The organism is Streptomyces sp. NPDC060035 (assembly GCF_042736635.1).
In the GTDB taxonomy this organism is placed as follows: domain Bacteria; phylum Actinomycetota; class Actinomycetes; order Streptomycetales; family Streptomycetaceae; genus Streptomyces.
This window is the reverse complement of record NZ_JBHWVO010000005.1, coordinates 334,341-390,725: the sequence shown is the minus strand read 5'-3', so window position 1 is coordinate 390,725 and position 56,385 is coordinate 334,341. Positions and strand designations below refer to the sequence as shown.

48 protein-coding genes, 1 tRNA gene and 4 pseudogenes (2 of these 53 running past the window's edge) are annotated in these 56,385 nt (G+C 70.2%); 17 read left to right on the top strand and 36 right to left on the bottom strand.

The window, feature by feature from the left end:
• Positions 1 to 572 carry the 3' portion of a 2-amino-4-hydroxy-6-hydroxymethyldihydropteridine diphosphokinase gene (gene folK, locus ACFWBQ_RS10990; RefSeq protein WP_385486414.1) on the top strand. It extends 40 nt beyond the left edge of the window, so only the last 572 of its 612 coding nucleotides appear in the window; its start codon lies off the left edge, out of view; it ends in the stop codon at positions 570 to 572.
• Between the two features lie 77 nt (positions 573 to 649).
• Complete coding sequence (locus ACFWBQ_RS10985; RefSeq protein ID WP_385486412.1) at positions 650 to 1,132, top strand: DUF3180 domain-containing protein; 483 nt, start codon at positions 650 to 652, stop codon at positions 1,130 to 1,132.
• Between the two features lie 75 nt (positions 1,133 to 1,207).
• Here the strand turns inward: ACFWBQ_RS10985 and folE are convergent, their stop codons facing one another.
• From folE to dacB, 6 genes are all read right to left on the bottom strand, one after another.
• Positions 1,208 to 1,813: a GTP cyclohydrolase I FolE gene (folE, locus tag ACFWBQ_RS10980; RefSeq protein WP_385486410.1), complete on the bottom strand. Its 606-nt coding sequence runs from the start codon at positions 1,811 to 1,813 to the stop codon at positions 1,208 to 1,210.
• A 183-nt stretch (positions 1,814 to 1,996) separates the two neighbouring features.
• A complete protein-coding gene (ftsH, locus tag ACFWBQ_RS10975) occupies positions 1,997 to 4,057 on the bottom strand; it encodes an ATP-dependent zinc metalloprotease FtsH (RefSeq protein ID WP_385486408.1) in 2,061 nt (686 codons plus the stop codon).
• Between the two features lie 235 nt (positions 4,058 to 4,292).
• Positions 4,293 to 4,832 carry a hypoxanthine phosphoribosyltransferase gene (gene hpt, locus ACFWBQ_RS10970; RefSeq protein ID WP_385486498.1) on the bottom strand — a complete coding sequence of 180 codons (540 nt, stop codon included), beginning with the start codon at positions 4,830 to 4,832 and terminating at the stop codon, positions 4,293 to 4,295.
• Positions 4,833 to 4,931: 99 nt separating this feature from the next.
• Positions 4,932 to 6,005: a tRNA lysidine(34) synthetase TilS gene (gene tilS / locus ACFWBQ_RS10965; protein WP_385486406.1), complete on the bottom strand. Its 1,074-nt coding sequence runs from the start codon at positions 6,003 to 6,005 to the stop codon at positions 4,932 to 4,934.
• 190 nt (positions 6,006 to 6,195) lie between these two features.
• Positions 6,196 to 7,341, bottom strand: coding sequence for a zinc-dependent metalloprotease (locus ACFWBQ_RS10960; protein WP_385486404.1), 1,146 nt, complete (start codon positions 7,339 to 7,341; stop codon positions 6,196 to 6,198).
• Positions 7,342 to 7,389: 48 nt separating this feature from the next.
• Positions 7,390 to 8,874 (bottom strand): D-alanyl-D-alanine carboxypeptidase/D-alanyl-D-alanine-endopeptidase, encoded by a 1,485-nt coding sequence (dacB, locus tag ACFWBQ_RS10955; protein WP_385486402.1) that lies wholly within the window; start codon positions 8,872 to 8,874, stop codon positions 7,390 to 7,392.
• Between the two features lie 86 nt (positions 8,875 to 8,960).
• On the opposite strand from dacB, the gene ACFWBQ_RS10950 reads away from it, so the two are divergent.
• Positions 8,961 to 9,455, top strand: a complete 495-nt coding sequence (locus tag ACFWBQ_RS10950) for an inorganic diphosphatase (protein WP_018959738.1) — start codon at positions 8,961 to 8,963, stop codon at positions 9,453 to 9,455.
• Positions 9,456 to 9,653: 198 nt separating this feature from the next.
• Positions 9,654 to 11,369 carry a threonine/serine exporter ThrE family protein gene (locus tag ACFWBQ_RS10945; protein ID WP_385486399.1) on the top strand — a complete coding sequence of 572 codons (1,716 nt, stop codon included), beginning with the start codon at positions 9,654 to 9,656 and terminating at the stop codon, positions 11,367 to 11,369.
• 232 nt (positions 11,370 to 11,601) lie between these two features.
• Here ACFWBQ_RS10945 and ACFWBQ_RS10940 read toward each other — a convergent pair.
• A pseudogene (locus ACFWBQ_RS10940) lies at positions 11,602 to 12,306 on the bottom strand (DedA family protein); the annotation flags it as partial.
• A gap of 146 nt (positions 12,307 to 12,452) precedes the next feature.
• On the opposite strand from ACFWBQ_RS10940, the gene ACFWBQ_RS10935 reads away from it, so the two are divergent.
• From ACFWBQ_RS10935 to ACFWBQ_RS10925, 3 genes are all read left to right on the top strand, one after another.
• Positions 12,453 to 12,818 (top strand): YbjQ family protein, encoded by a 366-nt coding sequence (locus ACFWBQ_RS10935; RefSeq protein ID WP_385486397.1) that lies wholly within the window; start codon positions 12,453 to 12,455, stop codon positions 12,816 to 12,818.
• Between the two features lie 84 nt (positions 12,819 to 12,902).
• Entirely contained in the window at positions 12,903 to 13,526 is a 624-nt protein-coding gene (gene wrbA, locus ACFWBQ_RS10930) for an NAD(P)H:quinone oxidoreductase (RefSeq protein WP_385486395.1), read from the top strand.
• Between the two features lie 14 nt (positions 13,527 to 13,540).
• Entirely contained in the window at positions 13,541 to 14,962 is a 1,422-nt protein-coding gene (locus ACFWBQ_RS10925; protein ID WP_385486393.1) for a glutamate decarboxylase, read from the top strand.
• A gap of 13 nt (positions 14,963 to 14,975) precedes the next feature.
• Here ACFWBQ_RS10925 and ACFWBQ_RS10920 read toward each other — a convergent pair whose 3' ends face one another.
• The 6 genes from ACFWBQ_RS10920 to ACFWBQ_RS10895 all read right to left on the bottom strand — a co-directional run bounded on the left by ACFWBQ_RS10920 (position 14,976) and on the right by ACFWBQ_RS10895 (position 20,522).
• Positions 14,976 to 15,782 carry an ABC transporter permease gene (locus ACFWBQ_RS10920; protein ID WP_385486391.1) on the bottom strand — a complete coding sequence of 269 codons (807 nt, stop codon included), beginning with the start codon at positions 15,780 to 15,782 and terminating at the stop codon, positions 14,976 to 14,978.
• Positions 15,779 to 16,741, bottom strand: a complete 963-nt coding sequence (locus ACFWBQ_RS10915; RefSeq protein WP_385486388.1) for an ATP-binding cassette domain-containing protein — start codon at positions 16,739 to 16,741, stop codon at positions 15,779 to 15,781. The genes ACFWBQ_RS10920 and ACFWBQ_RS10915 overlap by 4 nt, the downstream gene beginning before the upstream one ends.
• A gap of 85 nt (positions 16,742 to 16,826) precedes the next feature.
• Positions 16,827 to 17,468 (bottom strand): PadR family transcriptional regulator, encoded by a 642-nt coding sequence (locus tag ACFWBQ_RS10910; RefSeq protein ID WP_385486386.1) that lies wholly within the window; start codon positions 17,466 to 17,468, stop codon positions 16,827 to 16,829.
• 18 nt (positions 17,469 to 17,486) lie between these two features.
• Positions 17,487 to 18,038 carry a DinB family protein gene (locus tag ACFWBQ_RS10905; protein WP_385486384.1) on the bottom strand — a complete coding sequence of 184 codons (552 nt, stop codon included), beginning with the start codon at positions 18,036 to 18,038 and terminating at the stop codon, positions 17,487 to 17,489.
• 90 nt (positions 18,039 to 18,128) lie between these two features.
• Positions 18,129 to 19,586 carry an aldehyde dehydrogenase family protein gene (locus ACFWBQ_RS10900; protein WP_385486382.1) on the bottom strand — a complete coding sequence of 486 codons (1,458 nt, stop codon included), beginning with the start codon at positions 19,584 to 19,586 and terminating at the stop codon, positions 18,129 to 18,131.
• A gap of 54 nt (positions 19,587 to 19,640) precedes the next feature.
• Entirely contained in the window at positions 19,641 to 20,522 is an 882-nt protein-coding gene (locus ACFWBQ_RS10895) for a helix-turn-helix domain-containing protein (protein ID WP_385486380.1), read from the bottom strand.
• A 342-nt stretch (positions 20,523 to 20,864) separates the two neighbouring features.
• Between ACFWBQ_RS10895 and ACFWBQ_RS10890 the strand changes: the two genes are divergently transcribed.
• Entirely contained in the window at positions 20,865 to 21,437 is a 573-nt protein-coding gene (locus tag ACFWBQ_RS10890) for an ATP-binding protein (RefSeq protein WP_385486378.1), read from the top strand.
• 23 nt (positions 21,438 to 21,460) lie between these two features.
• On the opposite strand, the gene ACFWBQ_RS10885 is transcribed toward ACFWBQ_RS10890, so the two are convergent.
• Complete coding sequence (locus ACFWBQ_RS10885) at positions 21,461 to 21,703, bottom strand: DUF397 domain-containing protein (RefSeq protein ID WP_099173559.1); 243 nt, start codon at positions 21,701 to 21,703, stop codon at positions 21,461 to 21,463.
• 255 nt (positions 21,704 to 21,958) lie between these two features.
• Between ACFWBQ_RS10885 and ACFWBQ_RS10880 the strand changes: the two genes are divergently transcribed.
• On the top strand, positions 21,959 to 22,435 hold the full coding sequence (locus tag ACFWBQ_RS10880) for a hypothetical protein (RefSeq protein WP_385486376.1): 477 nt from the start codon (positions 21,959 to 21,961) through the stop codon (positions 22,433 to 22,435).
• Between the two features lie 68 nt (positions 22,436 to 22,503).
• On the opposite strand, the gene ACFWBQ_RS10875 is transcribed toward ACFWBQ_RS10880, so the two are convergent.
• The 3 genes from ACFWBQ_RS10875 to ACFWBQ_RS10865 all read right to left on the bottom strand — a co-directional run bounded on the left by ACFWBQ_RS10875 (position 22,504) and on the right by ACFWBQ_RS10865 (position 26,829).
• Positions 22,504 to 24,600, bottom strand: coding sequence for an FUSC family protein (locus ACFWBQ_RS10875; RefSeq protein WP_385486374.1), 2,097 nt, complete (start codon positions 24,598 to 24,600; stop codon positions 22,504 to 22,506).
• 55 nt (positions 24,601 to 24,655) lie between these two features.
• Complete coding sequence (locus ACFWBQ_RS10870; RefSeq protein WP_385486372.1) at positions 24,656 to 25,831, bottom strand: DUF2786 domain-containing protein; 1,176 nt, start codon at positions 25,829 to 25,831, stop codon at positions 24,656 to 24,658.
• A 68-nt stretch (positions 25,832 to 25,899) separates the two neighbouring features.
• Complete coding sequence (locus tag ACFWBQ_RS10865; protein ID WP_385486370.1) at positions 25,900 to 26,829, bottom strand: NADP-dependent oxidoreductase; 930 nt, start codon at positions 26,827 to 26,829, stop codon at positions 25,900 to 25,902.
• Between the two features lie 143 nt (positions 26,830 to 26,972).
• Between ACFWBQ_RS10865 and ACFWBQ_RS10860 the strand changes: the two genes are divergently transcribed.
• The 3 genes from ACFWBQ_RS10860 to ACFWBQ_RS10850 all read left to right on the top strand — a co-directional run bounded on the left by ACFWBQ_RS10860 (position 26,973) and on the right by ACFWBQ_RS10850 (position 30,760).
• Positions 26,973 to 28,679 (top strand): bifunctional 3'-5' exonuclease/DNA polymerase, encoded by a 1,707-nt coding sequence (locus ACFWBQ_RS10860; protein WP_385486368.1) that lies wholly within the window; start codon positions 26,973 to 26,975, stop codon positions 28,677 to 28,679.
• A gap of 290 nt (positions 28,680 to 28,969) precedes the next feature.
• Positions 28,970 to 30,043, top strand: coding sequence for a DUF2804 domain-containing protein (locus tag ACFWBQ_RS10855; RefSeq protein ID WP_385486366.1), 1,074 nt, complete (start codon positions 28,970 to 28,972; stop codon positions 30,041 to 30,043).
• Positions 30,044 to 30,079: 36 nt separating this feature from the next.
• Complete coding sequence (locus tag ACFWBQ_RS10850) at positions 30,080 to 30,760, top strand: phosphotransferase (RefSeq protein WP_385486364.1); 681 nt, start codon at positions 30,080 to 30,082, stop codon at positions 30,758 to 30,760.
• Between the two features lie 135 nt (positions 30,761 to 30,895).
• On the opposite strand, the pseudogene ACFWBQ_RS10845 reads toward ACFWBQ_RS10850, so the two are convergent.
• Positions 30,896 to 31,279: pseudogene (locus ACFWBQ_RS10845) on the bottom strand (LuxR C-terminal-related transcriptional regulator); the annotation flags it as partial.
• A gap of 5 nt (positions 31,280 to 31,284) precedes the next feature.
• Between ACFWBQ_RS10845 and ACFWBQ_RS10840 the strand changes: the two are divergent.
• A complete protein-coding gene (locus tag ACFWBQ_RS10840) occupies positions 31,285 to 31,593 on the top strand; it encodes an FtsX-like permease family protein (RefSeq protein WP_385486362.1) in 309 nt (102 codons plus the stop codon).
• Positions 31,594 to 31,605: 12 nt separating this feature from the next.
• Here the strand turns inward: ACFWBQ_RS10840 and ACFWBQ_RS10835 are convergent, their stop codons facing one another.
• The 3 genes from ACFWBQ_RS10835 to ACFWBQ_RS10825 form a co-directional block, all read right to left on the bottom strand.
• Complete coding sequence (locus ACFWBQ_RS10835; RefSeq protein WP_385486360.1) at positions 31,606 to 31,959, bottom strand: hypothetical protein; 354 nt, start codon at positions 31,957 to 31,959, stop codon at positions 31,606 to 31,608.
• A gap of 126 nt (positions 31,960 to 32,085) precedes the next feature.
• On the bottom strand, positions 32,086 to 32,973 hold the full coding sequence (locus tag ACFWBQ_RS10830; RefSeq protein ID WP_385486358.1) for a sulfurtransferase: 888 nt from the start codon (positions 32,971 to 32,973) through the stop codon (positions 32,086 to 32,088).
• Positions 32,974 to 33,000: 27 nt separating this feature from the next.
• Positions 33,001 to 33,609 carry a hypothetical protein gene (locus ACFWBQ_RS10825; protein ID WP_385486356.1) on the bottom strand — a complete coding sequence of 203 codons (609 nt, stop codon included), beginning with the start codon at positions 33,607 to 33,609 and terminating at the stop codon, positions 33,001 to 33,003.
• A 273-nt stretch (positions 33,610 to 33,882) separates the two neighbouring features.
• On the opposite strand from ACFWBQ_RS10825, the gene ACFWBQ_RS10820 reads away from it, so the two are divergent.
• Both ACFWBQ_RS10820 and ACFWBQ_RS10815 read left to right on the top strand, forming a co-directional pair.
• On the top strand, positions 33,883 to 35,157 hold the full coding sequence (locus ACFWBQ_RS10820; protein WP_385486354.1) for a family 16 glycosylhydrolase: 1,275 nt from the start codon (positions 33,883 to 33,885) through the stop codon (positions 35,155 to 35,157).
• A gap of 131 nt (positions 35,158 to 35,288) precedes the next feature.
• Complete coding sequence (locus tag ACFWBQ_RS10815; RefSeq protein ID WP_385486352.1) at positions 35,289 to 36,494, top strand: beta-1,3-glucanase family protein; 1,206 nt, start codon at positions 35,289 to 35,291, stop codon at positions 36,492 to 36,494.
• Between the two features lie 32 nt (positions 36,495 to 36,526).
• Here the strand turns inward: ACFWBQ_RS10815 and ACFWBQ_RS10810 are convergent, their stop codons facing one another.
• A complete protein-coding gene (locus ACFWBQ_RS10810) occupies positions 36,527 to 37,351 on the bottom strand; it encodes an MBL fold metallo-hydrolase (protein ID WP_385486350.1) in 825 nt (274 codons plus the stop codon).
• Positions 37,352 to 37,398: 47 nt separating this feature from the next.
• Between ACFWBQ_RS10810 and ACFWBQ_RS10805 the strand changes: the two genes are divergently transcribed.
• Positions 37,399 to 37,824, top strand: a complete 426-nt coding sequence (locus ACFWBQ_RS10805; RefSeq protein ID WP_385486348.1) for a MerR family transcriptional regulator — start codon at positions 37,399 to 37,401, stop codon at positions 37,822 to 37,824.
• Positions 37,825 to 38,180: 356 nt separating this feature from the next.
• On the opposite strand, the gene ACFWBQ_RS10800 is transcribed toward ACFWBQ_RS10805, so the two are convergent.
• The 3 genes and pseudogenes from ACFWBQ_RS10800 to ACFWBQ_RS10790 form a co-directional block, all read right to left on the bottom strand.
• Complete coding sequence (locus tag ACFWBQ_RS10800) at positions 38,181 to 38,840, bottom strand: class F sortase (RefSeq protein WP_385486346.1); 660 nt, start codon at positions 38,838 to 38,840, stop codon at positions 38,181 to 38,183.
• 108 nt (positions 38,841 to 38,948) lie between these two features.
• Entirely contained in the window at positions 38,949 to 40,070 is a 1,122-nt protein-coding gene (locus tag ACFWBQ_RS10795) for a hypothetical protein (protein ID WP_385486344.1), read from the bottom strand.
• Between the two features lie 223 nt (positions 40,071 to 40,293).
• Positions 40,294 to 40,456 (bottom strand): annotated as a pseudogene (locus ACFWBQ_RS10790) (methylmalonyl-CoA mutase); the annotation flags it as partial.
• 404 nt (positions 40,457 to 40,860) lie between these two features.
• Here ACFWBQ_RS10790 and ACFWBQ_RS10785 point away from each other — a divergent pair.
• Positions 40,861 to 41,136 (top strand): annotated as a pseudogene (locus ACFWBQ_RS10785) (integrase); the annotation flags it as partial.
• A 55-nt stretch (positions 41,137 to 41,191) separates the two neighbouring features.
• Here the strand turns inward: ACFWBQ_RS10785 and ACFWBQ_RS10780 are convergent.
• The 11 genes from ACFWBQ_RS10780 to ACFWBQ_RS10730 form a co-directional block, all read right to left on the bottom strand.
• Positions 41,192 to 41,265: transfer RNA gene (locus ACFWBQ_RS10780), tRNA-Thr, on the bottom strand.
• 99 nt (positions 41,266 to 41,364) lie between these two features.
• The gene (locus tag ACFWBQ_RS10775; RefSeq protein ID WP_385486342.1) at positions 41,365 to 42,894 is read right to left on the bottom strand and encodes an alpha/beta hydrolase; all 1,530 of its coding nucleotides are present in this window, start codon (positions 42,892 to 42,894) and stop codon (positions 41,365 to 41,367) included.
• Positions 42,895 to 42,980: 86 nt separating this feature from the next.
• Positions 42,981 to 44,186, bottom strand: coding sequence for a DNA polymerase III subunit delta' (locus tag ACFWBQ_RS10770; RefSeq protein ID WP_385486340.1), 1,206 nt, complete (start codon positions 44,184 to 44,186; stop codon positions 42,981 to 42,983).
• A 164-nt stretch (positions 44,187 to 44,350) separates the two neighbouring features.
• Complete coding sequence (tmk, locus tag ACFWBQ_RS10765; protein WP_385486338.1) at positions 44,351 to 47,422, bottom strand: dTMP kinase; 3,072 nt, start codon at positions 47,420 to 47,422, stop codon at positions 44,351 to 44,353.
• A 242-nt stretch (positions 47,423 to 47,664) separates the two neighbouring features.
• Positions 47,665 to 50,511, bottom strand: a complete 2,847-nt coding sequence (gene topA / locus ACFWBQ_RS10760) for a type I DNA topoisomerase (protein WP_385486336.1) — start codon at positions 50,509 to 50,511, stop codon at positions 47,665 to 47,667.
• A 282-nt stretch (positions 50,512 to 50,793) separates the two neighbouring features.
• On the bottom strand, positions 50,794 to 50,991 hold the full coding sequence (locus ACFWBQ_RS10755; RefSeq protein ID WP_385486334.1) for a hypothetical protein: 198 nt from the start codon (positions 50,989 to 50,991) through the stop codon (positions 50,794 to 50,796).
• 152 nt (positions 50,992 to 51,143) lie between these two features.
• Complete coding sequence (locus tag ACFWBQ_RS10750; protein WP_385486332.1) at positions 51,144 to 51,731, bottom strand: ABC transporter permease; 588 nt, start codon at positions 51,729 to 51,731, stop codon at positions 51,144 to 51,146.
• A 601-nt stretch (positions 51,732 to 52,332) separates the two neighbouring features.
• Positions 52,333 to 52,485: a hypothetical protein gene (locus tag ACFWBQ_RS10745; protein ID WP_385486330.1), complete on the bottom strand. Its 153-nt coding sequence runs from the start codon at positions 52,483 to 52,485 to the stop codon at positions 52,333 to 52,335.
• Positions 52,486 to 52,503: 18 nt separating this feature from the next.
• On the bottom strand, positions 52,504 to 54,018 hold the full coding sequence (locus ACFWBQ_RS10740) for a methyltransferase (protein ID WP_385486328.1): 1,515 nt from the start codon (positions 54,016 to 54,018) through the stop codon (positions 52,504 to 52,506).
• Between the two features lie 118 nt (positions 54,019 to 54,136).
• The gene (locus ACFWBQ_RS10735) at positions 54,137 to 54,763 is read right to left on the bottom strand and encodes a small secreted protein (RefSeq protein WP_385486326.1); all 627 of its coding nucleotides are present in this window, start codon (positions 54,761 to 54,763) and stop codon (positions 54,137 to 54,139) included.
• Positions 54,764 to 55,043: 280 nt separating this feature from the next.
• Positions 55,044 to 56,385, bottom strand: partial view of a sodium-translocating pyrophosphatase gene (locus ACFWBQ_RS10730; RefSeq protein ID WP_385486324.1) — the 3' portion only. 1,100 nt of this gene lie beyond the right edge of the window; the window shows 1,342 of its 2,442 coding nt (coding positions 1,101–2,442); its start codon lies beyond the right edge, outside the window; it ends in the stop codon at positions 55,044 to 55,046.

Below are 56,385 nucleotides of genomic sequence, written 5' to 3'. Positions count from 1 at the left end.
TCCAGCCGGTTCCCGCCGCCGTGGTCGAGCAGGTCGACGCAGCGGACATCACCCTCTCCAATCCCAAACGGGCCGTGATCTCCCTGGGCTCCAACCTCGGCAACCGGCTGGAGACCCTCCAGGGCGCCATCGACGCCCTGGAGGACACCCCCGGCCTGCGGGTCAAGGCGGTCTCCCCGGTGTACGAGACGGAGCCCTGGGGCGTGGACCCCGGCTCCCAGCCGTCGTACTTCAACGCGGTGATCGTCGTGAAGACCACCCTGCCCCCGTCCTCCCTGCTGGAGCGCGGCCAGGCCATCGAGGAGGCCTTCGACCGGGTCCGGGAGGAGCGCTGGGGGCCGCGCACCATCGACGTCGACATCGTGGCGTACGCCGATGTGGTCTCCGACGACCCTCTGCTCACCCTCCCCCACCCCCGCGCCCACGAGCGGGCGTTCGTCCTCGCTCCCTGGCACGACGTGGATCCCGAGGCCCAACTGCCCGGCTCCGGCCCGGTCGCCGATCTGCTGGCCGGCGTCGGACGCGACAGTGTGCTTCCCCGGCCCGACCTGGAACTCCGTCTGCCCGAGTAGTCGTTAGGCTCATTGCACACGGACATCCGGCACGGGCGTCCGACAAGGGGCAACGGCGGCGAAGGGCGGCACTCTCGGTGAAGCAACTACGGCTCGGTCTGCTGGCCGGACTCTTCGCCGGAGCCGGCGTGCTGTCCTGGGGTGCAGCCCGCCTCTGGGACGCCCTGGGGACCTTGCCGAGCGTGCCCCTCGCCGCACCCATCGTGCTCGCGGTGATCGCTGTCGTCCTGCTCGCCACGGCCCTGTCGATCCGTGCGCGCCTGCGCGCCCAGCGGGAGCGCCGCCCCGGCGCGAAGGGTGTCGAGCCTCTGATGGCGGCACGCGCTGTCGTCTTCGGTCAGGCGAGCGCGCTCGTGGCGGCCCTGGTCTGTGGGATGTACGGCGGCACGGGTGTCTTCCTGCTCGGATCCCTCGACGTCCCGCCCCGCCGCGACCAGGCCATCTACGCGGGCTTCGCGGTCCTGGCAGGCGTGGCTGTCGTCGCTGCCGCCTTCTTCCTGGAGCGCGTCTGCAAGCTCCCGGAGGACGGGGACAACAACAAGAAGACCGCGGCTGCCTGACGGGCACCCCTCAGGCCCGGGCCCCGACCACCGGGCGCTCGCCTTCCACCGCGACGCCCGGGCCGACGACGGCGCTCAGCGCGCCATGATGAGGCTCATCGCCTCCGCACGCGTCGCGGGATCCCGCAGCTGGCCGCGGACCGCCGAAGTGATCGTCTTGGCGCCGGGCTTGCGGATGCCCCGCATCGACATGCACATGTGCTCGCAATTGACGACCACGATGACCCCACGCGGCTCCAGGATCGCCATCAGGGAATCGGCGATCTGCGTGGTGAGCCGCTCCTGGACCTGGGGGCGCCGGGCATAGACATCGACCAGCCGGGCCAGCTTGGACAGCCCCGTGATCTTGCCGCTGGTCGCCGGGATGTACCCGACGTGGGCAACGCCGCGGAAGGGCACCAGGTGGTGCTCACAGGTGCTGAACACCTCGATGTCCTTGACCAGGACCATCTCGTCGTGACCGAGGTCGAACGTCGTCGTCAGCACGTCCTCGGGCTCCTGGTACAGGCCCGCGAATATCTCCTTGTACGCACGCGCCACCCGCCCCGGTGTCTCGCGCAGCCCTTCGCGGTCAGGGTCCTCCCCGACCGCGATGAGGAGCTCACGTACGGCGGACTCGGCCCGCTTCTCGTCGAATACGCCGATCGAGCCCTGCCCGTCCAACGTCACCGGGTCGGTCATCTGTGCCTCGTTCCTCTGTGCTTCACATGCGCGTGGTCGCCGGACATCGCAGGCGTGGTCCAGTCATGTCGCAGGCATACGGAAAAGCCGCGCCCCCACAGGCTAGAACCTGGGGGACGCGGCTTCCATTCCGGGCCTGGTGGAGCGCCCGTGACAGGGGCCACACCGGGTCGGACAGGGGTACTAGCTCTCGGGACGCTCCTCCGGAACAGCCTCCGTGGACGTGCCGAGGTTCTTCGACGTGATGTCCTTCGGGGCGATCTCCGCCGGGGTGGCCGAACCATTGGCAGTGCTCGTGCCGTTGGTCAGTGCCAGCTCCTTGGGGGAGAGGACCGGCGGACGCGTCGACGGGGTGCGCAGGGCGGAACCGGTCCATGCCGGGCGGGCCGGACGCTTCACGATCGGGGCGAAGATCTCGGCGATCTGGTCCTTGCCGAGCGTCTCCTTCTCGAGAAGCTCAAGAACCAGTGCGTCGAGGATGTCGCGATTCTCTACGAGGATCTCCCACGCGTCGTTGTGCGCGGTCTCGATGAGCTTCTTGACCTCTTCGTCGACGAGCGCCGCGACCTCTTCCGAGTAGTCGCGCTGGTGGCCCATCTCCCGGCCCACGAAGGGCTCGGTGTTGTCGCCGCCGAACTTGATCGCGCCGAGACGCTCCGTCATGCCGTACTGCGTGACCATCGCGCGGGCCGTGGCAGTGGCCTTCTCGATGTCGTTCGCAGCGCCGGTGGTCGGGTCGTGGAAGACCAGCTCCTCGGCCGCGCGCCCGCCCAGCATGTATGCCAGCTGGTCGAGCATCTCGTTGCGCGTCGTGGAGTACCTGTCCTCTTCCGGGAGCACCATCGTGTAACCGAGGGCGCGGCCGCGGGAGAGAATCGTGATCTTGTGGACCGGGTCCGACTGGGGTGAAGCCGCCGCGACCAGGGCGTGTCCGCCCTCGTGGTACGCGGTGATCTTCTTTTCCTTCTCGGACATGATCCGGGTCCGCTTCTGCGGGCCCGCCACGACTCGGTCGATGGCCTCGTCGAGCATCTCGTTGTCGATCAGCTTCCTGTTGCTGCGCGCCGTGAGGAGCGCCGCTTCGTTCAGCACGTTCGCCAGGTCGGCACCGGTGAAACCGGGCGTACGACGGGCGACCGCGTTGAGATCGACGTCGGGGGCTACCGGCTTGCCCTTCTGGTGCACCTTGAGGATCTCGAGGCGCCCCTGCATGTCCGGCCGGTCGACGGCGATCTGCCGGTCGAACCGTCCGGGACGCAGCAGCGCCGGGTCCAGGATGTCCGGCCGGTTGGTGGCGGCGATCAGGATGACGCCGCCCTTCACGTCGAAGCCGTCCATCTCGACGAGCAGCTGGTTGAGCGTCTGCTCGCGCTCGTCGTGCCCGCCGCCCATACCGGCACCGCGGTGCCGGCCGACAGCGTCGATCTCGTCGACGAAGACGATCGCCGGAGCGTTCGCCTTGGCCTGCTCGAAGAGGTCACGTACCCGGGAGGCACCGACACCGACGAACATCTCGACGAAGTCGGAACCCGAGATCGAGTAGAACGGCACACCCGCCTCGCCCGCGACTGCGCGAGCGAGCAGCGTCTTGCCCGTACCGGGCGGCCCGTACAGCAGGACGCCCTTGGGGATCTTGGCGCCGACGGCCTGGAACTTCGCCGGCTCCTGGAGGAATTCCTTGATCTCGTACAGTTCCTCGACGGCCTCGTCCGACCCAGCCACATCGGCGAAGGTCGTCTTCGGCGTGTCCTTGGTGATGAGCTTGGCCTTGGACTTGCCGAACTGCATGACCTTGGAACCGCCGCCCTGCATCTGGTTCATCAGAAACAGGAAGACGACGACGATCAGGACGAAGGGCAACAGCGAGAGAAGGATCGAGACGAACGGGGACTGCTTCGACGGCGAGACGGTGTAACCCTTCTCGATGTCACCGCTCTCGAACTTCTGCTGCAGCGTGTTGGCCAGCTCGACGCCCTGGTTGCCGATATAGCTCGCCTGGAACTTGCTGCCGGACTCACCCTTGAGCTTCTGGCCGTCCTTCAGCTCGATCTTGAGAATCTGTTCGTCACCGGTGGTCAGCTTGGCCTGCTCCACCTGGTCCTTGCTGATCGCCTGGATCACCTTGCCGGTGTCCACCGTCTTGTAGCCGCCGGACGAGCCGACGACCTGCATCAACACGACCACGGCGAGGACGGCCAGCACGATCCACATGACCGGCCCACGGAAGTATCGCTTCACGTCCATCCATACGGAGCGAAGACGCCCCGTCCCTCCTGCCCGTAGGTAAATGCTGCTGTGAGAAAAGACTGTTCTTCGGACGGTACCCCAGCATTGTCACCCGCGACCGCGGGGGATGTCCGGCAAACCCGCCTTCGAAGGCTCCAACGGCGGGTGGGCGGTGAGGGTTCCCCAGAGTTCGGCCGGGTTCGGCCGGGGCCCTGCGCCGGCTCCGTCACGCCAGATCCGGACGGGCCGGAACTCAGCCGCCGTAGACGTGCGGGGCGAGCGTGCCGACGAAGGGAAGGTTGCGGTACTTCTCCGCGTAGTCCAGCCCGTAGCCGATGACGAACTCGTTGGGGATGTCGAAGCCGACCCACTTCACGTCGATCGCGACCTTCGCGGCGTCCGGCTTGCGCAGCAGGGTGCAGACCTCCAGGCTCGCCGGTTCGCGCGAGCCGAGGTTGGTCAGCAGCCAGGACAGCGTCAGGCCGGAGTCGATGATGTCCTCGACGATCAGGACGTGCTTGCCCTTGATGTCGGTGTCGAGGTCCTTGAGGATCCGGACGACGCCCGAGGACTGGGTGCCCGCTCCGTACGAGGAGACGGCCATCCAGTCCATGGTGACGGGGGTGGACAGCGCGCGCGCCAGGTCCGCCATGACCATCACCGCGCCCTTGAGCACGCCGACGATGAGCAGGTCCTTGCCCGCGTACTCCGCGTCGATCTTCGCGGCCAGCTCGACGAGCTTCGCGTCGATCTCTTCCTTGGTGAGGAGCACCGACTGAAGGTCGGTGCCCATGTCCTTCTCGTTCACCCGCGTCTCTTTCTTTGCCTTCCGGACCCGGACTGTTCCCCGGGCCGGACCGGCCGTTTCGCCTGCACTTCAGCCGCTTGCGCTTCAGCTCTGCCGAATCACCAGTCTGCCACCCTGCCGCAGCGCTTCAACGCGGCCGGGCAGGTTGATGGCCCCCTGGCCGCGCCAGCCGGTGATGAGGCGGTCGACTTCCTCGATGTGGCGGGCGAAGAGCGAACCGGCCGGGGATCCGGCGTCGATCACGGCGCGGCGCAGTACCCGGCGGCGTACCGCGGGCGGCAGGACGGAGAGCTTGGCGCACTCCAGCCGGCCGTCGTCGTCGCGCACCGAGCGGTCGGCCTCGGCCGCCCAGGTGTCGAGGGCGTCGGCATCGTCGCGGGAGAGCTGCGCCGTACGGGCGAGGGCTTCCACGACGCCCTTGCCCAGCGCCTTCTCCAGGGCGGGCAGGCCCTCGTGGCGCAGCCGGGAGCGGGTGTAGGCGGGGTCGATGTTGTGGGGGTCGTCCCAGACGGGGATCGACTGGACCAGGCAGGCCTTGCGGGCGGTCTGCCGGTCGAGTTGGAGGAAGGGGCGGCGGTAGCGGCCCGCGGGGCCCGACGCGGCGGCCATCCCGGAGAGCGAACGGATGCCGGATCCGCGGGCGAGGCCGAGCAGGACGGTCTCGGCCTGGTCGTCGCGGGTGTGGCCGAGGAGGACGGCGGCGGCGCCGTGGCGCTCTGCGGCGGCGTCCAGCGCGGTATAGCGGGCTTCGCGGGCGGCTGCCTCGGGCCCGCCGTCGCGGCCTACGTGCACGGCGACGGCCTCGACCGGGTCGAGGTGCATCTCGGCGAGGCGGGTGACGACCTCGCCGGCGCGGAGCCCGGAGCCCGGCTGGAGGTTGTGGTCGACGGTGATGCCGCCGGCCCTGACGGGGAGTTTGCGCGACTCGAAGGCGAGGGCGGAGGCGAGCGCCATCGAATCGGCGCCTCCGGAGCATGCGACGAGCACCAGCGGGGTATCGGGCCGTTCCGGAAGCCCGGCCCGCCGCGGGCCCGCTCCGGCTTCGGCGAACTCGGCCCGACCGGTCCGTTCGGTGTGGAGGTTGTATTCGGTGACGACGTCGTGGAGTACGCGGCGGACCGCCAGGCGTATCGCCGCGACCGCAGGATGGGGACCCATGTCCGGTGCCCTTCGGTGAGGTTCTGGGAGGGTGCCTCCGAGTGCCGGGACGCAGAGATCCCGTTACTCAGAGTGCGTCGATGGTGACAGAGCCAAGCTGTCCATCGAGCATTGCACGCCTTCCCATGCCCCTATGGTCCCTCGGATGGGTGATTGGAAGGGAAATCTCGTGCCATCGGGCGGGCCATGATCACGAATCTGCCTTACGGTGCACCCGCGCGACCCAGTCCGCCGGTTTGGCGATCTCCGCCTTGGTGGGGAGGGTGTTGGGCGAGGTCCAGACACGATTGAAACCGTCCATACCGACCTCGTCGACCACGGCCCGGACGAATTTCTCGCCGTCGCGGTACTGCCGCAGCTTGGCGTCGAGGCCCAGGAGTTTGCGCAGCGCCAGGTCCAGACGGCTCGCACCGCGCGCCCTGCGCTGCTGGAACTTCTCCCGGATCTCCGCGACGGAACCCACCACCTCGGGTCCCACCCCGTCCATCACGAAGTCCGCATGCCCTTCGAGCAGGGACATCACTGCGGTGAGGCGGCCGAGGATCTCGCGCTGGGCGGGCGTCTGGACGATCTCGACGAGGCTGCGGCCGCCGTCGTCGCCGTCCTCCCCCTGTTCGCCCTCGGGCCGGCTGCTCCCCGAGAAGGACTGGGCGGCCTCACGGAGGCGTTCCAGAACGGTCATCGGGTCGACGTCGGTCTCGTCGAGGAACGACTGGATTTCGCCCTGCAGATGGTCGCGGAGCCAGGGCACCCCGGTGAACTGGGTGCGATGGGTCTCCTCGTGGAGGGCCACCCAGAGCCTGAAGTCGTGTGGGTCGACGTCGAGTTCGCGTTCGACGTGGACGATGTTGGGGGCGACGAGCAGCAGCCTGCCGCCGCCCTTGGCAGAGGCGGGCAGCTCCCGGGTGGCGGGCGCGAAGGTCTCGTACTGACCGAGTACCCGGGAGGCCAGGAAGGACAGCAGCATGCCCAGTTCGACACCGGTCACCTTCCCGCCGACCGCGCCGAGCACGGCACCGCCGGGGCCGTTGCCACGCCTGTCCTGCATCTTCCCCAGCAGGGGACGCAGCAGTTCACGGAAGCCGGCGACGTTGGCCCTGATCCAGCCCGCCCGGTCGACGACCAGGACCGGCGTGTCCTCGGGTTCGTGCCCCTCCGGGATCATCCGGGTGAACGAACGGACGTGCTCCTCCGACGCCTTGGCATGTCGGCGGAGTTCCGCGACGACGGCGCGGGCCTCCTCGCGGCTGATTTCGGGCCCCGGCCGCACAAGCCGGGTCGCGGTCGCGACCGCGAGATTCCAGTCGACCATCTCGGCACCACCGACGCTCGTCATGCGTCAACCGTACGTGAGACGACCCCACGGTGGTGGGGTGTCAGCCGCTCATCGGGCGCCTTTGGTGAGGGTGGTGGCCAGGGCGTCGAGAGAGGTTTCCGCCTCGCGCGGGGATGTGGTGCCCGAAGCCAGAAAAGCGAAGGCGAGCAGCCGGCCCTGCGCGTCGACAGCCGTCCCCGCGAGGGCGTTCACCCCGGTGAGGGTGCCTGTCTTGGCCCGGATCAGGCCGGTGCCGCGGGAGCTCGCGGGGTAGCGGCTGCCGAGCGTGCCGCTGAAACCGGCCACCGGCAGACCGGTGAGCACCGGCCTGAGCTCGGGGTGATCCGGGTCGGCGGCAAGGGCCACCAGGGCTGCGAGCAGGCCGGCCGTCACCTTGTCACCGCGGTCCAGGCCGCTGCCGTCGGCGAGATTCGCGCCGGCCAGCGGCAGGCCCAGCTTCTTCAGCCGGTCGGTGACGGCCCGCCGCCCTCCGGCGAAGGAGGCCGGTTTGCCGGTCTTGAGCGCGGTCTGGCGGACGAGGGCTTCGGCGATGTCGTTGTCGCTGTTGGTCAGCGCCCGTTCCACGAGGGCGGAGAGCGGCTTCGAGAGGTGCGTGGCCACGGTTCTGGACCCTGCTGCGGCGCGCCCGGAGGAGGGGGCGGACCGCGTGGCGACACCGGCTTCGTCGAGCAGGTCCGCGAAGGCGCCGGCGGCGTCACCGGCCGGGTCGCCGGTACGGGGGGCGGGGCCGCGGTCGCTGCTGTCGAGCCGGCCCTCGTCGACCATGAGCGCGCTGACGGGCGCGATGTTCTCGTTGGGGCCGATGGGGTGCAGAGCAGGGCCCGAGTAGCGGGACGTGTCGTACTCCAGCTCGACCGTCGTGGTGCCGCCGTCGCGCAGGGCGTGCGCGGTGTCGGCGGCCAGGCCGCGCAGCGCGGCCTTGTCGAGGGTGGGGTCGCCGCCGCCGACAAGGGTGAGGGTGCGGGAGTCGGCGGACAGCCGGACCGTCGTCGCGATGCGGTGGCCCGGACCGAGAGCGGAGAGCGCGGCCACGGTGGAGGCGATCTTCACGGTGGAGGCGGGGGTCATGGGGGTGCCCGCGCCACGTGCGTACAGCTGTTCGCCTGTGGCCGTGTCGACGACGACCGCGGTGCGCACGGTGCCGAGCGCGGGCACGTCCAACAGCGGCGCGAGGGCGGCCTTCAGGCCGCTCGCGCCCGCCGGGGCCGTCAGGGCGGCGGTGTCACCCAGGGAGGTGAGTACGGCACGTGCGCTGGGTGCGGGCTCCGGCGAGGCAGGCGTGGACCGCCCGTGATGTGCGCCACCTGCGCGCTCCCGGGCAACCGCCCGGTCCTGCTCGGCCTTACGCTGACCGGAGTCCCAGGGACCGGCGGCCAGGACGGCTCCGGCGGCGACCACCAGGCCGAGCACCGCGGAGCCTACGACAAACCGCCAGTCGTTCGACCCGTTCCCTCGCTTCACGTACTTCGAGTCTTTCCACTTGCCCCACCTGTTCAACGGTTCGTTCGACGGTCTTTCCACCGGCTCGGCCACCGTTGACCAGCCCCTTTCGCGAGCACTCGTCTGCGTGAGGGACACTTAACCACCAGTCGTATGTGTTGATCATGGAGGAGCCACCCGTGGAGTTCGACGTCACCATCGAGATCCCGAAGGGTTCGCGGAACAAGTACGAGGTGGACCACGAGACCGGTCGGATCCGCCTGGACCGTCGACTCTTCACCTCGACCAGCTACCCGGCCGACTACGGCTTCGTAGAGAACACCCTCGGCGAGGACGGCGACCCGCTGGACGCGCTGGTCATCCTGGACGAGCCGACCTTCCCCGGCTGCCTCATCAAGTGCCGCGCCATCGGCATGTTCCGGATGACCGACGAGGCCGGCGGCGACGACAAGCTGCTGTGCGTCCCGGCGTCCGACCCCCGGGTGGAGCACCTGCGCGACATCCACCACGTGTCGGAGTTCGACCGCCTGGAGATCCAGCACTTCTTCGAGGTCTACAAGGACCTGGAGCCCGGCAAGTCCGTCGAGGGCGCCGACTGGGTCGGCCGCACCGAGGCCGAGGCCGAGATCGAGGCCTCCTACAAGCGCCTCGAGGCGCAGGGCGGCGCGCACTGACGTGATCCCTCCGGTTCCGCTTTCGGGCGGAGCTGTGCGGATCACGGCGCATCGGGCCGATCGGCCCCGCTGACCGTACGAGGAATGGGCGGCGCACCTTTCACCGGTGTGCCGCCCTTTCGCGTAGCGGCCCATGTCCGTGCCCATACTGGGCAGAAGCGCAGCCGAGGACGCGCAGCCGAGGAGGAACGAGGTCGAGTGGTGGCGGAAACGGGCGGTCCCGAGGACCAGAAGCCCCAGTCCGACGAGGCGCACAGCGCCTTTGCCCCGCCTGCCGGGGTGGGGCAGCCGCCGGCTCCGCCCGAGGACGACCACCCCACCTCGGAATTCGCCCTTCCGGCCGGTCTGCACACCGATCCGTCGGCGCCCTCGGGATCGGGCCAGGGTTCCGCTTCCGGCCCGGGGGGCGGTGCGGCCGCCGAAACCCTGAGTTCCGCTTTCGTCCCGCCGAGCGGGTACAACGCGCAGCATCAGGTGCCCGCCTTCACTCCGGCGCACGGCATTCCGATGGTCCGGCTGACCAAGGAAGCCCCTTGGCAGGACCGGATGCGCACGATGCTGCGGATGCCCGTGACCGAGCGTCCGGCGCCCGAGAGCGTGCAGAGGACCGACGATTCCGGCCCCGCGGTGCCCCGTGTGCTCGACCTGACGCTGCGTATCGGGGAGCTGCTGCTCGCGGGTGGCGAGGGTGCCGAGGACGTCGAGGCGGCCATGTTCGCGGTCACGCGCTCGTACGGTCTGGACCGGTGCGAGCCGACGGTCACCTTCACCCTGCTGTCCATCTCGCACCAGCCCTCGCTGGTCGAGGACCCCGTGACGGCGAGCCGTACCGTACGCCGCCGGGGTACCGACTACACGCGGCTGGCCGCCGTCTTCCAGCTGATCGACGACATCACGACCACGGAACACGTCGAGGTCTCGCTGGAGGAGGCCTACCGGCGCCTCGCGGAGATCCGCCGTAACCGGCACCCGTACTCGGGCTGGGTACTGACAGCCGCGGCCGGCCTGCTCGCCGGTTCTGCATCGGTGCTGGTCGGCGGTGGTGTGCTGGTCTTCATCGTGGCGGCGGCCGGCGCGATGCTCGGGGACCGGCTGGCCTGGCTCTGCGCCGGCCGCGGGCTGCCCGAGTTCTACCAGTTCATGGCTGCGGCCATGCCCCCCGCCGCGATGGGCATCGCGCTGACCCTCACCCATTCGACCGATGTCCGCCCGTCCGCGGTGATCACCGGTGGGCTGTTCGCGCTGCTGCCCGGGCGGGCCCTGGTGGCGGGTGTGCAGGACGGCCTGACCGGCTACTACATCACCGCGGGTGCCCGGCTGCTCGAAGTCATGTACTTCTTCATCGGCATCGTCGCCGGTGTGCTGCTGATGCTCTATCTGGGTGTCCAGCTCGGTGCCGAGTTGAACCCGGAAGCAAAATTCGTGCCCAACGACCGGCCGGTGCTGCAGATCCTGGCCTCGATGGCCCTCAGCCTGGCCTTCGCCATCCTGCTCCAGCAGGAACGCTCGACGGTGCTCGCCGTGACCCTCAACGGCGGCGTGGCCTGGATCATCTACGGGGCGATGGCTCGCACCGGCGGCATCTCGCCGGTGGCGGCGACAGCGGTGGCGGCCGGTCTGGTGGGACTGTTCGGCCAGCTGTTCTCCCGCTACCGGTACACCTCGTCGCTGCCGTTCATCACGGCGGCGATCGGCCCACTGCTGCCGGGCTCCGCAACGTACTTCGGTCTGCTGGGTGTGGCCCAGAACGAGCTGGACACCGGGCTCGCCTCGCTCTCCACCGCGGTGGCGACGGCGCTGGCGATCGCCATCGGGGTGAATCTCGGGGGCGAGATCTCCCGGCTGTTCATGCGGGTACCGGGAGCGGTCGAGGGCCCGACCCGCCGGGCGGCCAAGCGGACACGCGGCTTCTGATACGCGAACGGCGCCCTGTCCCGAACCGGGACCGGGGCGCCGTATGCATGGCTCGGGTGCGCGGTCAGCGCCTGGCGTGCCGCCCGCGCTGGCCGGAAGCGCCGCCCTGGCCGTTGCCCGGACCATTGCCCGGGCCGTTGTCGTACGGGCCCGCGCCAGGACCACCGTTGTACGGGCCGCTGCCCGGGCCGTTGTACGGACCCGCACCCGGGCCGCCGTTGTACGGACCCGCACCCGGCCCGCCGTTGAACGGGCCGTTGCCCGGGCCGCCGTCCGAGGGGCCACGGTCCTCGTGGCGCTCCGCCGCAGCCTCCTTCTTCGACCTGCTGCGGGCGCGCAGGAACTCGATCGCGATCGGCACCACCGAGATCAGCACGATCAGGATGAGGATCAGCTCGATGTGCTCATGCACGAAGTCGATCTTGCCGAGAGCGGCGCCGAGCACCGTCACGCCGACGCCCCAGAGGATGCCGCCGATGATGTTGAACGTGATGAACGAGCGGTAGTTCATCCGGCTCACACCGGCGATGATCGGCGTGAAGGTCCGGACGATGGGGACGAAGCGGGCCAGCACCAGCGACTTCGGTCCGTACTTCTCGAAGAACTCGTGCGCCTTCTCCACGTTCTCCTGCTTGAAGAGACGGGAGTCCGGGCGCCTGAAGAGGGCCGGGCCCACCTTGCGGCCGAAGAGATAGCCGACCTGGTCACCGACGATCGCCGCCAGCGCGACCAGGGTGCAGACCAGCCAGAGCGGGTACGTCAGATCTCCGGTGGTCACCAGCAGACCCGTGGTGAACAGCAGGGAGTCGCCCGGCAGGAAGAAGCCGATCAGCAGCCCGGACTCGGCGAAGACGATGAGCAGGAGGCCGGGAAGCCCGAAGGTGTTGAGCAGGTAATCCGGGTCCAGCCAGCTCGGGCCGAGCGCAAGCGTATTCAAGGGTCCGGGCTCCAGGATCGATCGATGGCGGCTGCGTGGCCGCTCAAAGCTATCAACGCTGCGGAGTGCCGCTGGGTTCCAGTGGCGTAAGCAGGGATGCGCGCGGTACGAACCGGGGCAAAGCTGTCCTCAGGAGGTGCCACCCCATGGGCATTGAGGACTACGGCGGCGGACAGACGGCCCGGGCGGACGTGCTCGTCGTCACCACGAACGACGTACCCGGCTACCAGGTGACGCACGTCATCGGCGAGGTCTTCGGCCTCACCGTCCGCTCCCGCCACCTCGGCAGCCAGATCGGCGCCGGGCTGAAGTCGATGATCGGCGGCGAGCTGAAGGGGCTGACCAAGACCCTGGTCGAGACCCGCAACCAGGCGATGGAGCGGCTCGTCGAGCAGGCCAAGGCGCGCGGGGCCAACGCGGTGCTGATGATGCGGTTCGACGTGAGCGAGGCGGCCGACGTGGGCACGGAGGTCTGCGCCTACGGAACCGCGGCCGTGATCAGCAACACCTGACCGGCCGGCCCCGCACGAGCCCGCACCGTTCGCCCGGACCGATCCCGCACCGTTCGCCCGGACCACTTCCCGGAGGTTTGCCGCATGCCCACGTCGGTCAACGTCGCCGTCATCTACTACTCCTCGACCGGCACCGTCGCCGCTGTCGCCGAGGCCATCGCGAAGGACGCCGAGAACGCCGGCGCCCAGGTACGGCTGCGCAGAGCCGCCGAGCTCGCCCCGCAGGCCGCCATCGACTCCAACCCGGCGTGGGCCGCGAACGCGAAGGCGACGGCCGGCATCCCCGAGGTCTCGCCGGACGACATGATCTGGGCGGACGCGGTGATCCTCGGTACGCCCACCCGGTACGGCAACGTCACCGCCCAGCTCAAGCAGTTCCTCGACACCCTGGGCGGCCTCTGGCAGGCGGGACAGCTCGCCGACAAGGTCTACAGCGGCTTCACCTCCACCAGCACGGCACACGGCGGCCAGGAGTCCACACTGCTCGCGCTCTACAACACGGTCCACCATTTCGGCGGCATCCTCGTCGCCCCCGGCTACACGGACCCGTCGAAATTCGTCGACGGGAATCCGTACGGCACCTCGCACGTGGCGGGGCAGGGCGACATCCCGGTCGGTGAGCAGACCCTGACCGCCGCCAGGGTCCAGGCCGAACGCGTCGTGAAATTCACCCGGGCCATCAAGACCGGACTCGCGGCCGAGAACTGAAGGAGAGTCCACAGATGCCGCTCCACAAGGGTTCCCACGGCAAGGCTCCGTCCGACGAGCACCGCAGGCTCGCCCTCAACCCGTTCTTCGGGGAGGCCGACCCGACCGCGCCGATGGCCACCGCGCCGCCCAGGCACCACCTGCCGGACGGTCCGCTGCCGCCTTCGACCGCCTACCGGCTCGTCCATGACGAGCTGATGCTCGACGGCAACTCCCGGCTGAACCTCGCGACGTTCGTCACCACCTGGATGGAGCCCCAGGCCTCTGTGCTGATGGGCGAGTGCCGGGACAAGAACATGATCGACAAGGACGAGTACCCCCGCACCGCCGAACTGGAGCGGCGCTGTGTGGCGATGCTCGCGGATCTCTGGAACGCCCCGGACCCGGCGACCGCCGTGGGCTGTTCGACCACCGGTTCCAGCGAGGCCTGCATGCTGGCGGGGCTGGCGCTCAAGCGGCGCTGGACGGCACGGAACACCGACCGCTACCCGGCGACCGCCCGGCCCAATCTGGTGATGGGCGTCAATGTGCAGGTCTGCTGGGACAAATTCTGTACGTTCTGGGAGGTCGAGCCCCGCCAGGTCCCCATGGACGGCGAGCGCTTCCATCTGGACCCGCAGGCGGCAGCCGACCTCTGCGACGAGAACACCATCGGCGTGGTCGGCATCCTCGGCTCCACCTTCGACGGTTCGTACGAGCCGATCGCGGAGCTCTGTACCGCGCTGGACGAGCTCCAGGAGCGCACCGGGCTCGACATCCCCGTCCATGTGGACGGGGCGTCCGGCGCGATGGTGGCCCCCTTCCTCGACGAGGACCTGGTGTGGGACTTCCGGCTGCCCCGGGTCTCCTCGATCAACACCTCCGGGCACAAATTCGGCCTGGTCTACCCGGGTGTGGGCTGGGCTCTGTGGCGCTCGCCGGCCGAGCTGCCCGAGGAGCTGGTTTTCCGGGTCAACTATCTGGGCGGCGACATGCCGACCTTCGCGCTGAACTTCTCCCGGCCCGGCGCGCAGGTGGTGGCGCAGTACTACACGTTCCTGCGGCTGGGCCGGGAGGGCTACCGGGCGGTTCAGCAGGCGTCCAGGGATGTGGCACGCGGGCTGGCCAAGGAGTTCGAGGCGCTGGACGGCTTCCGGCTCCTCACCCGGGGCGACGAACTGCCGGTGTTCACCGTGACGACGGAGCCCGACGTGGACGCGTACGACGTCTTCGACGTGTCGAGGCGGCTGCGTGAGCACGGCTGGCTGGTGCCCGCGTACACCTTCCCCGCCAACCGTCAGGACCTGTCGGTGCTGCGGGTGGTCTGCCGCAACGGATTCTCCTCGGACCTCGCGGAACTGCTGCTGGAGGACATGCGCAGACTCCTGCCCGAACTGCGCCAGCAGTCGGGCCCGTTGAGCCGCAAGCACGGGCCGCAGACAGCCTTCCATCACTGAGGGGCAGCCCCGGTCAGCGGCTGAGTCGGGCGAACTTCCGTACTGCCAGCGGGAAGAACACCGCGGTCAGCGCCACCGGCCAGGCCATCGCGAGCAGTTCGGCGTGTTCGGCGGCCCAGGATCCCCCGGCCCCGCCCGGGTTGCCGAACAGGTCGCGTACGGCCGTCGCCGTGGCCGACATCGGGTTCCATTCGACGACCGCGCCCAGCCGGCCCGGCATCGAATCCGGCGACGCGAAGACGTTGGAGAGGAAGCCGACCGGCCAGACCAGGATCTGGACCGCCTGCACCATCTCCGGCTTGCCCGCCACCATCGCCAGGTGGATGCCGATCCACAGCATCGCGAACCGCAGCAGAAGCAGCAGCCCCACCGCTCCCAGTGCGGCGGCCGGCCCGTCGTGCCAGCGCCAGCCGATCGCGTATCCCACGCCGATCATCACGGCGAGCGCGGCCACCGACTGGATCATGTCCGCGACGCTCCGTCCGACCAGGACCGTGCCGGAGACCATCGGCATGGAGCGGAACCGGTCGATGACCCCCTTGTTGAGGTCCTGGGTGACGGCGAGCATCGTTCCCTCCAGGCCGAAGGCCATGGTGAGCGCGAGCATGCCGGGCACCAGGAACTCGGTGTTGTCCCCGTTGACGCCCTGGCCGCCGCCGACCAGGTAGTTGAACATCAGGAGCAGCATCACCGGGAAGACCAGGCCGACGACCATCTGCACCGGCTGCCGCGCCCAGTGCGCCAGTTCGCGCCGGGTCATCGTCCAGGAATCGGTCAGCGCCCAGCCGACGCCGCCCGCTCCTGCCGCTGCCGTACTCATACCGCCACCGCCGCATCCGTCGCCATGTGCACCGCTTCGTCCGTCCGGGTGAGGGACAGGAACACCTCGTCCAGCGTGGGGCGGCGCACCGCGATGTCCTCCGCCTCGATGCCCGCCTCCTCCAGTGCTCGTACCGTCCGGGTCAGGGCCGCCATCCGGTCCGGAGCCGGAGCACTGAGCAGCCGCCGGTCCGCGTCCACGCTCACGCCCTCCCCCAGGAGCTCCGCCGCGGCACCGAGCCGGGCCACGTCGCGGACGACCACATCGATGCGGTCACCGCCGACCATCGCCTTGAGCTGATCGGCCGTCCCCTCCGCGATGGCCCGGCCCCCGTCGATCACCGAGATCCGGTCGGCCAGCTGGTCCGCCTCCTGCAGATACTGCGTGGTCAGCAGCACGGTCGTGCCGCTCGACGCCAGGGAGCGCACGGCGCTCCACACCTCGGTCCGGCCGCGCGGGTCGAGTCCGGTCGTGGGCTCGTCCAGGAAGAGCACCTCCGGATCCGTGATCAGGGACGCGGCCAGGTCGAGGCGGCGGCGCATGCCTCCGCTGTACTGCTTGACCGCCTTGCGCCCGGTGTCCGCGAGCCCGAACCGCTCCAGGAGCTCGTCGGCCCGCACGCCCGCCCAGCGTGCGCCCAGGTGGTACAGCCGGCCGAACATCTCCAGGTTCTGCCGTCCGCCGAGCTCCTCGTCGACGGCCGCGTTCTGCCCGAGCAGCCCGATCCTCCGCCGGACCTCGGCGGCCTTGTCCCGTACGTCGAATCCCGCCACCTCGACCCGGCCCTCGTCGGGCCTCAGCAGGGTCGACAGGATGCGTACGGCGGTGGTCTTGCCCGCCCCGTTGGGGCCGAGCACTCCGTGCACCGCGCCGCTGCGGACGGTGAGGTCCAGCCCGCCCAGGGCGCGCTTCTCCCCGTACCGCTTGTGCAGTCCCTCGACGACGATCGCGTCGTTCACGATCCCACCCGCCCCTCCGGATCACGTAGTCAAACTTGACTAGTGACGCCAAGGTAAGCCATCCGGCAGCATTCGTCAAACTTGATTAGCTGGCGTCCCCGGGATCGGGGATCCCTGTCGCGTAGGGGTTCTCCTGCCCCTCGGACAGCACCCCGACGAAGGGTTCACCCTCACCCGCGAAGGTGTACGCCCCCCGCTCGATCCGCTCGATCAGACCGCGGGTCCACTCGGCACCCGCGTCCGCCGAGTGGACCCACAAATGCATGATCTCGCCGATGTGCCCGAGCGATTCGGGACCGTCCGCCGGTGTGTAGTGCTCCGTGACCGAGGCCCGCCAGCCCTCGATGGCAGCGATGCGCTCATGGAGCAGAGCCACCGCCTCGGACCGCTCGAGGTCGACGATGAAGCCGATGCCCGCCGAGAGCACATCCATGCCCTGGTCGTACGACGTGAGCGCCGCGCGCAGCAGGGTGAGGAACTCCTCGGCGCCCTGCTCGGTGATCTCGTACTCGGTACGGGGCGGGCCGCCGACCGTCGAAGGGGCGGTCTCGTGCGCGAGGAGCAGGCCCTGCTTCGCCATCTGCTTCAGCGCGTGGTAGATCGAGCCCGGCTTGGCGCTGGACCACTCGTGCGCGCCCCAGTACTCGAGGTCGTTGCGGACCTGATAGCCGTGCGCGCGGCCGTGCTGACGTACGGCACCGAGGACCAGGAGCCGGATCGCGGACATACCACCCACCCTTTGTATTCAACTTTGACTAGGGTAGCCCGCTTCTGCGGCGACCAACTGGAGGGCGGTCGTGCCGTCCAGCGACTCGCGGATGATGTCGGCGTGCCCCGCGTGCCGGGCGATCTCCTCGACGAGATGGACCAGCAGCCAGCGCATCGAGCAGCGCTCGGCCTTCGGGTACCAGGGCGCCTCGGGGAGCGGAAAGGTGTCGTTCATGCTGTCGACCCCATGAATGAACGTCTCGGTCTCCGCAGCGATCTTCGACCAGAGCTCGATCATCTGCGGAATCGTCTCGTCACCGACGAGCCGGAAGCTGTCGGCCCAGGTCTCCGCGGTGCGCTGCTTCTCGTTCGGCAGCTGCTGAGCCATCCGCAGCCAGTTCAGCTCCGTCTCGGCCACGTGCTTGAGCAGCCCGGAGAGGGAGAGCTCACTGGCGCTGGGGTGACTCGCCGCCTGCTCCTCGCTGAGCCCCAGCACGGAGCGCCGGATCGCGCCGCGCTGCGCCTCGACGAAGGCCAGAAGCGCGCCGCGCTCGTCGCCGGGAGCCTCTGAGGGAACGTGAGTGACCATGATGTCTGCCTTCGGTGGTACGTGACGGTATTGCCTACCCCGTCAACGTACGGACCCATCAGGTCTGCCTCTGCCCTCAACCCGCGGTTGTCAGAAGGGAAAAACCGTTCGCCCGTACTGGATCGAGATCCACCTCTGGGTGGTGAAGGCCTCCACGGCCGCCTCACCGTTCAGCCGCCCCATGCCGGACATCTTCTCGCCCCCGAACGCGACCAGCGGATCGTCCTGAACGGTGGCGTCGTTGACATGGAACATCCCGCTCGCGATGCGCCGGGCGAACCGCACCCCGCGCTCCACGTCCGCCGTGTGCACCGCGCCGCTCAGCCCGTAGGGACTGTCGTTGACGATCCGTAGGGCCTCGTCCTCGCCGTCGAACGGCACGAGCAGTGCGACCGGGCCGAATATTTCCTGTTCGAGCAGCGGCGAGTCGTCCGGCAGGCCGGCCAGCACAGTGGGCTCGACGAGATTGCCACGGGTGCGGCCCCGGACGAGCGCGGTGGCCCCTGCCGCGAGCGCCTCGTCGACCAGTGCCGCGAGCGCGTCCGCCTGGAACTCGCTGATGACCGGGCCGATGCGGGTGGCCGGGTCGCGCGGGTCGCCCGTCGTGAGCGCGGCCACCGCGGCGGTGAACCGCTCGGTGAACTCCTTCTCGACGGACCGGTCGACCAGAATGCGGTTGGCGGCCATGCTGACCTGCCCCTGGTACAGGAAGCGGCTGAAGACGGCCGCCCGGACCGCGTAGTCGATGTCCGCGTCCTCCAGCACCACCAGGGCGCTGTTGCCGCTCAGTTCGAGGATCGTCTTCTTGAAGAGTCCGGCGGCGGTGGCCGCGACATGCCGCCCGACCCGGTCCGAGCCGGTGAACGAGATCACCTTGGGTACGGGGTGCTCGATGAACGCGTCGCCGATCTCGGCACTGTCGGTGATCACGATGTTGAGCAGCCCGGCGGGCAGCCCGGCGTCCTCGAAGATCCTGGCGACCAGCCCTCCGCCGACGACCGGGGCGTTCTGGTGGGGCTTCACGACCACCGCGTTGCCGAGCGCGAGAGCGGGGGCGACCGTCTTCATCGTCACCAGGAAGGGGAAGTTGAAGGCGCTGATCACACCTATGACACCGACAGGCAGCCGGTAGACCCGGTTCTCCTTGCTGTCGGCGAGCGAGGGCAGCAGCCGCCCCGCGGGACGGAGCGTCTGCCGGACCGCCTCGCGCAGGAACTCCTGGGCGGCACGGACCTCGTACTCGGCCTTGAACCGCGTGCCGCCGAGCTCGTCGATGATCGCCTCGACGATGTCGTCATGGCGCTCACCCACAAGGCGTACGGCGTTTTCGAGCACGGCCCTTCGCTCGTACGCCGTGGCCGCCGCCCACTCGGCCTGGGCGCGCTCGGCCGCCCGGTAGGCCCGGTCGACCTCCGCCGCGGTGGCCACCGTGATGGCACCGAGCTTTTCGCCGTTGTAGGGATTGAAATCAATGATGTCCCACGAGCCGCTGCCGGTCAGCCACTCGCCATCGATGTACTGGTGGGCCAGTTCACTGAAGAAGGACATGCAATCCCTTACTGCAGGCGCAGACTCCTGTCGGTATGTCATCGTACTGGCGAATCACGTCAGTTGAAGGAGACCGCGAAGGAGATCCCGGCTCTCTTCGGGTCCCGGGCTCTCCTCGTGGAGCCGGACCATGGCCTTTTCGTACTGGGCGACCTCCTCGGCCTTGTCCAGATAGAGCGCACTTGTCAGCTGCTCCAGATAGACAATGTCCGACAGGTCGGATTCCGGAAAGCTCAGCATGGTGAATGCGCCGCTCTCGCCCGCATGGCCGCCGAAGCTGAAGGGCATCACCTGAAGTGTGATGTTCGGCTGTTCCGACATATCGATCAGATGCCGCAACTGGGCGCGCATCACCTCGCGTTCGCCGTACGGACGGCGCAGCGCCGCCTCGTCGAGCACGGCGTGGAACCGGGGCGCGCGCTCGGAGACGAGTACCTTCTGACGCGCCAGCCGCAGCGCGACCCGGCGGTCGATCTCCGCCGCGGGGGCACCGCGCATGCCACGCGAGACGACCGCGTGCGCGTATGCCTCCGTCTGCAACAGACCGTGGACGAACTGGACTTCGTAGATCCGGATGAGCGAGGCCGCCCCCTCCAGACCTATATACGTCTGGAACCAGCCGGGCAGCACATCGCCGTAGCTGTGCCACCAGCCCGCCACATTGGCCTCACGGGCCAGGCCGAGAAGGGAGTCCCGCTCCGCCTCGTCCGTGACTCCGTAGAGCGTGAGCAGGTCCTCGACGTCCCTGGCCTTGAAGCTCACCCGTCCCAACTCCATGCGGCTGATCTTCGATTCGGAGGCGCGGATGGAGTAGCCGGCCGCCTCACGGGTGATGCCGCGCGACTCGCGCAGGCGCCTGAGCTGTGAGCCCAGCAGGATGCGCCGCACCACAGATCCACTCGACTCGCCTGCCGGCACTGGTCCAACCCTCCCCATCGCTTCCCGGACTCCGGGGTCCCCCCGAACCCCGGAGGCGGATTCTGCCACCAAAACGCTTCAGCCCGTACTCATTCGATTACGGAAATGGCAAGAGTTCCGGAAAGCTCCGAAACTTGATGCCGGAAGAAATGAGTAAGAACCGGCACGCTACCGGGCAGGTCCGGCGCGTGCACGTGCATCTGCCCTTGCATCTGCCCTGCGCATTCGGAACCATGGTCCTCGCGCACCTGCGTGCTCGTTCGTGTTGTGCCGCTGTACCCCGCAGTACCGCTACAAGCAGCAGTACCGCTACAGCCGCGAATCCCGGGAGTGCCTCGCATGGGGACGAATGGATCGACGATGCTCGAGCCGTTACGGCAGGGGCTTCCACCCATCGACCCCTCGGCGGTCGCGGGTTCGGCCTCCTGCACGCTGCCGGCCCGGTTCGAAGCGGTGGGCGGCGCGCGGAAGTTCACCCGTACGACACTGACCTCGTGGGACCTCGGCGACCGGTTCGACGATGTCGCCCTGGTCGTCTCCGAGCTGGTCACCAACGCACTGCGGCATGCCCTTCCCGCCGACCCCCCGCGCGAGCGCCCGGACACGCCCGTGCGCCTGCATCTGATGCGCTGGACCTCACGGCTGGTGTGCGCGGTGCGCGATCCCAGCGACAGGAGCCCGGTGGCGGGCGAGGCCGCGGACTCGGCCGAGTCGGGACGCGGGCTGTTCCTGGTGGAGTCGTTCAGCGACTGCTGGGGCTGGCATCCCGCCCCCGTCCTGGCCGGCGAGCAGCAGGCCGGCGGAGCCCGCCACGGCAAGGTGGTCTGGGCTCTGTTCCGGCTGTCGGACAGGACCCCGGCGGACGGGACGGCTCCGCAGCGCCCGCTCCTCGACAGCGCGGTGCCGGCCGACGTATTTCCTGACAGCGTGTAGGCGGAGCGGCGGACGGGACGCTTTCAGGCTCCCGCCGCCAGATGGTCGAACTCCCCGTCCTTGACGCCCAGCAGCAGTGCCTCTATCTCGGCCGGCGTATAGACGAGGGCGGGCCCGTCCGGGTGGCGCGAGTTGCGCATCGCCACATTCCCGCCGGGCAGTTTCGCGAACTCCACACAGGACCCCTGGGAGTTGCTGTGTCTGCTCTTCTGCCAGACGACTCCGCGAAGCTCTGTGGCCGCCATGCCGTTGTACACGTGGTGCACAGGACGCTCCCCGAGTTGCAAGGTGCAAGTGTCAACTAGCTCGGATCATAGCTGTGTTCATATGCCAATGCATGAGCAGATGCACGTGCACGGGGGGTATGCGCGCGATTACAGCTTTCCCGGCCGACTGGGCACCCCCGCTGAGGGAGAGACGAACGGCACGCCTATTTGGCTCCCTCTTCCGGAAGTTGTTCCGTTCTCCCCTGGTAGCTTGGCGCGGACTTTTGACCGCGAATCAACAAGGGGGAACTCCACATGGACAGGCTCGTACGGTCCGGCGTCGTCTTCGCCGCAGGCCTCGTCGCCGCTCTCACGCTCACCGCATGCGGCAGCGGTGACGACAGCGGCAAGGCCAAGAACTCCGATGCCGGGCAGAGCGCGACACCCGGCGCCGGCACCGAGGACAGCGGCGAGCCGGGAGCGGACGCGGCGGCGCTGGACGGCACGTGGGCGGGTCTGTCCGGCGGCAAGGCCGTCGCCCTGTCCGTCGCCTCCGGCAAGGTGGCGCTCGTCGCCGACCAGCACGTCTGCCAGGGCGATGTGAAGGACATGGGCAAGGTGATGCTCGCCCTGTCGTGCACCGACGGGAACACCGACCGCACCATGGGATCCATCGAGTCCAACGACGGCAGGACGCTCGTCGTCTCCTGGGACGCCGGAGCCAAGGACACCCTGACGAAGACCGACACAGGCAAGCTGCCGACCGGGCTGCCGGACGTCCCCGCCCCCTGACGCGCCGCCGGCCCCGGAGCCTGCCGGGTGGCCTTCGATCGCCCGGTCGGACGTTGCCGGGCCGGCTCTCAGACCCTGCGCTTGCCCTTGGGACTGTCCAGGCTCTGCGCGAACTCCTCCAGGGCGTCGAGCAACATGGCTGCTCCGCTGCGCACGAAGGCGTTGGGCGGCGGCACCGCCTCCGGGTGGCCTTCCGGCCTGTCCCAGCCCGCGAGTACCTGGCGCACCGGTTCCCAGTCCGGCACGCGGCGCTCCCGCACCGCCTTCGCGCCCTGTTCGGTGACCCGCCGCAGCGTGGCCGCCAGGTCCGCCGCCCCAGGCACCGGGGTGGCCGTGCCGGCCGGCAGGTGGGCCTCCAGCAGCATCGTGACCCGGCCGAACTGGGCAAGCGCGTGCTGGGCCTCGTCGGCGGCGACGCGGGAGATGCCGCGGTGGCGTACGGGTTCGTGCCGGGCGGTCGCCAGCGCCTCCTGCCAGGCGACGCGCGCCTCACGGGTGGCGAGCAGCGCGTTCCGCACATCGGCGTCGCTCCGGGCCGCCGGATCGGCGTACCCGTCGAGGACGGTCGCCGCGTACCGCGCGTCCGTGACCAGCCAGCGGGCGAGCCGGTTGCGCAGCCGCGGGGTCTCCCAGGCCGGGTAGACGGCGTACGAGACCATCGCGAGCATGCCTCCGGCGAGCGTGAGGACGACCCGTTCGAGGACGGTCTGCGACCAGTCCTCCCCCGCCATGCCGAGCAGGAAGACGACATAGGCGGAGACGCAGGCCTGGCTGACCGCGTATCCGCTGCGCATCAGCAGGTACATCAGCCACGCGCAGGTCACCGCGAGGACGGCGGCGAGCGTCACGCCCGGCTCGACCGCCTGCACGAGGGCGGTGGCGAGGGCCACTCCGACGACGGTGCCGCCGAACCGGGCAACGGACCGGGAGTAGGTCTGCGAGAAGTCCGGGCGCATCGCCATCACTGCTGCCATCGGCGCCCAGTAGCCGTGCCCGAAGGGCAGTGCGGCGCCCAGCAGGAAGCCGAGGGTGGCGACCGCCGAGAGCCTGACGGCGTGCCGCAGGACCGGCGACTCCCTGCGCAGTTCGCGACGCATCGCCGTCAGCGCCACCGGGACGAGCCGCAGCAGGCTGGGGCGGCGCCGGGTGTCCGCGGCGTGCCCGGCCGGCTCACGGGTGCCGGCGCCCTCGGCGATCTCGATGACGTCCGCGAGCAGTGTGTTCAGCCGGTCGGCGGCACGGCGCGGAGGCCCGGCCAGGATCACCTCGTTGTCGGGGGTCCCCAGGACCCCCAGGTCGGTGGCGGCGAGGTGGACCGGCTCCCCGTGCCGGACAGCCTGGGCCGCCGCGTCCAGTACGGATCCGGCCGCACCGAGCAGCTCTCGCACCCAGACCCGCTCCAGCCCGTCACCGGGCACTCCCAGTGCCGGGTCCGCCAGGGACGCGAGGACCGGCCGCAGCCGCTCGGCGACGCCTCGCGCGCCGTGCAGTTCGACGGGGAGCCGGCGGGCCTCACGGGGGGTGATGGCGGCGGCGCTGCGGGCGGTCATCAGCGGTACAGGGTCGAAGGGGGCGACCGGGTCGTGGCGCAGCCTGCGGGCGTAGTCGGCCTCGGCGGCGAGGGCGTCGGCGAGCGCGTCGCGCTGGGCGCCCCATCTGCGTACCGGGAACAACACGATCAGGGCCGCCTGGACCAGCCCCCCGAACGCCATCATCGCGGCGTGTGCGGCGGCTTCGGCGACGGAGCCGGGAAGAGTGATCGTGACCAGCATGATCGCGACGTTGGATCCCGCGAGGATGCCGGCCGTGGGGCCCACTGCCCAGGTCATCCCGGCGACGAACGTCCAGAGCGCCAGCAGGACCAGGAACACGACGGGCTCGGTGATGCTGACGTAGCCGACGAACGTCGACACGGCCAGGCTGCTGCCGGAGATCAGGGCGAGCACGGGCCGGGGGCGCCAGCTGCGCTCGAAGGTGGCGATCGCCGCCTGGAAGGCCCCGAAGGCGGAACTGGCCGCAATCACCGGGCCGAAGAAGGCGAGGGACAGCCCGACGACCAGGGCGAGGCCCGCGGCACCACGCAGTGCGACCAGCGGTTCGAGACGCTGTCGCTCGATACTCAGACCCGAGCGGGCGGTCTCCTTCAGCGCCCGGAGCCAGCTCATGGGCCGAGCCTAACCTCAATCCCCCGCAAGCCCGACTTATGCCGCTCTCTCCGTGCTACCGGCTGATTTCCGGCCCCCTGCCGCCCATCCTGGCCCGGTCCGCCGCGGCCGTGCCGTGGTTCCAGCCCTCGGCGTCCGTGACTCCGCGCACCCGGGCGGTGGTGGTCCGCGGGAACATCCGCTCCGCCGTGTCCGTGACCGCGACGTCCCGGGCCGCCAGCACCGGCAGCAGACCGCCGGGGACGGCGCTGTCCTCACCCGTTCGGCTGCCGGCGTCGGCCGCCGCCGTGACGCGTGCGGTGTCGTCGGCGAGGCGGCTGCCCAGACGCTGGGCGTACGCCATCAGGAAGGACTGCCGGAAGGTCTTGGTCCGCTTGCGCCCGCCGGCCCTCTGCCCGGCTTCCGCCTTCGTCATCGCGGCCGTGCCCTGCACCAGCAACGAGGTGAAGAGCAGCTCCACGGCCTCCAGGTCCGGCTCGAAGCCCACGACCGTGGTGAAGCCCAGATCGCTGTTCCACACGGCCCGGCAACGGTTCGCGGAGGCGAGCGAGTCGAGCAGGATCGCCTTCGCGCTCTCGTACGGGGCATCGACCCCGATCCGGCAGGCTCCCGGAGTACCGGAGCTGTGGGTCCGGGCGGCGAGCAGGGCCTCGTCGATGCTGTGCCGGGCCATCAGCTCCTGGGCCTTGGTGGTGAGTGCCTCCGCCTCCTCCGGGAAGCCGGTCGCCTCCGCCTTGGCGAGCAGGGCACGGATCCGGGTGAGCATCCGCGGTTCGTCGTGAGCGGGGGGCCGGTGGAGGTCGTCGGCCGCAGTGCCGGGCGGCGGGCCCACCGGCTCGATCGCCGGGAGCCGCAGGAGGAGGCGGTACAGCTCCAGCAGCGCGGAGGCGTACGTGAAGCGGTCGGGCCGGTTGCGCGGCGCCGGGGCGGGCAGCCCGGCGAGCTGGTCCGCCCAGCGCGGCGGCAGTTGTCCGTAGCGCTCCGTCTCCGCGGTGATCAGCGCGGCGACAAGCCCTGCCCCGGCCTCGTCCAGCTCGCGCCGGACGATCCGTACGACATCGGCGGGATGCCAGCCGCGTGCCCAGGCACGCCGGACGAAGTCCTCGCCGCGGCGGTGCAGCGCGTCGTCGGCCGACGGATCGGCGGCGAGAAGGGAGGCCCCGGCGTCGAGTCCGGCGTCACCGTCCGAGTAGAGGGCTGCCGCGCATGCCTGGTCGATCACCGATTCCATCAGGTCAGGGTAGGCGGGACGGGGCAGGCGGGGCCGGTCGGGCGGGGCGGCGCCGGGGCACCCTGCTCTCAGTGCGCCCCGGGAAGCAGCACGAGCTTTCCGCGTACGTGCCCCGCCTCGCTCAGCTCCTGGGCCCTTGCCGCATCACGGAGCGCGAACGTCTGCGCCACCGGAATCCGGAGACCGCCGACAGCGGCCAGCTCTGCGTACTCCGCGAGCCGTTCACCCTCGCCCGGACGTGTCCCGCCGCCCGCCGAGAAGGCCACGCCGTATGCCGCCGCGTCCGCGTCGGCGATGGTGACGATCCGGTCGGCCGTACCGCCGCGCAGTTCGACCGAGTCCGCCAGTGCGCCCTTGCCCGCGGCGTCGAACACCGCGTCCACGCCCTGCGGCGCCACCGCGCGGACCCGTCCCACGAGCCCGTCCCCGTACGCCACCGGAATCGCGCCGAGCACCCGCAGGTAGTCGTGGTTGGCGGGCGATGCCGTCCCGATGACCGTGGCGCCGCGGGACACGGCCAGCTGGACCCCGGCGGAACCCACCGCTCCGGCCGCTCCGTGCACCAGCAGGGTGTCGCCCTCGGTCAGCGCGAGCTCATCCAGCACCCGGGCGGCGGTCGCGGTCGCCACGGGCAGGGCCGCGGCCTCCTCCCAGCCCAGCCCCTCCGGCTTGGCTGCGACGGCGTCCGCGTCGGCCAGGGCGCAGGCGGCGTACGCGCCGGTGGCGCTCCGCCCGAGAACCTCGTCCCCGACCGCGAACCCGGTGACACCCTCACCGGTCTCGTCGACGACTCCCGCGAACTCGCTACCGGGTGTGGCGGGCAGCGGGGTGGGAAAAGCAGCCTCCATCCAGCCGTTGCGGATCTTGTAGTCGACCGGATTGACCCCGGCGGCCCTGACCGCCACCCGGATCTGTCCGGGTCCTGCGTGGACATCGTCGGTCCGGGTGAGGCGCAGTACCTCGGGGCCGCCGAACTCCTCGTACACGATCGCTTCCATCACCTGTCTCCTCCGCACTCCTCCGCGCACCGGGACACGCAGCGCGTCCCTCACCGATACTCGCGGCTGCCGCGCGCTCCCGCCCGCCGAGCCGGGCCCGCTGCACCCCCATCGATGTCAGTGCCGGGTGCCAGACTCGGACCATGACCGAACGTTGGGCTCTGGCCGCCGCGGAGGCGGGCGCCGCACTCCTGGTGCCGCTGGAGCGCGACGGCCTGCCCGCCGGCCCGGTCGTCGTCGAGCCCGACCTCGTCGAGTCCGTCCGTTCCCGCCCCGAAGTGTTCCGCTGGGTCTGGCGGTCGACCGCGGAGATCTACCCCAGGCTGCTCGCGGCGGGCGTGCGCGTCGAGCGGTGCTACGACATGGAGTGTGCCGAGCTGCTGCTGCTCGGCCACGAGGGACGGCTCGGGGAGCCGCGCTCCGCCGCCGCGGCCTGGGCCCGGCTGCGGAATGCCCCGGTGCCGCCGGATCCGCCGGCCCGCTCCGCGGAGCCCGGTTCCCAGTCCTCCCTCTTCGAACCGCAGTCCGGCACGGACGTGCCGTTCGAGGCGCTGCTCCAGGTGTACGCGGAGCAGCTGCGTCGCCACGATGCGGCGGAGCACCCGGACAGGATGCGGCTGCTCACCGCCTCCGAGTCGGCCGGCATGCTGGTCGCCGCGGAGATGAACAGATCAGGGCTCCCCTGGCGGGCCGACGTGCACCGGGAGGTGCTCCACGGCCTGCTGGGCGAGCGCTACGCGGGCGGCGGCGAGCCCCGCAGGCTGGCCGAGCTGGCCGACGAGGTCTCGGCCGCGTTCGGCAGACGGGTGCGTCCCGATCTGCCCGCCGACGTGGTGAAGGCCTTCGCGCAGGCCGGGATCAAGGTGAAGTCGACCCGGCGCTGGGAGCTGGAGGAGCTGGACCACCCGGCGGTCGAGCCGCTGATCCACTACAAGAAGCTGTACCGCATCTGGACGGCCCACGGCTGGAGCTGGCTCCAGGACTGGGTCCGCGAGGGCCGCTTCCGCCCCGAGTACCAGCCGGGCGGCACGGTCAGCGGGCGCTGGACGACCAACGGCGGCGGGGCCCTGCAGATCCCCAAGGTGATACGGCAGGCGGTCGTCGCCGACGAGGGCTGGCGCCTGGTCGTGGCGGACGCCGATCAGATGGAGCCGCGCGTGCTGGCCGCGATCTCCCGCGACCCGGGGCTGATGGAGGTGGCCGGCCATGACGGCGACCTCTACAAGGCCCTGTCCGACCGGGCGTTCCAGGGCGACCGCGAGCACGCCAAGCTCGCACTGCTGAGCGCCGTCTACGGACAGACCTCCGGCGACGGCCTCAAGAACCTGGCGGCGCTGCGGCGACGGTTCCCGCACGCCGTTGCCTATGTCGACGACGCGGCGAAGGCGGGCGAGGAGGGCCGTCTCGTCCGTACGTGGCTGGGCCGGACGAGCCCGCCCGCGGCGGGGGCGGGCGAGGACGGGGAGGCGGGCATCCCTCAGGAGAGCGAGGACCCACCGGCCGGGGAGAGCTCCGGGGAGTACGGCTTCGTCCCGGGTTACGCGTCGTCGAACACCCGGGCGCGGGGCCGCTTCACGCGCAATTTCGTCGTCCAGGGCAGCGCCGCGGACTGGGCGCTGCTGCTCCTGGCGGCGCTGCGGCAGACGCTCGCCGCCGGGCACATGCGGGCCGAGCTGGTGTTCTTCCAGCACGACGAGGTGATCGTGCACTGCCCGGCCGACGAGGCCCCCGAAGTGGTGGACGCGATCCGGGCGGCCGGGGAGCTGGCCGGCCGGATCGCGTTCGGGGAGACTCCGGTGCGGTTCCCGTTCACGACGGCTGTCGTCGAGCGGTACTCCGACGCCAAGTAGCGGCCTGCCCTGCCGGACAGCCCGCCGCCACGGCTGCGGCGGGTGCGCTTCTGGTTCTCTCCTTGGGGTAAGGGGTGTTGAGCCCTCGGGTGCAGGGCCCTGCGGGGTGGATCTGCCGGAAACGTAGCCGCGCCACCCGTCTGCCGAGGACATCCCGTCCGCCCCTCCCCTCGCGTCATGGGGTGCCCGCCAGCGCACCCCGAGCTGCCCCCGGACGTGCCGGAAGCCGTACCCGGACGCGTCCCGAGCCGTACCGGAGTACGGTCCCGCGCCCGCTATAGGCTCCGCCCATGGCGACGCACGAGCGCGAGATCACCGAGTCCGTCGACCTCTGTCTGCCCGACGGCAAGCTGAATCCGGCAGCGGTCGGCTGGTCCAGGCAGCCGCTGCACCGCGCCAATCTGCGCGGCTGGGGCCGGACCAAGCGGTGGGAGTACTGGTGCGTGACCACGCCCACCCATCTGGTGGCGCTGACCGTGAGCGACCTCGACTTCCTGGCTCTGAACGCGGTCTACTTCCTGGAGTACGGGTCCGGGGGCCGCGAGTTCGAGTGCTCCTCGATCGTCCCCGCCGGCCGTGGCGTCCATCTGCCGGACACCGTCGCGGGGGCGCCGGGCTCCGAGGACGTGGTCGTCGGACCCGCCCGGCCGAGCGGCGGCAAGGTGCGGATCGAGATTCGCGACGAGAACGCCGGCACCCGGCTGCGGGCCCGGTGCCTGACCGGCAACCGGCTGCCGCTGGAGGTCGACATCCTCGTCTCGCGGCCGACGGGGCACGAGTCGCTCTCCGTGGTCGTGCCATGGAGCGAACAGCGCTTCCAGTACACCTCGAAGCACACCGCACTCCCCGCCGCCGGCCGGGTCCGTATCGGCTCGGAGATCCTGGAGTTCGGCACCTCCCGGGCGAAGGATGCGGCCGACAGCGACACCTGGGCCGTCCTGGACCACGGCCGGGGCCGCTGGCCACGTGCCGTCGACTGGAACTGGGGTGCGGCGTCCGGCCGCACGGACGGGCATACGGTGGGCCTCCAGTTCGGCGGCCGCTGGACGGTGGGAACCGGTTCCACCGAGAACGGCCTGTGCGTGAACGGCCGGCTCACCAAGATCGGTGAGGAGCTGGACTGGCGCTGGTCCACCTCCGATCCCCTCGCCCCCTGGACCGTCCGTACGACGTCGTCCGGACAGGTGGATCTGATGTTCACCCCGTTCCACAACCGGTCCACCCACACGGACGTCGGCCTGATCGCCAACCGCACCGACCAGTGCTTCGGCCATTACAACGGCCGGGTCCGGACCGACGACGGCACCGAGATCGCCGTGACGCAGCTCCTCGGCTGGGCCGAGGACGTCCGTATGCGCTGGTGACTCCCCCTCGCGCGGCGGCCCGGGTAGGTTTCCCCCATGCACATAGGCCATCTGCTGGGCTCAGGACGCACCGCCGATGTGTACGCACTCGACGAGTCCTGGGTCCTGCGCCGCTACCGTGACGGCGCCGATGCCACCGCAGAACTGGCCGTGATGTCGTATCTCTCGGCCTCCGGGTTCCCGGTCCCGCGCATCGGCCCGCCGTCCGACCCGCCACTGCCCACGGACCTGGTGATGCAGCGGCTGACCGGCCCGACCATGGCCGAGGCGCTGCTGGCGGGCACGCTCACCGAGGCCGAGGGGGGCGAGCTGTTGGCACGGCTCCTGCGGGACCTGCACGCGATCCCGCCCCGGCTCTCCCAGGACCCCGAGGACCGGATCCTCCACCTGGATCTGCATCCGGAGAACGTGATGCTCACTCCGCAGGGAGCCGTGGTGATCGACTGGTCCACGGCCGGCGAGGGGCCGCCCGCCCTGGACCGGGCGATGTCCTCGCTGATCCTGGCCCAGGTCTCGCTCGACCCGTCGTTCACCGCCGGTGAGCGCGTCCGGGGCATGCTCGCGACGATGCTGGCCCGGCTCGCGGGTGACGGCGGCGTCCCCTCCGGCGCCCTGGCCCGGGCCACCGCCCGGCGCGCGGCGGATCCTCGGCTCACTGCGCGGGAGTCGGCGGTGCTGGACGAGGCGGCGGAGCTGGTCGCGGCGCTCGCGGGCTGACGGGGGGCCTCGTCGCCGCCATGGTCACCGCCGTACGGTCGTCGCCGTCACGCCACCGCCGTATACCGCCGTACGGTCGCCGCTTCCGTCGCCGCCCTACCGCCCCCGCTTTCTGTCGCCGCCCTACCGACGCCGTCAGCCCCGGAGATAGGCCAGCACGGCCAGCACCCGGCGGTTCGTCGCGTCGGTCAGCGAGAGGTCGAGCTTCGTGAGGATCGAGCCGAAGTGCTTGCTGACCGTGCCCTCGCTGACGGTCAGCGCCTCGGCGACCGAGGCGTTCGACCGGCCTTCGGCCATCAGGGCCAGCACCTCCTGCTCCCGCGCGGTGAGCCTGGACAGCGGGTCGCGGCGGTGCCTGAGCAACTGCCGCACCACCTCCGGGTCGACGACGGTGCCACCGTCCGCGACCCGCTGGAGGGCGTCGACGAACTCCTCGACGTTCCCGATGCGTTCCTTGAGCAGGTAGCCCACGCCCCTGCCGTCGCCGGAGTCGAGCAACTCCTCGGCGTAGGACCTCCGACCGGATGCGCGATCTGGCGGTGCTCCGTCTGGCCGGCGCCACCGGGCCACAGGTCGTCGCACTGGTCGCGGCCGAGGCTCTGATGGTGGTGGCGGTGGGCGCCGTCCTGGGCGGCACGGCGGCCGGGCTGAACCTGCTGGGCGTCAAGGTCGCGCTGGAGCTGCTCTCCGTGAGTTCCCCGGTGATCGTGCCCTGGGCGGGCCTGGGCACGGTGGCGGCCGCGAGTGCCGTACTGGCGACGGTCTGTGCCGTACTGCCCGCGCTCGCGGCGCTGCGTACCCGGCCGGTCGAGCGGGCGGGCGCCCGCGAGTGAACCGGTGCCGGCTCAGCCGTTGAGCAGGTACGCCAGGGCGATCACCGGGAACGGCCACACCACCACACCGAGCAGGGCGAGCCGGCTCATCGGCGTCATGCGGCGCAGCGGAGGGGAGCGGTACAGGCCGGTCAGTACGGCAGCGCCCGCGGCGGCCCCACCGGCCGCACCCAGCAGGAACGACGCGGGGGACTCGCCGGAGGCCGCGCCCAAGAGCGCCACCATCAGCACCAGGAAACCCAGGATGCCCAGGGCGGCGAGGGGTACGGACCAGATCAGGGCGACCAGGACGACCTGTCGGGTACGGGCGGGGCGGGCGCGCGCCATGGGAGGCGCGGAGGCGGGGGCGTGGTGTGCAGGGAACATGCGCGGCTGCCTTTCAGCGCTGCGGAGTGCGTGCTTCCACCCTGCGGGGGACGGCCCCGCCGCAGCATGCGCGCACGTACTCAGGCCGCGCGGTCCACGGCACTCATCCCCACCGGCGGAACATCCCTACGTACCTGTCACGACCGGCAGTTCCGACGGCCGGCCCCACTCGCTCCACGAACCGTCGTACACGGACACGTCGCGGTATCCGGCGAGTTCGGCGCCCAGTGCCAGGACACAGGCGGTGACACCTGATCCGCAACTGACGACCAGACGTTGACGATCCCCGGCCAACACACCGAAGGAGGCGCGCAGTTCGTGGGCACCAAGCATTCGGCCGTCGCGCTGGATCTCCCCGAACGGAAGGTTCAGCGCCCCCGGCATGTGACCCCGCCGAAGTCCCGGCCTCGGCTCGGCCCCCGTACCGGAGAACCGCTCCCGGGAGCGCGCGTCGAGGACAACCGATGCCGGGTCCGCCAGGGCGGCCACCACCGCACCGCTGCCGACCAGCATCCCGTCGCGCGGGCGGGCGGTGAAGTCACCGGGGCGCCCGGCGCCTCCGGACGCACGGCCCTCCGCCTTCTCCACCTTCTCCGCCTTGTCCACCGGCAGCCCGGCCGCGGTCCATGCGGGCAGACCGCCGTCGAGCACCGCGACCCGGTCGAAGCCCATGGCGCGCAGCATCCACCAGGCGCGGGCACTGGAGTAGATCCCGGCAGCGTCATAAACGACGACGGTGTCCGTGCCGTTGACCCCCAGGGCGCGCATCACCTCGGTGAAGCGGCGGGCGCCGGGCATCGTGTGCGGCAGCGGCACCGCGTCGTCGGACATCGCCCCGTCGATGTCGAACCTCCGCGCCCCGGGAATCCGCCACCCCTCCTCGCGATACGCACCCACCGAGGCGTCGAGGACCACGAGTCCTGCCGCCGCGAGCCGCCCCGCGAGCCAGTCGGCACCGACGAGCGGCCCCGGCAGGCTTCCGGCGTCGTCGGTCGTTCCTGCGTCGTCGGTCATGCCCGTTCTCCCCCTGGTCGTCCGTCGTCAGTTCGCGCCCGCCATACGTATCAGCCTCACCACGCGCAGCAGATCCCGGTGATGAAAGTACGTGGCCGCGTCATCCCGGTACGCGGGCGGCTCCATGCGTCGCTCCAGCGCATCGGCGCAGGCCGCCAGGCGCGCCCGCTCCCGCGCGCCCGGCGCGCCCTCCGCCTCCAGGCAGTCGGCGGCACAGAGATCCACTGCGCGGCTCAGCTCGTCGGTGAGCCCCGCCCTCTGCAGCCGAACGCGCCAGTGGCCCACGGCGTGCAGCGCCGCCTCGCGTCGCGCGCCGTACCAGTACTCCGGACTGTTCGGATTGCGCTCGCGGGGGCCCGGGGTACGAAGGCCGCGGCGTTTCGCCTCTGCCCGCTCCGCCGCGTACGCCCGCAGTTCCACCTGCCATACGGCCCTGCTGGCCTCGATCACACCCAGAGCGCGCAGCAGGGCACCCTCGTCCTCGCGGAAGGGGCCGGCCCGGTGCGCGAGGTAGCTCACCGTCGCCTCGAAGCCGATCGGCCGGTACAGCTGCACGCAGGAGCGGAGCGAGACCACCCGGTGCCCGTACGGCAGGGACGGGTCGCGGACCTTGCGTGCGACGTTGGTGAAGCCCACCGCAGGAGGCTGACGGGGTCTTCGGACTTAAGCCCGAATTAAAGGCGCCTTAAGCGATGCGGGCCTCACGGCACTCGCTCAAGTAACCCCAGCTCAGTGCGATTTCATCGTTGAAACCACAGTTGGCCGAACCGTGTCGCCTGCGTACCATCAGGCTCCGTCGGCGGCGGACATCCCAGGATGAGAGCGCTCTCAGAATGCGCTCCCGCACTCTTCCGCACGTCTCCGCCGACTCCGTGTCCTGCTCTTCCCCACAGAAAAGGTACGTAGCCCATGGCCGCTCACCGCGCACACAGATGGTCACTCGGCGGACTGGTTCTCCTGCTCTCCGCCGCGCTCGCCGCCGCCTTCCTGATCAGCACGACCGGGCCCGCCACCCTCCGGGCCCACGCCGCCTCCGCCGCCGCGCAGACGTGGGCCGACGAGTTCAACGGCGCCGCAGGCAGCGCGCCGGACTCCTCGAAGTGGACTCTGGAGACAGGAGGTTCGGGCAACGGCAACAACGAGCTGCAGTACTACACGAACAGCACCCAGAACGCGTCGCTGGACGGCAACGGGAACCTGGTGATCACTGCTCGCAAGAACACCGACTCCGGGCTCCAGTGCTGGTACGGGACCTGTCAGTACACCTCCGCCCGGCTGAACACCGCGAGGACCTTCACCCAGGCGTACGGCCGCTACGAGGCCCGGATCAAGATTCCGCGCGGCCAGGGCATCTGGCCGGCCTTCTGGATGCTCGGCGACGACCTCGGCAGCGCGGGATGGCCGAACAGCGGCGAGATCGACATCATGGAGAACGTCGGCTACGAGCCCAACACCGTCCACGGCACCATCCACGGTCCCGGCTACTCCGGCGGTGCCGGCATCGGCGCCTCGTACAGCCTGCCGGGCGGCAAGGCCTTCGCCGACGACTTCCACACCTTCGCGGTCGACTGGAGCCCGAACGCCCTTGTCTGGTCGGTGGACGGTCAGACCTACCAGACGCGCACTCCCGCCGATGTGAACGGCAACAAGTGGGTCTTCGACCACCCCTTCTTCATCATCCTGAATCTGGCCGCCGGCGGTAACTGGCCCGGCAACCCGGACGGTTCCACCGCGTTCCCGCAGACCATGACCGTCGACTACGTACGGGTCTCCACCTCCGACGGTTCCGGCGGCGGCACCGGCAGGACCGGCCCGATCAAGGGCATCGGCGGCATGTGCGTCGATGTCGCCGGCGCCTCGAACGCCGACGGCACCCCGATCCAGCTGCACGGCTGCAACGGAGTCGACGCCCAGAAGTGGACCCTGGCCGACGACGGCAGCGTGCGCGCTCTGGGCAAGTGCCTGGATGTGCAAGGTGGTTCCACCGCGGACGGTGCCGTCGTCCAGCTCTACACCTGCAACGGCACCGGGGCACAGAAATGGGTCCACACCCAGGCCGGTGACCTGACCAACACCGGAGCGAACAAGTGCCTCGACGCCACGGGCGGTTCCTCGGCCGACGGCACCCGGCTCCAGATCTGGACGTGCACCGGCGCGGCGAACCAGAAGTGGACCGTCGGCTGATCTTCGGAGTCCCGGCCCCCCACGTACCCGTCGGAGGCCGGGCATCCGTACCCGTCGGAGTCCGGACCCCACACGGGCGGGTCGGACTCCGGCCCCCCACGCACGTACCCGCACGAAGGAAGAACCCTCATATGACCCCCCGCCACCAGCGCAACGTCTCCCGCCGCAAGGTGCTCACCGCTATGGCCGGAGCGGCCGTGGCCGCCCCCGCCGTCGCCGTGATCGCCCCGCACGCCCTCGCCACGGTCGACTCGGACGACGGCGGCGCGAAGGCCGCCGGCGCCCTCCCGCTGACGATCGTCAACAACTCCGGTTCGTTCTCCAACTCCTCGGTGTTCGTCTACATCGTGGGCAACCAGGACGGTAAGCAGGTCCGGGTCACGCCCGAGGGCACCCTGGCCCCGATATCCCTCTCGGACAACGGCGCGGACGGCTTCACCGACTACGCCATCGCCCTGTCCGGCAGCGGTGAGACGAAGCTGTCGCTGCCGTACATGTCCGGCCGCATCTACGTCGCCCTGGGCGACCGGCTGAAGTTCAAGGCCGTGGCGGACGGCAACGGCAACGCCGCCCTCCAGTACCCCGCGGGCTGGGTGACGTCCGACCCCAACTACTCCGTGCTGCACGACTGCGCGGAGTTCACGTACAACTCCTCCGGGATGTTCTGCAACACCACCATGGTCGACATGTTCAGCGTCCCCCTGAGCATCGGTCTGACCGGCGCCAAGGACCGGACCACCGGCACCCTGCGTGCCGGCGGACGCGCGCAGGCCTTCGCGGCTGTCAGCGCGATCCCCGAGTTCGCGCCCCTGGTGGTGGCCGACCGGCGCATCATCGCTCCCGGACACGGCCTGGACGCGGGGATCTTCGCCAAGGACTACTTCGCCCCGTACATCGACGAGGTGTGGAGCACCTACACGGGCAAGGACCTCACCGTCACCACCGACGCGGGCGCGTTCACCGGCCGGGTCCGCGGCGACCGGTTCGTGTTCGACGGCCCGGCATCGGTGTCGTTCAGCAGGCCGACCACCCGCGACGTGCTCTTCTGCGACGGCGGATTGGCCGCCCCCAACGACGGCACCACCGGCCCCGTCGCCGCCGTCCTGGGCGCGGGCTTCAACCGCTCCACGCTGGTCAGCAACCCGGCCCAGCCCACCACGGACCCGGCCGCTTTCTACCGGTCCTCGCCACTGACCAACCACTACTCGGAAGCCGTCCACGCGGCGACCCTGGACGGCAAGGCGTACGGCTTCGCCTTCGACGACGTGGCCGACTTCGCCTCGTACATCCAGGACACCGCACCCACGGGTGCCCGGCTGACGTTGACGCCGTTCTAGACGGCTGCCGCCGTTCCGGACACCGACAGCCGTTACGGACGGCTGCCGGTATCCGTGCCGTCCCGGTAGCGGGCGAGCTCCCACGGATCGTGTGCGGAGAAGACCTCGACCTGGTCACCGTGGTCGCGGACCAGCTCGCGCAGCCGGGCCCGAGTTCCGAGCCGCAGGTCGCGATGCACCTGTGACTGCGTCTGAACGATGTCCAGCAGCGGGTGGGTTTCCACAGGATGCCCTATCTCACGGTGGTAGTAGTAGGCGTCGCCGCAGTGGAGGAGCCATCGGTCGCCGTTCTGAACGGCGACCCCGGTGTGGCCGGCGGTGTGACCGCCGAGCGGGACCAGTCTGATCTCCGGCGGCAGCCCCTTCGGCTGCAGTGCGGTGAATCCGAACCACTGCTCACCGGGCTCGGGATCGTAGGTGATCCAGTGAGGCTCGTGTGCCCAGTGAGCGTTCCGATAACGGAAGTTGGGCGCCTCGGAGAGCGCCGCTTCGAGTTCGGATGCGAGTACGTGGACGTGGGCGTCGGGGAAGTCGGGGAGGCCGCCACTGTGGTCCACGTCCAGGTGGGTGACGATGATGTGGCGCACGTCGGACGGCGCGTACCCCAGCCGGGCAATCTGCCGGATGGCTGTCTCTTCCTCGTCGAGCGCCGGTTGCGCCATGTCAACCCAGTCGGTGCCGAGCGTCCCGGCCGGGTCCCGGATGTCGCCGAGGCCCAGTCCGGTCTCAACGAGGACCAGGCCGTCGGCGTCGGTCTCCATCAGCAGACAGTGGTTCACCGCGGGTGCGGGCTGCGGGCCGTCGTAGGTGGCCTCGATCGTCCGAACCGATCCGCAGTTCAAGTGATGAATCTTCATGGCAACCAGGCTGCAACTTGAACCGCGATTCAAGTCAAGGAGGCGTGGTGGACGCATCGTTGCTGGACATCGCCGAGGTCGCACAGAGCTCTGGGCTGGCGCCCTCGGCTCTGAGGTTCTACGAGAAGAAGGGCCTTATCGCTGCAGCGGGCCGCAACGGCCTGCGCCGTACGTACCATCCGGACGTGCTGGAGCGCCTGGCACTGATCATGTGCGCGCGCAGCGCCGGATTCTCGGTCGCCGAGATCGGCCGGTTCCTGGTGGCGCAGCCGTCCGACGAGTCACTGCGCGTCCGCATGGCCGCGAAGGCCCGCGACCTCGACGAGCAGCTCGGACGGCTCACGCGACTGCGCGACAGCCTTCGGCACGCGGCCGTCTGCGACCACGAGCCGATCGTCGACTGTCCGGAATTCAAACGGGCCGTCGGCAATGTACCCGCACCGGCGTTCGGCCCGGCCGGGTCCGCTCCTTGACTTCGACCCTGCAGGCATCGATCGACGAACCGAGGTAAATCGCCGTTCACTTGGGCGTCCTCGTCCACCACGGCGGCCGTGCAGAAGAAGCGGACTTCCTGCACCGACGACCGCTTTCGTAGCGAAGGTGGGCGGGATGCAGCGGGATCACGGTGGGCCACCCGGGACTCGGCCTCAGTGCTGATGGTCGCCGTATGCCACCACTGCCTGGCCATCAACGGGCTCAGCCCGGTCGACGCGCTCGGAGCCGCGCAGATGTGGATGCCCGCCCCTCCAACCACGAGAATCCGGGGTCGCCCTAGAGACACCGGACCGGCCGCCGGCCCGCCGGTCGCCTACCGCCTACCGCCTACCGCCTACCGGACGAGATCGGCGTACACGATGATGTTGTCGGGCCGGTGGCCGTTCTCCAGTTCTCCGCCGCAGGTGATCAGGCGTAGTTCGGGGCGGGTCGTCTCTCCGTAGACCTTGTCGGTCGGGAAGCTGTCCTTGTCGACCTGTTCCATTGCCCGGACCGCGAAGACCGCGTCGGAGCCGTCCGCGCGCGACACGGTGATGCGGTCGCCGGCCTTGATCCTCGAGATGTTCTTCAGTACCGCCGGTCCCCTGGCGGTGTCGAAGTGGCCGATGAGGACGGCGGGGCCGAGCTCGCCGGGCGTCACGCCCTTGGTGTACCAGCCGATCCGGTCCGCCTGCTCGACGGACGGGACCTCGACGGTGCCGTCCGCGGCCAGCCCGAGCTTCAGCACGGGACCGGTGTCGACGTCCGCCGACGGGACACGGACCCTGACGGGCTCGGCGGCGGCCATCGGCTCCGCGGGACCGGTCGCCTCGAGGGGAGGGGAAGCGGGCGAGGGCGGGGCGGGGGTGGATATGTGTGCGGGCGGGGTGTCCGCGTGGGCGCCGTCTTCGGCACCGCAGCCGGTCAGCGCACCGAGTGCGAGGACCGCGAGTACGGCAGCCGTGAGGCGGTGACCGGTGGATCGGGTGGAGCGGCGACGGTGGTGTGTGTGCATGAGCATGCTCCCGGCAGGACGAGCCGGACGGGCCGCCGCGTGAAGCGGTGGCCCGTCCGGGTGACGTGGGCGGCTGAGCGGTCGTCCGGCCCCAGGGGCCGGCCGGACTCAGCGGCCGGCGGCGGCCGAGCGGCGGCGCAGGGCGACGAAGCCGATGCCCGCGGCACTGAGCGCCGCGGCGGCGCCCCCCGCGGTCACCAGCATCCGGTCGTTGCCCTGCTCGAACTCGGCACCGGCAGCAACGCTCCCCTTCGGGACCACCGTGGTCTGCGTGTCGTTGTCGTTGCTGCCGCTGTCCGGGGTGTTCCCGTAGGTGAAGCTGCATCCCTTGGGGAGCTTCGGGAAGTCCGTGACGGTCGTCGGGTGCCCGCCCCCGGTGGTGCGCAGCTGCGGTGTGTGGCTTTCCGGGTTGAGGATCTCCCCGATGATTCCTGCACGCACGGGAAGCTTGGGGTTCGTGCGGTCCAGCGTCTGGACGACCTTGCCGAAGCGGCCGAAGTAGACGGACGGCCCGGAAGGAGTGATGAACAGACGGGCGTGGAGATCCGCTCCGAAGTCCTTCTCGATGATGGCCACGCAGGGCCCCCAGTCCTGGTCGCCGCTGCCGTGGGTCTCCTGCGAGACGATCTGGCCGTTCCAGAACAGGGTCACGGAGATGTCCCCGAAGAGCTTGGTCTCCTCCTTCTTGAATCCGTGGCCGGCCGCGAGGCTGCCGAGGACCTTCTTGCCGGAGAGGACGGTCGCCGAGTAGAAGACGTCGTTCTTCTCGCCGTGCCGGTAGACATCGGCGCTCAGCCCGCCCTCGAGTACGTCCTTGTGGACCAGGACACCTGCCGGCGTCTCCGGCCCCTGGCCGTCGCTGCCCTGGTCGCTGACCGAGGTGACGGCACCCGCGCCGGTGAGGGTGACCTGGATGCCTTCGAAGATCCGGCTCTCCTGGGCGGCGTGGCCCGCACCCGCGGTGAGGGTGCCCAGCTGCTGGTCGCCCTTGAGGACGACCGCCGTGTAGTAGAGGTCCGTGTCCCCGTGCCGGTAGACCTTGGCGGTGAGTCCACCCTTGAGCTGGTCGGTGCGTATGAGGCTGCCCTCGGCGGTGGTTGCAGCCGAATCGGCCTTCGGGGTGGTGTCGGCGAACGCCGTGGCCGCGGGAGCCAGGACCGCTCCGGCGAGTGCTGCGGTGGCTACGGCGGCGCGAAGGGCGAGGCGACGGCGCGAGGTGGTGAGAGACATGGACGACTCCGTGAAGAAAGCGGCCTCGTGGGCCTGCGGGAGAGAAGGGAGAGTCGCATGCCGCTTCCTCGGTCGGGTGGGGCCGAGAGGTGTGGCGGGCTGCTTGTTCCGAAGGTAACGATCCCCTTCAACGGAGGCGTCCGCTCCGTGTCACCACTGTGTGACAGCCGCCACATCTCTCACATGGCCTCCCGGTGAACTCGCCGCGAAAAAAGGGTGGTTCTCAGAACGCGTCCGTCGGGACGTACGTCCCCCAGACCTCCCGCAGCGCGTTGCAGACCTCGCCCACCGTCGCCCGCGCCCTCAGCGCGTCCTTCATCGGTTACAGGACGTTTGTCCGCACCTCCGGCCGCCTTCTCCAGCTCCACCAGCGCCGCATCCACCGTCGTCATCTGGGGTGTCGGCAGGCTCGGCGGCATCGACTCGCCAGGGGCGATCGCGCTGGTCACAGGTGCTTTCACGGCCGTGGCCACGATGCGAACCGCATACCTGGGCATCAAGGTTGTGTCCCCTACGGCACAGAACATGACTCAGGAGCAAAGGGGCACGGGCGGGAGTCCTGATGGGGGCAGGGGCTCTGACGCACATGGACCGGACGAGCCGAACGGCGGGGCGAGCAATCGGCTGACGCAGAGCTGGCTGCGTTCAGGCAGCCTGCAACGTCCTCCCAGAGACATAGTGCTGACGATCCGTCGCCTGACGTAGCCGAAGGGCTGACACGAGAAGACCTGGCGGCCATTTTTAGGACGTGCTGGACAAGGCGGCCCCGGAGCAGCTCAGTCAGCGCACTGACCGCCGCCTGTACGACGGCAGTCGCCACACCGCCGGCACGATCCAGAACGAGCTGGGTGTGGACATACCCACGATCATGGAGATCCTTCGGCACACCCGGATCAGTCAGACCCGGCGGTACGTGAAGGGGCGGTCGCACCTGTCGAAGGACGCCATGCGTCGCCTGGGCGAGTTCTTCGATCCCGCAAAATCGAAGCCGGATCCAGGCCCCACTGAGACCAGAACTGAGACCGCCGACACTCGCGCGGCCCGCGCCCGGCACCGTCGTCGCATCCCCAGTAAAAGCAAAAGCCCCAGGTCACGGCGAGTGAGTCCTGAGGCTTCTACAGAGCCGCCTTCGGGATTCGAACCCGAGACCTACGCATTACGAGTGCGTTGCTCTGGCCAACTGAGCTAAGGCGGCACCGCTCTGTCACACCATGGTGCGGTCAGCAGCGACGCCAAGTCTACACAGTTTCGAAGGGTGCTCCGAACCACCTGTCCCTGTGGCCTTATCCGCAGGTCAGGAGCACTTCTTGCCGTCCTTGGGCGGGGTGCCGTCCAGCAGGTAGGTGTTGATCGCCGTGTCGATGCAGTCGCTTCCCCGGCCGTACGCGGTGTGCCCGTCACCCTCGTAGGTCAGGAGGGTTCCGGAGGAGAGCTGGTCCGCGAGGGCCTCGGCCCACTTGTAGGGGGTGGCGGGGTCGCGCGTGGTGCCGACCACGACGATCCGGGCGGCACCCTTCGCCTCGGTGCGATGGGGGCCACCGGTGGCTTCGACCGGCCAGGAACCGCAGTTCAGGGCGCCCCATGCGAAACCCCTGCCGAAGACCGGGGAAGCCTTCTCGAAGGCGGGGACGGCCTCCTCGACGGCGCCGGGGCCGGAGAAGGCGGGGGCCAGGTCGAGGCAGTTCACGGCGGCGTTGGCGAACATCAGATTCGCGTACGTACCGCTCGGATCGCGCTCGTAGTAGCTGTCGGCCAGGGCGAGGAGGCCGGAGCCGTCACCCTGCTGGGCCGCGGCGAGGGCCTCGCGGAGCTGCGGCCAGGCCGACTCGTCGTACATCGCGGCGATCACACCGGTGGTCGCCAGGGACTCGCCCAGCAGCCGGGTATCGCCGGTCGGCACGGGCTTCGCGTCGAGGTCGGCGAAGAGCTTCTTCAGGGCGGTCGCCGCATCCGCGGTGGACGTGGTGCCGAGCGGGCAGTCCGGCTGCTTCAGGCAGTCGGCGGCGAACGACTGGAACGCAGCCTCGAAGCCGGCGGTCTGGTCGCGGTTGATGTCGATCGCGCGGAGCGAGGGATCCATCGCCCCGTCGAGAACGAGACGGCCCACCCGGCCGGGGTACAGGTCTGCGTACGTCGCGCCCAGGAACGTTCCGTACGAGGCGCCCACATAGTGCAGCTTCTCGTCGCCGAGCAGGGAGCGCAGGATGTCCATGTCGCGCGCCGTCTCGACGGTGGAGACATGCGGGAGGACCTTGCTGGAGTTCTTCTCACAGCCGTTCGCGAACCTGTCGAAGGCCTTGTTCAGCTTCGTGATCTCGGCGGCGTCGTCAGGAGTCTGGTCCACCTGCGTATACGCGTCCATCTCCTTACCCGTCAGGCACTCGATCGGTTCGCTGCGGGCCACCCCGCGCGGGTCGATCGCAACGATGTCGTACCGGGCACGGACCGGGGCGGGGTAGCCGATGGCCGCGTACCCCTGTTGGTAGTCGATGGCGGAGCCGCCGGGGCCGCCCGGGTTCACCAGGAGCGAGCCGATTCGTTTGCCGGGACCGGTGGCCTTCTTCCGGGAGACGGCCAGCTTGATGTCTCCGCCATCGGGCTTCCCGTAGTCCAGCGGCGCCTTCATCGTGGTGCATTGGAAGCCCTCCACACCGCAGTCCTGCCAGCGCAGCTTCTGCCCGTAGTAGGGCTCGAGGTCCTCGGGAGCAGGCGAGCCGGTGGCCGACGCGCTGGGCATCGAACTGCCGCTGCTGCAGCCGGAGACGAGGAGGCCGGCAGTGCCGAGCGCGGTGGCGAAGATGCGGAGCAGGCGCCTGGTGTCCATCCCCGGAGCGTAGCCGCCGGGTGACGACTCAACCGATTCCCTACTCATACGGATGAATTCGCGCACCCTCCGGCTACCTGTGGGTTTCAGCCCGCCCGCAGCGCCATCGTCATCGCCTCCACAGCGAGCAGAGGTGCCACGTTGCGGTCCAGGGCCCGGCGGCAGGCGATCACGGCCTCTATCCGGCGCAGGGTGCGCTCGGGGCCCGAGGACTCGGCGATCCGGTCGAGGGCGTCCCGAACATCGGTGTTGGCGAGGGCGATCTGCGAACCCAGCTGGAGCGCCAGGACATCCCGGTAGAACCCGGTGAGGTCGGTGAGCGCGAGATCGAGGCTGTCGCGCTGTGTACGCGTCTTGCGGCGCTTCTGCTTGTCCTCCAGCTCCTTCATCACCCCCGCCGTGCCACGGGGCATCCGGCCCCCGGCGACGCCGCCGAGCGCAGCCTTCATGTCCTCGGTCTCCTTGACGTCGACCTCCTCGGCCACCTGCTTGGCATCGTCGGTGGCCGTGTCGATCAGCTCCTGCGCCGCCTTGAGGCAGCCGCCGACGTCATGGACGCGGAGGGGAAGCTTGAGCACGGCGGCGCGACGGGCGCGGGCCCGCTCGTCCGTCGCGAGGCGGCGGGCCCGGCCGATGTGACCCTGAGTGGCACGGGCGGCCGCAGCGGCCCGCTCGGGGTCGATTCCGTCACGCCGGATCAGCACATCGGCGACGGCCTCGACCGACGGCGTGCGCAGCGTGAGATGGCGGCAGCGGGATCGGATCGTGGGCAGCACGTCTTCGAGCGAGGGTGCGCAGAGCAGCCACACCGTGCGGGGGGCCGGCTCCTCCACCGCCTTCAGCAGGACGTTGCCGGCGCCTTCGGTGAGGCGGTCGGCGTCCTCCAGGACGATGACCTGCCAGCGGCCGACGGCCGGGGACAACTGGGCGCGACGGACCAGCTCACGGGTCTCCTTCACACCGATGGAGAGCAGATCCGTGCGGATCACGTCCACGTCGGCGTGCGTACCGATCAGCGCGGTGTGACAGCCGTCGCAGAACCCGCAGCCGGGTGCCCCGCCCAGCGCCCGGTCCGGGCTGGTGCACTGGAGCGCGGCGGCAAAGGCGCGGGCGGCGGTGGACCGTCCCGATCCCGGCGGCCCGGTGAACAGCCAGGCGTGGGTCATCCTCGACCCCGGAGGGACCGGCTCGCCCGCGAAAATGGCGGTGACCAGCGCATCGGCGTCCTGGGCGGCGGCACCGAGCTGCTCCTGCACTCGGTCCTGTCCGACCAGGTCGTCCCATACGGTCATGGGTCACCGCCCTTCCGGTGGTGTGGTGCGGGGAAAGCCGGATTCCCATTGTGAGGGAAGGGTCTGACAATCCTGACTTTCCGGCTTCCGGACTTCCCAGGCTTCCGGACTTGCAGACCGGCTTCCGGCTTTGCGGGTTTCCGGGTTTCGGCCCCGCCATCCCCTCAGCGGCGCGGCCTGCGCCCGTCCCGTCCGGAGGTGCCCGGGTCGTCGTCCTGGTCGCCGAGCAGCTCGTCGGCCAGGGTCGGCAGATCGTCGAGCGGCGTCTCCTCGGCCCAGTCGGAACGAGGACGCTTCTTGCCGCCCGAACGGTCCTGAGCAGCCCGCCCGGCCTGCGGGCCGTCGCTGACCTGGGGCAGTTCGCGGGTGCGCTCGTTCTCGTTCCCGCCGGCGGGCGCGGCACGGCGCTCGTCCCGGAAGACGCCCGGCGGCACCCGGTCCGCCGGGTCCTCGTCCCGCACGGGCGGCAGGACAGCCGTCTCGTCCGCGTCACGGGCCGGCCGGTCCGAGGGCTGGGCGAGCGGGACCGGCTGCGTGATCTCGTTCGGATTCACGACCGGGGTCGGAACCGTCAGCTCGTTGTCCGGTACGGGCGGCGCGGACCGCTTCCTCGCGACCGCCTCCGACTCGGCCCGGGCAGCCTCGGCTTCCGCACGGGCAGCCGCCTCGGCTTCGGCACGGCGGCGGGCGTCCTCGGCCCGTACCAGCGCCTCCTCCGCCTTGCGCTGCTTCTCCAGGCGCAGTGCCTCCGCCTCCTGGCGCAGCCTTGCCTCCTCCTGGGCCTGCCGGCGTAGCCGCGCCTGCTCGGCCTCGCGCACCCGCTCCTCGGCCTCGAGGCGGGCCCGCTCCTCCTCCGCACGGCGGCGGGCATCCTCGGCTCGCTGCCGGGCCTCCTCCGCCTGCCGCTCGGCCTCGCGCTGACGCGCGTCCTCCTCCTCGCGGCTCCTGCGCTCCTCCTCCTCGGCACGGAGCTTGGCGAGCTGCGCCTCCCGCTCACGCTCCAGCCGCTCCTCCTCCGCCTTGCGCGCGGCCTCTTCCTCCGCCTTGCGCCTGGCCTCTTCCTCGACCGCCCTGCGCGCCTCCTCCTGGGCCCTGACCTCGGCCTCGGAGAGCGGAAGGAGCTGGTCGAGCCGGTGGCGTACGACGGTGGTGATCGTCTCCGATTCCTGGCCGGCGTCCACCACCAGGTACCGGGACGGGTCGGCCGCGGCGAGGGTGAGGAAGCCGGACCGTACCCGGGTGTGGAACTCGGGCGGCTCGGACTCCAGCCGGTCCGGCGCCTCCGTGAAACGTTCCCGCGCGGTCTCCGGGGCGACATCGAGGAGCACGGTCAGATGCGGTACGAGACCGCTCGTCGCCCACCGCGAGATCCTGGCGATCTCGGTCGGCGAGAGGTCGCGGCCCGCACCCTGGTAGGCGACGGACGAGTCGATGTAGCGGTCCGAGATGACGATCGCGCCGCGCTCCAGCGCCGGGCGGACGACCGAGTCGACGTGCTCGGCGCGGTCGGCGGCGTACAGCAGGGCTTCGGCCCGGTTCGACAGTCCGGCCGACGACACGTCGAGCAGGATCGAACGCAGCCGCTTGCCGACCGGGGTCGCTCCCGGCTCGCGCGTCACGACGACCTCATGGCCCTTGGCCCGGATCCACTCGGCGAGCGCTTCGACCTGAGTGGACTTCCCGGCCCCGTCACCGCCCTCCAGAACGAGGAAGAAGCCGGTCGCGGCAGGCGCGACGGCCGGGTCGCCGCCACGCAGCGCCTCCCGCAGATCACGGCGGAGCGGTACCCCGGCGCGGTCGTCCGTCTTGGCGAGGACGATCACGGCGACGGGCAGCAGCAGGGCGCCGATGAGCATCAGCGCGAACGCGGCTCCGCCGTGGGCGAAGACGAAGTCGCCGGAGCCCAGCCGGTGCCGGCCGATGGCGGCGGCGAGCAGCGGGCCGCCCACCGCGCCGAGCGCGACCAGCACCCGGACGACGGCCTGGAGGTGCTCGGTGCTCCTGGCCTGCCGGAACTCCTCGGTCTCCTGCTCGACGATCGCGTGCCCGATGTGCGCGGCGACACCCGCCGAGTAACCGGCGAGCAGCGCGATCAGCAGCCCGGTCGCCGTGTCCGGCACCAGGCCGAGCGCGAGGAGCGCGACGCCGGTGACGGCCGTCGACAGGGCCAGCAGCCTGCGCCGCGACAGGGCGGGCAGCACCTTCTGCGCTGTACGGATACCGAGCGCGGTGCCGCCGGTCAGGACGAGGATGAGCAGGGCGAAGGTGGCAGGTCCGCCGCCCAGGTCTGCTGCGTGCAGTACGGAGACAGCCGCAGCGGCGGAGATGGCCCCGGCGACCGCGGCGCACGCGCCGACGACGAGCGGGGCAGTGCCTGTGCGGCCCTTGTCGGGACCCGTTCCGGTGGTCGGCCTGCGCAGACCCTCCAGCGGAGAGCGCGGGCGGGGCGTCGGAACGCCCGGGAGTTCGAGGAAGTACAGGGTCGAGATCGAGGCCGAGAAAAGGCCTGCCGCGACGTACGAGCCGAGGGCAGCCTGGTGGAAGGAGAACCAGTCGAGCCCCGACCCGAGCAGATTGCCGATCAGCGTCGCGACCACGAGCACGGCCGCGGCCGCGGGGATCGCGAGGAAGTCGGTCCGCAGGGAGAGCCTGCGGAGTGCGTCGAGGTGGTCGGGCAGAGGGCGCACAGTGGCGCCCTCCGGGGGCGGGGCGGGGAGCAGTGCGGGGGCCGCGCTCTCCTTGGCCACCGTCCACAGACGCTCGCCCACACCGGTCACGAAGACGGTGATCAGGATCATCATGAGCGCCTTGTCCGGCATCCAGTCGATCCACAGCGGCGCGACGACCAGCAGCGCGAGCCGCAGCCCGTCCGCCCCGATCATCAGCCAGCGGCGGTCGACCGGACCGCCGGGCGCCGTGAGCGCCGTCAACGGCCCCAGGAGTACGGCTCCGAAGAGCACGGTGGAAATAATTCGGGCACCGAACACGGCGGCGACGGCAAAGGCCGCCCCGCGGTATCCGGCTCCGAATGAGCCCTCAAGGACCGCCGCCTGCAGCGACAACAGCACAAGCACAAGAAGGGCGAGTGAATCGCCGATACTGCCGACGAGCTGGGCGCTCCACAACCGCCTGAGCGGGGGAACACGCAACAGGGCTCGTACGGCGCGCTCGCGTGAGTCTGCGGCAAGTGTGTCGGAGGTGGGGCTCACGACCGGTAGCTGCTCGGCTCGCGTCATCCGCCCAGCCTATCGGGAGCGGCGCGGTGCTCGGGGGCCGCGTCCGAACATATGGCCGTCGCCCTGCGGGCCGGGGCGCTCGCGGAGGGCTTGCCCCTCCCCTGTCTGCCCCACCGGAACCCTCCCCGGCCGAGCCGTCGGCCCGAGGTCCGCTCCTCGTAACCCCACGGACGCCGTCCGGGGCCCTCGTCCGGGCCCCAGGGACTGGATCTCCAGCCCCTGGGGTCTCAGGAGGTGCGAGGTCAGTCCTCCGACGACGAGGATGCGGGTGCGGCCTTCTTCGCCGTCGTCTTCTTCGCTGCCGTCTTCTTGGCCGCAGTCTTCTTCGTGGCCGTCGTCTTCGCGGCCGTTGTCTTCGCCGCAGTCGCCTTCTTCGCGGGCGCCTTCTTGGCCGGGGCCTTCTTCGCCGTCTTCTTCTTGGCGGGTCCCTTGGCGCGCTTCTCCGCGAGGAGCTCGTAGCCGCGCTCCGGCGTGATGTCCTCGACGCTGTCGTCGGTACGCAGCGTCGCATTCGTCTCGCCGTCGGTGACGTACGCACCGAAGCGCCCGTCCTTGACGACGACCGGAGCACCGCTCACCGGGTCCGTGCCCAGTTCCTTCAGCGGCGGCTTGGCGGCGGCCCGCCCGCGCTGCTTCGGCTGGGCGTAGATCGCGAGGGCCTCGTCGAGCGTGATGTCGAAGAGCTGGTCCTCGGACGTGAGCGAGCGCGAGTCCGTCCCCTTCTTGAGGTAGGGACCGTAGCGGCCGTTCTGCGCGGTGATCTCCACGCCCTCCGCGTCCTCACCGACGACCCGCGGCAGCGACATCAGCTTGAGCGCGTCGGCCAGCGTCACCGTATCCACCGACATGGACTTGAAGAGGGAGGCGGTCCGCGGCTTCACCGCGTTCTTGCCGGTCTTCGGGGTGCCCTCGGGCAGCACCTCGGTGACGTACGGGCCGTAGCGCCCGTCCTTGGCGATGATCTGGTGCCCGGTGACCGGGTCGGCGCCGAGCTCGAAGTCGCCGCTCGGCTTGGCCAGCAGCTCCTCCGCGTACTCCACGGACAGCTCGTCGGGCGCCAGGTCCTCCTGCACATCGGCGCGCTGATGCCCCTCGGAGTCCTTCTCGCCACGCTCGATGTACGGGCCGTAACGGCCGACCCTGAGCTTGATGTCGTTGCCGACGGGGAAGGAGGAGATCTCCCGGGCGTCGATCGCGCCGAGGTCGGTGACGAGCTCCTTGAGACCACCGAGGTGGTCGCCGTCGCCGTTGCCCGCATCGGAGGCCGCCCCGGCACCGGCCGCGCCCTCGGCGTGCGCGCCGAAGTAGAAGCGCCGCAGCCACGGCACGGACTGGGCCTCGCCCCGCGCAATGCGGTCGAGGTCGTCCTCCATGCGTGCGGTGAAGTCGTAGTCGACGAGCCGGCCGAAGTGCTTCTCCAGCAGGTTGACCACGGCGAACGAGAGGAACGACGGCACCAGGGCCGTGCCCTTCTTGAACACGTAGCCGCGGTCCAGGATCGTCCCGATGATCGAGGCGTACGTCGACGGGCGGCCGATCTCGCGCTCTTCGAGCTCCTTGACCAGCGAGGCCTCGGTGTAACGGGCCGGCGGCTTGGTGGCGTGGCCGTCGACCGTGACCTCGTCGGCGGTCAGCGCGTCGCCCTCGGCAACCTGCGGCAGCCGCCGCTCGCGGTCGTCGAGCTCGGCGTTCGGGTCGTCCGCGCCTTCGACGTACGCCTTCATGAAGCCGTGGAAGGTGATCGTCTTGCCGGACGCGGAGAATTCGGCGTCCCGGCCGTCGCTCGCCCGGCCGCCGATCTTGACGGTGACGGAGTTACCGACGGCGTCCTTCATCTGGGAGGCGACGGTCCGCTTCCAGATCAGCTCGTACAGCCGGAACTGGTCGCCGGTGAGACCCGTCTCGGCCGGGGTGCGGAAGCGGTCGCCGGAGGGGCGGATCGCCTCGTGCGCCTCCTGCGCGTTCTTGACCTTCGCGGCGTAGGTGCGGGGCTTTTCCGGGAGGTAGTTCGCCCCGTACAGCTGCGTGACCTGCGCCCGGGCCGCGGAGATCGCGGTGCCCGAGAGCGTCGTGGAGTCGGTACGCATGTAGGTGATGAAGCCGTTCTCGTACAGCTTCTGCGCGACCTGCATCGTGGCCTTGGCCCCGAATCCCAGCTTGCGGCTCGCCTCCTGCTGGAGGGTCGTCGTACGGAAGGGTGCATAGGGCGAGCGGCGGTACGGCTTCGACTCGACGGACCGTACGGCGAACGTGGAGTCGGCGAGCGCGGCGGCCAGGGCACGGGCGTTCGCCTCGTCCAGGTGCAGCGTCTGACCGGATCCGGACTTGAGCTGCCCGTCCGAGCCGAAGTCGCGGCCCTGGGCGATGCGGCGCCCGTCGACCGCGCTGAGGCGGGCGGTGAGCGTCGAGGGATCGGTGGCGTCACCGCTGCGACCGGTGGCGAACGTGCCGGTGAGGTCCCAGTACTCGGCGGAACGGAAGGCGATGCGCTCGCGCTCCCGTTCGACGACGAGGCGGGTGGCGACGGACTGGACACGGCCCGCGGAGAGCCGTGGCATGACCTTCTTCCACAGGACCGGCGAGACCTCGTAGCCATAGAGACGGTCGAGGATACGGCGGGTTTCCTGGGCGTCGACCATGCGCTGGTTCAGCTCGCGCGGATTGGCGACGGCTGCCCGGATCGCGTCCTTGGTGATCTCGTGGAAGACCATCCGGTGGACCGGGACCTTGGGCTTGAGCACTTCCTGCAGGTGCCACGCGATGGCTTCGCCCTCGCGGTCCTCATCGGTGGCGAGGAAGAGTTCGTCGGATTCGGCAAGGAGCTGCTTGAGCTTCCGGACCTGGGCTTTCTTGTCTGCGTTGACGACGTAGATGGGCTGGAAGTCGTTGTCGACGTCGACGCCGAGTCGGCGTACCTCACCCGTGTACTCGTCCGGCACCTCGGCCGCGCCGTTCGGCAGGTCGCGGATGTGCCCGACGCTCGCCTCGACGACGTATCCGGGGCCGAGGTAGCCCTTGATCGTCTTCGCCTTGGCAGGCGACTCGACAATGACGAGTCGGCGGCCTGCGGTCTCGCTGGTCGGGGACAACTTCGCTCTTCTTTCCGGTCGACACTCGTGGGGCATCCGGGCAGCGCAATGACGCTGCCCGCGGTGCTGTCGCTGCGGAGTGTGACGGTACAACCCGCCCCCGTGTCAAACGGCAAAAGCCCGCAACGGCCACTCGAACGGTAACCCGACTTCCGCCGTTCCTGCCGCCCGGACTGCCCGGTCCGCGCTTCGCAGCACTGTCGCCTGCAGGTTTCGGGGGGCCGTCGGGGTGCCTGTGGGACGGTGGCAGGACTGGTGAGTCGGCCCTGCCGGCCGTGTGGATCAGATGCGGGTGAAGCACCACACGCCGAGGACGAGGAAGAGTGCGCCGAAGAGTGTGGCGAGAGCGGTGGAGGCGACGGGGCTCACACCGTGCGCCACCGGCGCACGGTGAATGGTGCGCGCCCCTGTCCAGATCAGGAGAGCGGCGCCGAACAGTGCGAATGCCGTTCCGGCGAAGACCGCGGTGACGCTCTCCATGTCCGTACCCCTCAAACTCGTCGCATCGACTGCTGCCCGGGTGCCGGCCGCCGCGCTGCCGGTGCCGCCCGTGCTGCTGAGGGGACGGTGCCACGCCGGGGCGTCGCCGATGCGAACCCCGGGTGAACAGCACGCTCCGAAGGCGATTCACATCACATCGAGAGTCGCGCGGCGCCGGCTTCCGCGCCCGAATGCGGCGAACAGAGTCGGCGCGGACAGCGCACAACCGGCCCCGACCACGAGCTCCGCCCCGAGGAGCCCACCGTCCAGCCCGCCGCCTGCGGACAACTGCCCGGCGGCTCCGCGGCATGGGTGAGCGGAAGCGCGTCCCCGGCGGCCCGCATCCACACGGGCAGGGTGTCGCGCGGGACGTTCCCCCCGGTCAGCAGGAGCAGTACGGAACAGGCCACGTTCGACACCGGGAAGACACCCCGGAAACGGAGCCCGAGCTCCCCCAGCGCCTGTCCGAACGCCGAGCAGCCCGCGGAGGCGGCGAGCAGGACGGTGACCAGGCCGGCCACAGCCCCTAGCGGAATCTGCAGACCGAGCAGGAGCGAGGCGGCAGCAAGCGTGAAGACGCTGATCAGCAGGCCGTTGAGCACATACGGGAGGGCGCGGCCGAACCGGAGCGGAGCGCGATGGCGAGGGCTGAGAAGGACCGCACCGCGGGTGCCGTACCGACGCTCGTCGGCGATGGCCGTCGTGCCGCCGTAGACGCATGCGGTGGAGAAGGCGATCACCGCGTTGGCGAGCAGATGGAACAGGTCGCCGGCGACCCCGAGCTGCAGCTGGAAAGACCAAGAACAGCAGTTGCAGCAGCGGCCCTACGAGCAGCGTGCCGATGGACATGGGGGACGTCGTCCAGTTGAACAGGGCACGGTACGAGATGCCGCCGCCGATGAGGGTAAGTCGGGCCGTGCGGACGGTTCCTGAGAAGGCGCAGGCCACGGGGAGGGCGCAGGAGGGCTCGTGAAGAGGTCCGGGCGGGCCCGGCCGTCAGGCGAGCGAGAGAGTGGCGGCGACCCGGTCGCGGCGGCCCGCCGGTACTGGGCGTCGATGTGCTTCGTCAGTTCCGGAACGGGCGCCGTCCACCTCGCCCGCGCCTCCGGACCGGCGAAGAGCGCGTCGATACGGGCGAATGTAGGGATGGTCGTCGAGCCGCGTGTAGTGCTCGGCGCCCCCCGCCCGCACCATGTCGGCCGGCGTGGCCCGGATGAGGTCCCGGCTCGTCCTCGACCGACGACGCGCTGATCGGTTCCGGACAACAGGAAGCCCGGCAAGCCGGCCGGTCCCTCGCTCAACAGCCGCACCGGGCACGTCCGGTCGTCCTCCTTCAGGAGGTCACGGACCGGCCCGCACCGCCCACGCCTCGTAGGGCCAGGAAGGGAGCCCGTGCGCTCGTGCGAGATGCAGGCGGCAGGAGGTTTCACACAGCGGGCCGATGGCGATCCGGGTCGCACCGAGTGCGGCCTCGTCCAGCTCGATACGGATCACGGGTCTACGTCGCCGCACTCACGCGCCGCCCCTCACCGGCTCCAGGAAACCCTCCTCCACCAGCAGCCGGATCGCCTGCGGGGTGCGGTCGCGCAGCAGCACCGGGTCCTCTGCCATGAGCTGGGCGATGGCATCCAGGATCCTGCCTGCAGGCAGCGAGCCGTCGCACACGCCCGCGAACCCGGCCCCGACCGCATCGACCTTGGTGGCCCGTCGCATCCCGCGGTGCTGACGCAGCACCACATGCTCGGGGTCCTCGGCGCCCGGCAGGCCGACCTGCTCCTGCACCACCTCGTCGGAGAGGGTGAAGTGCGCAGCCAGCAGGGCGGCGTCGTCGTGCTCACGCAGATAGTCCTGCCGGACGAAATGGGCCTCGACGGCCGGGCCGAGGGGCTGCTCCACCGAATGCGGCCACTCCTCGATCACGACCGACGGATTGCCCGCAACGGCGGCAGCGGACTTCCTGAGCGTGATCCATCCGAAACCGACGCCCTTGGTTCTGCGGGCCTCGAATTCGTCCATCCAGGCCTCGTACCGCTCGGCGTAGGCGGCGGGGTCCGTACGGTGGTCGCCGCTGTCGCGGAGCCAGAGCTCGGCGTACTGCGTGATGTCCTGCACCTCGCGCTGCACGATCCAGGCGTCACAACCTTGAGGTACCCAGGAGCGCAGCCGGTCCTGCCACTCCTCGCCCTCCACGTGCTGCCAGTTGGCGAGAAACTGCGCGTACCCCCCCTCGTTCAACCGGTCGCCGGCCTGCTGCACCAGCGTCCGGCACAGGTCGTCGCCGCCCATACCGCCGTCGCGGTACGTCAACCGGGCGCCGGGCGAGATGACGAAGGGCGGGTTGGAGACGATCAGGTCGTACGTCTCGGTGTCGACCGGCTCATAGAGGGAGCCCACACGCAGATCGGCCGGAGCGGCGCCGGACAGTGCGAGGGTGAGCCGGGTGAAGTCCAGGGCTCGTGGATTGACGTCCGTGGCCGTGACCCGAATGGCGTGCTGGGCGGCGTGCAGCGCCTGGATGCCGGAACCCGCACCGAGATCGAGGGCGGTGGCGACGGGTCTGCGCACGGTGATACCGGCAAGCGTGGTGGACGCCCCGCCTACGCCCAGGACGACCGCCTCCTCGTGCGAGCCGATCCCACCCGCCCCGCCTACAGCACACCCCAGGTCGGAAACGATGAACCAGTCCTCGCCCTCGGGCCCGCCGTACGGCCGGACGTCGACGGTCGCTCTGACCAGGTCTCCCTCACGGACCACCCAGCCGTCCTCCACACACTCCTCCAGCGGAAGCGCTGCGGCGACCCGGGCGGCCGGGACGTGGCGCTGCAGAAGGAACAGCCGCACCAGCGTGTCGAGGGGCGAATCCCCGCGGGTGGCCCGGAGTGCCGGGACGGTCTCGCTGCGGGCGAGCGCGGCGTAGGCGGGCGCGCCGAGCCGCTCCAGGAGGCCGTCGGCGGTGAAAGCCGCGGCGATCAGGGCCTGGCGGAGCCGGGGGGTGCGGGCGGATGCGGGAAGGCTGGTCGTACTCACCCGTCCATTGTGTCCGCTCCCACCGACAACGGCAGCGGCCCGGCACCCACGAGGGGCGACCGGACCGCTGCGAACGGGCTTCGGAGGCGGCTTTTCATCCGCCGGAGGCCTCGCTCGCCTACGACTTCTCGCTCGCCGAGGCGGCGGGAGAGGCCGACTTCGATGCCGGGGCGGACGGAGCGGCGGCGGGCGGGGCGGAGGCCGTCGGCTTCTGGCAGCCCTTCTGCTTCGCCATCGCGGAACCGACCTCGCCCGACTGGAGCTTCTTCAGAGCCTGGTCACCATTGGTGCTGATCTTGTTCAGCTCGTCGGCGATGCCCTTGAGTCCGTCGGCGAATTTCGCCTGGTCCTTCGTGTCGAGCGCGTCGACCTTCGTCTTCAGGTTCGCGTAGGCCACGGAGGAGGCGTTGAGCTCCTTCACGGCCTCCTGCTGCGTGGTCTCGCCGTCGTCCACGGGCGGCGGGCCCGCGGACTCCACGGCTGTGCCCAGCGCCTTGTACGCCTGCGAGATCTGCTGGAAGGCGGCCGAGTCGGTCTGCTGGACGTCGGCGGGCTTGCTGTTGTCGGCCGTCTGCTGCTGGATCGCGGCATTGGCGTTCGCGATCTTCTGCAGCTGCGGCTGGACCTGGTCGCAGACCTTCTTCGCCCAGTCGTTCACCTTGTCGTCGCTGTCGTCGCTGCAGCCCGACAGCGTCAGTACGAGTACCGCACCGCCGGACAGTGCGGCTGCAAGCTTCTTGTTCACCGGATTGGGTCCCTTCCAAGGCTCTCGGCCCCGGAACTTACACGCCAAGTGGGCGACATTCTGGCGCCGGGCATCCGATGTACGTGCTTTTGCAGCCATTTGCACCAAGGAGAATGAGGGAGATACAACTCACCTGAACGCTCGGTCACTCGTGCGGGTACTCCCTCGCCCGAGTGGAATATCCGGCGAGGAAGGCGACGGACGGCGCATCAGAATGCGCCGTCCGCCCCTCCACTGACCAGGTATTACCTAAGTGGCCACTCGACCTTTCCCGAGCAGCTCACGAAACAGCGGCGGGATCAGTGGACTTGGCGGGGCGGCCTCCATCTCCGTCGTCGCCGCCCGATCCGCCGTCGTCACCCATGGCGATCCCGCGCCGCTTGGAGACATAGACCGCTCCGACGATGACACCGATGGCGACCACGGCCACCGCCGCTCGCACTCCCGCACTCGCGTCATCGCCATAGCTGAACTGCACGACCGCAGGGGCGATGAGCAGCGCCACCAGGTTCATCACCTTGAGGAGAGGGTTGATCGCCGGGCCCGCCGTGTCCTTGAACGGGTCACCGACCGTGTCACCGATGACCGTCGCGGCATGGGCCTCACTGCCCTTTCCGCCGTGGTGACCGTCCTCGACGAGCTTCTTGGCGTTGTCCCACGCCCCGCCGGAGTTGGCGAGGAAGACAGCCATCAGGGTTCCGGTGGCGATCGCTCCCGCGAGATACGAGCCGAGCGCGCCGACACCCAGGGTGAACCCGACAGCGATCGGTGCCAGGACCGCTAGCAGCCCGGGGGTGGCCAGCTCGCGCAGCGCGTCCTTGGTGCAGATGTCGACGACGCGTCCGTACTCCGGCTTCTCCGTGTAGTCCATGATCCCGGGATGCTCGCGGAACTGGCGCCGCACCTCGTAGACCACGGCCCCCGCAGAGCGGGAGACGGCGCTGATGGCCAGGCCCGAGAAGAGGAACACGACTGCGGCGCCGAGAATCAGGCCGACCAGGTTGTTGGGCTGCGAGATGTCCAGGCTCAGTCCCATCTCCCCCGCCCGAGCGCCGACGTCGTCGACCGCCGTGGCGATCGCGTCGCGGTACGAGCCGAAGAGCGCCGAGGCCGCCAGCACCGCGGTGGCGATCGCGATGCCCTTGGTGATGGCCTTGGTGGTGTTGCCGACGGCGTCCAGGTCGGTGAGAACCTGGGCCCCGGCGCCCGTGACGTCGCCCGACATCTCGGCGATGCCCTGAGCGTTGTCGGAGACCGGGCCGAAGGTGTCCATCGCCACGATGACACCCACGGTGGTGAGGAGGCCGGTTCCGGCGAGCGCCACGGCGAAGAGAGCCAACATGATCGATGTCCCGCCGAGCAGAAACGCTCCGTAGACGCCGAGACCGATCAGGAGCGCGGTGTAGACGGCCGACTCCAGACCGATGGAGATCCCGGCGAGAACCACGGTCGCGGGTCCGGTCAGCGAGGACTTCCCGATGTCCCGGACGGGGCGGCGGTTGGTCTCGGTGAAGTAGCCCGTGAGCTGCTGGATCAGTGCGGCGAGCACGATGCCGATGGTGACCGCGACCAGGGCGAAGACACGCGGGTCGCCGCCGTGCGAGGTGATCGCGCTGTCGGTG

Bases quoted from the DNA above. Each gene is read 5' to 3' on its own strand.
- folE (WP_385486410.1), bottom strand. From the start codon at position 1,813: ATGACCGACCCGGTGACGTTGGACGGGCAGGGCTCGATCGGCGTATTC.
- ftsH (WP_385486408.1), bottom strand. From the start codon at position 4,057: ATGGACGTGAAGCGATACTTCCGTGGGCCGGTCATGTGGATCGTGCTG.
- hpt (WP_385486498.1), bottom strand. From the start codon at position 4,832: ATGGGCACCGACCTTCAGTCGGTGCTCCTCACCAAGGAAGAGATCGAC.
- tilS (WP_385486406.1), bottom strand. From the start codon at position 6,005: ATGGGTCCCCATCCTGCGGTCGCGGCGATACGCCTGGCGGTCCGCCGC.
- ACFWBQ_RS10960 (WP_385486404.1), bottom strand. From the start codon at position 7,341: ATGACGAGCGTCGGTGGTGCCGAGATGGTCGACTGGAATCTCGCGGTC.
- ACFWBQ_RS10935 (WP_385486397.1), top strand. From the start codon at position 12,453: ATGGGCATTGAGGACTACGGCGGCGGACAGACGGCCCGGGCGGACGTG.
- wrbA (WP_385486395.1), top strand. From the start codon at position 12,903: ATGCCCACGTCGGTCAACGTCGCCGTCATCTACTACTCCTCGACCGGC.
- ACFWBQ_RS10925 (WP_385486393.1), top strand. From the start codon at position 13,541: ATGCCGCTCCACAAGGGTTCCCACGGCAAGGCTCCGTCCGACGAGCAC.
- ACFWBQ_RS10920 (WP_385486391.1), bottom strand. From the start codon at position 15,782: ATGAGTACGGCAGCGGCAGGAGCGGGCGGCGTCGGCTGGGCGCTGACC.
- ACFWBQ_RS10910 (WP_385486386.1), bottom strand. From the start codon at position 17,468: ATGTCCGCGATCCGGCTCCTGGTCCTCGGTGCCGTACGTCAGCACGGC.
- ACFWBQ_RS10905 (WP_385486384.1), bottom strand. From the start codon at position 18,038: ATGGTCACTCACGTTCCCTCAGAGGCTCCCGGCGACGAGCGCGGCGCG.
- ACFWBQ_RS10900 (WP_385486382.1), bottom strand. From the start codon at position 19,586: ATGTCCTTCTTCAGTGAACTGGCCCACCAGTACATCGATGGCGAGTGG.
- ACFWBQ_RS10895 (WP_385486380.1), bottom strand. From the start codon at position 20,522: ATGGGGAGGGTTGGACCAGTGCCGGCAGGCGAGTCGAGTGGATCTGTG.
- ACFWBQ_RS10890 (WP_385486378.1), top strand. From the start codon at position 20,865: ATGCTCGAGCCGTTACGGCAGGGGCTTCCACCCATCGACCCCTCGGCG.
- ACFWBQ_RS10880 (WP_385486376.1), top strand. From the start codon at position 21,959: ATGGACAGGCTCGTACGGTCCGGCGTCGTCTTCGCCGCAGGCCTCGTC.
- ACFWBQ_RS10875 (WP_385486374.1), bottom strand. From the start codon at position 24,600: ATGAGCTGGCTCCGGGCGCTGAAGGAGACCGCCCGCTCGGGTCTGAGT.
- ACFWBQ_RS10870 (WP_385486372.1), bottom strand. From the start codon at position 25,831: ATGGAATCGGTGATCGACCAGGCATGCGCGGCAGCCCTCTACTCGGAC.
- ACFWBQ_RS10865 (WP_385486370.1), bottom strand. From the start codon at position 26,829: ATGGAAGCGATCGTGTACGAGGAGTTCGGCGGCCCCGAGGTACTGCGC.
- ACFWBQ_RS10860 (WP_385486368.1), top strand. From the start codon at position 26,973: ATGACCGAACGTTGGGCTCTGGCCGCCGCGGAGGCGGGCGCCGCACTC.
- ACFWBQ_RS10855 (WP_385486366.1), top strand. From the start codon at position 28,970: ATGGCGACGCACGAGCGCGAGATCACCGAGTCCGTCGACCTCTGTCTG.
- ACFWBQ_RS10850 (WP_385486364.1), top strand. From the start codon at position 30,080: ATGCACATAGGCCATCTGCTGGGCTCAGGACGCACCGCCGATGTGTAC.
- ACFWBQ_RS10840 (WP_385486362.1), top strand. From the start codon at position 31,285: ATGCGCGATCTGGCGGTGCTCCGTCTGGCCGGCGCCACCGGGCCACAG.
- ACFWBQ_RS10835 (WP_385486360.1), bottom strand. From the start codon at position 31,959: ATGTTCCCTGCACACCACGCCCCCGCCTCCGCGCCTCCCATGGCGCGC.
- ACFWBQ_RS10830 (WP_385486358.1), bottom strand. From the start codon at position 32,973: ATGACCGACGACGCAGGAACGACCGACGACGCCGGAAGCCTGCCGGGG.
- ACFWBQ_RS10820 (WP_385486354.1), top strand. From the start codon at position 33,883: ATGGCCGCTCACCGCGCACACAGATGGTCACTCGGCGGACTGGTTCTC.
- ACFWBQ_RS10815 (WP_385486352.1), top strand. From the start codon at position 35,289: ATGACCCCCCGCCACCAGCGCAACGTCTCCCGCCGCAAGGTGCTCACC.
- ACFWBQ_RS10810 (WP_385486350.1), bottom strand. From the start codon at position 37,351: ATGAAGATTCATCACTTGAACTGCGGATCGGTTCGGACGATCGAGGCC.
- ACFWBQ_RS10800 (WP_385486346.1), bottom strand. From the start codon at position 38,840: ATGCACACACACCACCGTCGCCGCTCCACCCGATCCACCGGTCACCGC.
- ACFWBQ_RS10795 (WP_385486344.1), bottom strand. From the start codon at position 40,070: ATGTCTCTCACCACCTCGCGCCGTCGCCTCGCCCTTCGCGCCGCCGTA.
- ACFWBQ_RS10775 (WP_385486342.1), bottom strand. From the start codon at position 42,894: ATGGACACCAGGCGCCTGCTCCGCATCTTCGCCACCGCGCTCGGCACT.
- ACFWBQ_RS10770 (WP_385486340.1), bottom strand. From the start codon at position 44,186: ATGACCGTATGGGACGACCTGGTCGGACAGGACCGAGTGCAGGAGCAG.
- tmk (WP_385486338.1), bottom strand. From the start codon at position 47,422: ATGACGCGAGCCGAGCAGCTACCGGTCGTGAGCCCCACCTCCGACACA.
- ACFWBQ_RS10755 (WP_385486334.1), bottom strand. From the start codon at position 50,991: ATGGAGAGCGTCACCGCGGTCTTCGCCGGAACGGCATTCGCACTGTTC.